Origin of the sequence: Azospirillum sp. B510, from assembly GCF_000010725.1 — a bacterium.
GTDB classification, from domain to species: domain Bacteria; phylum Pseudomonadota; class Alphaproteobacteria; order Azospirillales; family Azospirillaceae; genus Azospirillum; species Azospirillum lipoferum_B.
Genome location: NC_013855.1, coordinates 855,696 through 900,000, shown reverse-complemented (window position 1 = coordinate 900,000; position 44,305 = coordinate 855,696). Strand labels below are relative to the sequence as shown.

Genomic DNA, 44,305 nt, shown 5'->3' with positions numbered 1-44,305 from the left:
ACCTTTACTACAGCTTTGCAGTGGTGCTAGGGACTTCATGTGTAGGATAGGTGGGAGGCTTGGAAGCCTGGGCGCCAGCCCGGGTGGAGCCAACCTTGAAATACCACCCTTGAAGTCTCTGGCATCTAACCGTGGCCCGTGATCCGGGTCCGGGACCCTGCATGGCGGGTAGTTTGACTGGGGCGGTCGCCTCCCAAAGTGTAACGGAGGCGCGCGATGGTGGGCTCAGAGCGGTCGGAAATCGCTCGTCGAGTGCAATGGCATAAGCCCGCCTGACTGCAAGACTGACAAGTCGAGCAGAGACGAAAGTCGGCCATAGTGATCCGGTGGCTCCACGTGGACGGGCCATCGCTCAACGGATAAAAGGTACGCCGGGGATAACAGGCTGATGACTCCCAAGAGTCCATATCGACGGAGTCGTTTGGCACCTCGATGTCGGCTCATCACATCCTGGGGCTGGAGCAGGTCCCAAGGGTTCGGCTGTTCGCCGATTAAAGTGGTACGTGAGCTGGGTTTAGAACGTCGTGAGACAGTTCGGTCCCTATCTGCCGTGGGTGTCGGAGTTTTGCGAGGATCTGTCCCTAGTACGAGAGGACCGGGATGGACATACCTCTGGTGCACCGGTTGTCACGCCAGTGGCATGGCCGGGTAGCTAAGTATGGACGGGATAACCGCTGAAAGCATCTAAGCGGGAAACCCACCTCTAAACCAGAGCTCCCTTGAGAGCCGTGACAGACCATCACGTCGATAGGAGGCATGTGGAAGGGCGGTGACGCCTGAAGCTAAGCCTTACTAATCGCTCGATCGGCTTGATCTCACCGGGCGCCATGCACAGCGGCAAGCCGCTTCATGGACGATCTGAAGACGCGTCCCGTCACTTGAAACTCGATTTTGTCGCGATCAGCGAAAAGGCCGCCTCCCTTGTGGGAAGGCGGCCTTTTCGTTGTCGGGGCTCCGGTGCCCGTCTATTCACCCAATCCCTTGAAGCCCATGTCGCTGTCGGCGACGGTGACGAACCAGTTCTTCGGATCGCCCACCATGCCGGCAAGCTCCGGCTGGTCGAGCGCCGGCCGTGCCATCATGCGGGTCGGCGAGCGCAGGCCGTTCTTCAGGCAGAGGAAGCCCATCATCGACAGTGGCCGCGCCGCCAGGGCATTCAGCGTCCGGCACATCAGTGCCACCATGCCCTCCCGGCGCGCCAGTTCGGTCATCATGGAGAAGGTCGCCACCAGCCAGCCCGGCCGGGCCATATAATCACAGACCACCCCCACGGGTTCGCCCTTCCAATGGTCGACCCGCAGCACGACATAGGCCAGCACCGTTTCACCCCGCATGAGGTAGAAGCGGCGGAAGCGGTCGGCCTTCGGCGTGAGATCGAAGCGCCAGTTCACAAAGGCCCAGTCCCGTCGCGCGATGACCGGATGCTGTGCCGACGCCGCCTCCCAGAGATCGTCGACCCGGTAGTCGAAGTGGTCGATCGCGACCAGCCGGGCACCGAGCAGCCTGGCCGACAGTCCGTAGCCCATCGAGGCCGTGGAGAGCGCCGGCTTGCCGATCCGGGCGACCAGCTTGGCCAGACCGCCGCCATAAGGGCTGACGCGCAGGCAGCGCAGCGGATCGATCACCCGCAGGTAGGTCGGCACGGTGCCGAGATCGAGCCAGCCGCCGCGCTTGTAGGATTTGTAGGCGGCCTCCGTCATCGACAGCGAAACGGCGAGATCGCTGGCGCCGGAATGGGTTTCCGACAGGGCGGGGCCGACGCCGCGCAGGCGCCATTCCGGGGCGACCATCAGGTCGATCGCCCAGGATGCCCGGCGGTTGCGCTCACCAACCTTCAGGGCGAAGGGTATGCCGCCCTGCTGGCCGACCACGGCGCCGTTGCGCTTGCACAGCCAGAGCTGTGGGCCTTCATGATCCCGCTCCGGCGGCTCTTCGAACAGCCAATGGAAATGATGGGAGCAAAGTTGGAGAGCGTCGACGCCGAACTGCGTTCGCTGGAAAGCGTCGAGAGCGGCACGGTCATCCGGCTCGTACCGGGCGACGCCACGGTGTTTCCAGTCGATGACGCTCATGCCGCCTCCCCGACGCAGACCGGCCGCACCAGATGGGCATCGCGCAGGATGCGGGCGGAGGTGCGGCGCTTGGCGGTGATGTCCTTGTAGACGCGGCGGACCTGCTGGACGGTCAGGTCCAGCGCCGCCGCGGCCTCTTCCTCGCCGGCGCCGCGGCCATAGGCGCAGAGCGCCAGATCCAGCTTGTCGTAGGGCAGGGCGTAATAGAACTCCTCCTGCGACTGCGGCAGGGTATAGGTGTCGGTGCTCGGCGACTGCGCCTGGATTTCCGCCGGCAGGCCGAGATGGGCCGCCATCTGGTAGACCTGCGACTTGTAGAGATGGGCGATCGGCTTCAGGTCGGCCAGACCGTCGCCGCCGCGCACGAAGAATCCCAACTCATATTCCAGCCGGTTCGGCGTGCCGAGCACGGCGTAGTTCAGACGGTCGGCATGGGTGTATTCGACCGTCTTGCGCATGCGCTGCTTCAGGTTGGTGGCGGCGACGACGTCGAGATAGACGTCCACCGGCATGCGGCTGGTCTGGCGCTCGCCATCCGGCGATTCGACGGTCAAGGTGAAGTAATTGACGCGGTCGGCATCCAGCAGGTTGCCGGCCAGACCGATCTTCTGCTTCCAGCCCGGACCGAATTCCGGGAACAGCCGGCGGATGGCGGTGTCGCGCCGCTCGTAGCAGCCGAGCGCCTCCAGCGGGCCGGTGATGTTCTCCATCAACGGGGTGACGCCGAGATGCGCGCACAGCAGGGTGCCGAGGCGGGTGCTCTTCGGCGAGTTCTCCTTTTCCGGCATCAGGATGCACAGCACGCGCTCCGGCCCGAGGGCGCGGACGGCGAGCGTGGCGCAGACCGAGCTGTCGATGCCGCCGGACACGCCGAGCACGATGCCTTGGCGGCGCAGATCATGGGCGACGATGCGTTGGATGGCATCTTCGATCTCGCGCGCCGCGGCCGCGCAATCCAGATCGAGGACCTTGGAATCGAACTGAGCGAGGGGCGAGGACAGGGCGTTCAGCATGGTCACGGTTCCCGATGGGGGTTGATGCATCGTCGGTCAGAAAGGAAACGCGGCGGTCAGGCCGCGGTCGGCTGAGGCGTGGCGGTTCGGCTGCCGGCTGCCCGATCTTTCAATGCCTGATCCTCCAGCACATGGATTTCGGCACGGTCCAGGGCGGCCCGCTGGTCGCGGATCCGCTGGGGCAAGTCGTCCTGGATGTAATGGGCCAGCATTTGCAGCGTCAGAGCGCCGACCAGGGCCATCTCCTCCCGCTCGCCGGCCATGTGGCCGTTCCGGCGGTGGGCCTTGTCGGCAAGGGCCAGGACGGCGGTGGCGTCGGTCAGGCCGTAGCGGACGAGCGCGTCCGGCGACAGCAGGTCGCGGACATGGTCCGGGGCGGCGTCGCCGAACAGGGCGGAGGTCATCGGCGCGCGGTAGGGGCGCTTCGGTCGCTGGACGATCTCGGCCGGCAGATGGCGGGCGGCGAGCCGGCGCAGGGCGAGCTTGTCGCGCAAACCCAGCATCTTCACCCGGTCCGGCAGGGCGGCGCAGAGATCGTCCACCGCCGGATCGAGGAAGGGATAGCGGACCTCGATACCGTTGGCCATGGCGACGCGATCGCCCTGGGTCGACAGCAGGTAAGGGGTCATGAAGGAGGAAATCTCTGCCCATTGGCTGCGGGCGAGCGGCGACCAGCGCGACCAGCCGTCCGGCAGATGGGCGGCGACATGCGCCTCGAAGGCGGCATCGTCGGCGGTGGCCTGGACATCGGCGGACAGCAGGCGCTGCGCCCAGGCGGTGTTGCGCCAGCGGGTGCGGTGGGCATAGAAGGCCTCGTCCGTCTCCATCATCCCGCGTTTGAAGAAGGCCTGCCACAGTGGGCTGTCCTTCTGGCCGTTGACGGCGGCGAAGGGATGGACGCGGCCCAGCAGCTTCGGCCGGACCTTGCTGCCGGGTTGACGCGCCCAGAAGCGGCGGACCTTGTCCTCCTTGAAGAGGTCGTAGCCGGCCAGCCACTCGTCGGCGCCCTCGCCGGACAGCACCACGCGGATGCCGCTCTCGCGCACCAGACGCGACAGCAGGAACAGCGGCGCCGGGGCGGTGCGGACCAGCGGCGTCTCGCTGTGGCGGACGACGTCGGGCAGCGCGGCCTGGATGTCCCGCGGGCCGCAGAGGATGTCGTGATGCCCGGTGCCGACATGGCCGGCGACCAGCCGTTGCTGCGGCGTCTCGTCGAAGCCGGCATCGGTGAAGCGGACGCCGAAGCTGTGCATGCTGGTGGTGTCGAGCTTGCGGGCCAGCGCCGCGATCACCGAACTGTCGAGCCCGCCGCTGATATAGACGCCGACCGGCACGTCGGCGCGCAGCCGCAGGCGGATGGCGTCGAGCAATTTCTCCTCCAGCCGGTCGGCGGCCTCGTCCAGCGACAGCTTGGCCAAGGCCGGATCGGCGGTGAAATCCGGTTGCCAGTAGCGGTCGACATGCAGCGCCAGCGTGGAGTCGACGCGGATGGCGGTGGCCGCCGGCACGCTCTCCACGCGCTCGAACACGCTGCCGTGCGGCGCGGCACTCCAGTGGGTGAAGACCTGCGCGAGGCGGGCGTGATCGAAGGCTGGAGCTACCCGGCCGCCGCCGAACAGCGCCTTGGCTTCGGAGGCGAAAACCAGATGGTCGCCACGGCGGGCATAGAACAGCGGCAGGATGCCGAGCCGGTCACGGACCAGCCACAGCTCGCGCCTGGTGGCGTCCCACAGGCAGATGGCGAACTGGCCGTTCAGCCTGGCCCAGGTGGCCGGGCCATATTCCTCGAAGGCGTGGACGATCACCTCGGTGTCGGTCCGGGTGTAGAAGCGGTGACCGCGCGCCTCCAGATCCCGCCGCAGCTCGACATGGTTGAAGATTTCGCCGTTGAAGCTGATCCACAGGCTGCGGTCCTCGTTGTGGATCGGCTGGAAGCCGCCGGCCAGCCCGACGATGCTGAGCCGGGCATGGGCAAGCCCGATCCGGTCATCCCGATAGAAGCCGTAGCCGTCCGGGCCGCGATGGCTCAGCATGGCGATCATGCGTTTCAACTCGTCCAGACCGGCCGGTTCGGCGCGCGATCCTGCGAGAACTCCGGCGACACCACACATGGGCGTGCTCTCTGTTCTGGGGTGGATGGTGTCGGGGCGGTGTGCGGCGGCGGGAAAGCTTTGCCCCCTCCCTAACCCTCCCCCGCTGCGCGGGAGAGGGGACGGGTACCGCCGTCGGACGTCGTGGCTTCACTCATCAGCTCCGCCCGCCGGATCTTGCCGGAGTCGGTCTTGGGCAGGCTGTGGCGGAACTCGATGAATTTCGGTACCAGATGGCTTTCCAGCCGGCCACGGCAGTGCTGGCGGATCGCCGCCTCCGACAGGGCGGCGCCGTCGCGGGGGACGAGGAAGGCCTTGATCGCCAGGCCGTCGGCATCGTCGGGGACGCCGATCACGCAGGCCTCCAGCACGCCGTCCAACTCGTACAGCGCGTTCTCGACCTCCTTGGGACTGACCTTCTCGCCGCGGCACTTGAACATATCGTCCTTGCGGCTGACGAAATAGAGATGCCCCTCGGCGTCCTGGGTGAAGAGGTCGCCGGTGAAGAGAAGGGTTTCGCCCTGTGGACCGCGGCGCAGGCGCCTGGCCGTCTCGTCCGGCCGGTTCCAGTAGCCGCGCATCACGTTGGCGCCGCGCACCACCAGTTCGCCCACCTGGCCGGGGGGAAGGCGGTTGCCCTCCCCGTCGGCGACGAAGGCTTCGCAGTTGGGAATGGCGCGGCCGACGGAGGCTGGTTTCGCATCCAGGTCCGCGGGATCGAGCGTGCTGATGCGGGTGCAGCACTCGGTCATGCCGTACATGGAATGGAAGCGGGCTTGCGGAAATCTCCCACGCAACCGGCGGAGATGGGCAGCGGGCAGCGGAGCGGCGGCGTTGGTCAGGTAGCGCAGGCTGCCGAGATCGGCGGTCTTCGCCGCCTCCAGCCCGAGCAGGGTGGAGAACACCGTCGGCACGCCGGGCAGGCCGGTGACGCGATGCCGGACCATGCGTTTCAACGTTTCCAGCGGGAAGGTGAAGGAGCGTTCCAGAACCAGGGTGAAGCCGACGCGGACGGCGGTCATCACCTGCGACAGGCCATAGCCGAAGGTCAGCGGCAGGACGCACATCACCACGTCGTCGGGGGTGTTTTCCAGATAGGTGGCGATCGCCCAGCTGGTGTTGACATGGTTGGCGTGGGTCAGCATCACGCCTTTCGGCTGGCCGGTGGTACCGGAGGTATAGATGATCGCCGCCAGATCCTGGTCGATCAGGCCGGGATCGGCCGGCCGCCGGGGCGGTGCCGCCAACGCATCGGCATAAAGCCGACCGGATGCGCCGTCGGGCAGGCCGCAGCCGACCCAAAGAACGGCCGGTGACGCCTTCACCGCCTCCAGCGCCGGCAACACCTGCCGGGCCAGCGCGGCCGGAGCGATCAGCACCGAAACGCCGGCATCGGCAAGCAGATTGGTCAGTTTGTCGGATTTGGTGGAGGGATTGATCGGCACGAACACGCCGCCGGCCTTCAGCGTGCCGAACAGGCCGGCGACATATTCGATGGAGTTCTCCAGCATCACCGCGACACGGTCGCCGCGGACGATCCCCGCCGCCTGGAGCGCGCAGGCGATGGCGTCGCTCTCGCGGTCCAGTTCGGCGAAGCTGCGGCGGGCATCTCCGGCGATCAGCGCCGTGCGGGCGGGATCGCGCAAGGCCGTCTCGGTCAGGAGCTGGTGAACCAGATGGGCCATGGACTGTCCTTCTCACCTTATGCCCGCTATGTCCGCCTTGGCCTGTCCCGCGGGATCAGGCGGCGTCGCGGAGGTCCTGCTTGCGATCGACGAAGTTGGCGATGCGGTCCACCGATTCCAGATTGTCGGCGACCATGTCGTCGTCATCGACGGCGATGCCGAAGCGCTCCTCCAGGAAGGCGACGACATGCATGATGCCGGTGCTGTCGATGATCCCCGATTCCAGCAGGGATTCGCCGTTGTCAAAGCCGGAGTCCTTGCCGAGCAGGAAATTCTCCACGATGAAGGCGCGGATTTCCGGCAGGGCGGGAGAGGTCAGGGTCGTGTCGGTCAGGGTGGCGGTCCGCATGTCTCTGAAAACTCCTGCTGGGGTCGGTCGACTGGGGGTAACGGGATTTGCGGGAAGATGGCTTTGGTCGAAACGCGGTTCCGGTTGGTCCGCCTGTTTTCGCATCCGCGTGACATGGAATTTTATTGTGATCATTGCGCCGGTTTGCGAGGGCTCAAAGGATAGGAGTGGCTTGAGGTCTGTGGTTAGCCACTCTGTGGGGCCGTGATAGGGCCTGCCGCGATGGGCAATGCGTTCGGCTTGCCTCGGACGTTCAGGGTCATATGCCTGCCGACTTGGGCTTTACCATCGGGCCTGCCCATTCGGGCGTGGCCCCGCCGGTCGACACATCGGCGGCGGCGGTCCTGCGCTTGCGCAGCCAGGCCGGGATCCCGGTCAGCTGGACACTGAGCCAGTCGACCGTCACGTCATCGGACACCGGGAAGGCCTTCAGCCGCAGCGGGTCGGTGGCGGCGTCGTTCCAGCCGGGATCGATGCTGCGGGCGGTGCGGTAGCCGGCGCGCCGGATCTCCTCCACCTCGCGGTCGCTGAAATCGCCGTTGGGAAAGGCGAAATGACGGCAGGGCTGTCCGAGCCGGTCCTCCAGCTCCGTCCGGCACAGCGTGATCTCATCGGCGCAATCTCTGTCGTCGCATCGCAGCAGGATGGGATGGGTCCGGGTGTGGGCGCCGTAATCGGCGACATCGGTCATCCGCGCGATCTCGTCCCAGGTCATCGCCTGACGATCGGCGCCGTCGCGGTCGGGATCGTCGCCGGCCTCGGCCAGCAGGCGGCGGCGCTCGGGATCGGGAACCCGCTTCAACCGCTCGACCCCGATGCTGTCGGCGGCCGCGGTCTTCCACCAATAGGGGCGGGCGGTGCCGACGATACCGCTGCACAGATAGATGGTCGGGCGGAGGTCGAATTCGCGGAACAGCGCGGCCAGCGCCGTGTTGTTCCGATGCCCGTCGTCGAGGGTGATGACCAGCGGATAGGCCGGCAGCCTGTCCCAGCGGCCGGTCTCCATCGCGCCGGCGACGGCGTCCAGCGTGGTGAAGCTGTAGTGCTTCGCGTACCAGCGCAGATGCTCGCGCAGCACCTCCGGCGTCGGATCATGGTAGACCACGATGGTGACGGCGTGCCGTGCCTTGAGGAACCGTTGCAGCGCGCCGAATCCAGACCAGCGCACCAGAGTGGCGATGGTGTTTTTCATGGTGCCCTCTTCTTCCTGTCGATGTGTCCGGCTCCCGCCTGGGTGGCGCGAACCGGACACGCTCCGTCTTTCCGCGCCTCGGCCTCTTGGCACCTCAGCCGGTCGTGCTTTTCGAATGACCGGTCGGGCCGGAGGCCGGAACCGGACCGCTGGCGACCGTCGGCGTCGTGGTCAGGCGCCCGCGGGAATTGCGGCGGTAGATCTCCAGCAGCCGTTCGCGGAACACCGCGACATCGAACTGGCGCTCCCACCGGGCGCGGGCGCCGGCACCGAGGTTGCGGCGCAGGTTGCGGTCGTCGATCACCCGTGCCAAGGCGTCGGCCAGCGCCGCGACATCCCCCGGCGGCACCAGCAATCCGGTCTCGCCGTCGGCGATGGCGTCGGGAACGCTGCCGACCGGGGTGGCGACGATGGTCAAGCCCTCCGCCATCGCCTCCAGAACCGACATCGGCAGCCCTTCGAACATCGAAGGCTGGACTAGCACATGGGCGCCGGCCAGTTCGCGCCGGCAACCGGTCTGGTCGAGCCAGCCGGTGAAGCGCACGCGCTCGGCGATGCCGAGGTCGCCGGCAAGGGCGCGGTAGGTCTCCAGATCGCCGTCGCCGGCGATGGTCACCTGCCAGTTCCTGTCGCGGCAGGCGGGGGACGCCAGGGCGTTCAGCAGGACGTCGATGCCCTTCAGCTTGATCAGCCGGCCGAGGAACAGCAGGCGCACCGGACCGGCGAACCCCTCCTCCGCATCGTCGCGGACGGGGGGCTTCGCCGGTCCCGGCACGGCGTTGTGCAGCAGGGTGGTACGCTGGCGCGCCTCCGCCCCGAAGGCTTCGGCCACCCAGTCGCGCCAGAATTCGCCCAGCACGACGATCTCGCTGGTCATCGCCATCATGCGGCGGATCGCCCAGCGCATCAGCGGGCTGCTGTCCTTGAAATGCTTGGGGAAACGTCCGCCATGCAGATGCAGGACAACCGGCACGCCGAAGGTCCGGGCCATGGCGATCAGGATGCCCTTGCGCAGGACGCTGCCATATTCCGCCATGTGGATGTGGACGAGGTCGGCCTTGCCCGCCGCGAAGCAGCCGGCGAGACGGGCCACCGCCCGCGTGAAATAGAGGGGCATGAGATGGAATTTGCCGGGGCCATAGCTGTCGACGACCTCGAACCTGACATCCGGGCAGTTTTGCCGCAGATCGGTGGTGAAATTGTCGACCACACGGCCCATTCCGCCTTTTTCCTGGGTGCCGCCGGGGGAGACGATATAGATCATGTCCGCTCCTGATCCTTTCCCGGCCCGCCAATTCTGCGCTGCGTCCCGGCCTTTACCGTGAGACGCCCGTCTTTCGACGGCTGCGGCGGGCATGTTGTGTGTTCGGCTTCCGGTCTTGCCGGCCCTTATCCCAGGGCCTTGCGGTGAAATGCGTCGTGGTGCGGCCGGTCGGCTGCCGCCCCCCGGAACGCCGCGCAGCCGAAGGCTGGGTGACATTCGCGTGCAAGTTTACGCGATGCGGCATCCGCACGCTGTGGAGCGACCGAACGGGTTGGCCTGCCGGTATGGCTACCCAACCTGTGCATGCGCCTTTCCCCTTCGGTCATACCCGTACAGATTGTTTCCTGGCCCGATCATCGAGGCCCCCGCGGCCCGGATCACCGCCGTTTGGAACTGGCGGCGGCCGACCTGGCCAGCTTGCCCAACTCCGCGGGCAACTCGGCGGCGCTGCGGTCGAGCTCCTGGTAGATCGCCAGCAGGGATTTGGCATAGGCGTCGATGACGAACCGCTTCAGGAACAGGCGCCGGCCATTCTCCGCGAGACCGCGATACAGGTCCGGGTCGCGGCCGAGCTGGAGGACGGCATCGGCCAGGGCGCCGGCATCGTTCACCGGGATGATCCGGGCGGTCTCGCCGTCGGTCAGCACCTCCGGGATCGAGCCGACCGGCGTGGTGATGACCGGCAGTTGGGCCGACAGCGCCTCCAGGATCACCATCGGCAGCCCCTCATGGGTGGAGGGCAGCAGCAGAATGTCATGGGAGCGGATGTGGGCGTGCGCCTCGTCCCGGCCAACCCAGCCGAGGAAGTCGCACTCCTCCGCCACGCCCAGCCCGGCCGCCATGGCGCGATAACCCTCGACGTTGCCACCGCCGCCGATGGTGACCCGGAAGGGCTGTCCGCGCTCCTTCAACAGCGCGCAGGCGCGCAGCAACGTGCCGATGCCCTTGCGTTCCGACAGGTTGGCCAGCACCAGCAGGGACAGGACCGCCCCGGCCACCGGCGGTTCGGGTGGGCCGAGGTCGGCGCCGACATCGGGCACGGCATTGTAGAGCACCCGGATCTTGCGGGGGTCGGTGCGGACGGACTGCACCAGGAAGTCGCGCCAATTGTCGCCCAGGACCACCACCCGGCCGCAACGGTTGAACAGCCAGCGGCTGATGGCGCGGGCGAAGAGGCCGCCCTGGAAGAACTCGACGAAGGAGGCGCCGTGCAGATGGACGACGGTCGGGCAACCCAGCAGCCCGGCCACCGCCTGGACCGCCGCCTTGCGCAGGAAGCTCGCCCGTTCCGACACGTTGATGTGGACGACGGATGCCTGCCGCCGGGCCAGCAGCCAGGCCATCCGCGTCAGGGTGAGGCCGAGATACAGGGGGGACAGCAGGACGCTGCCGGTGCCGCGGGTATCGAGGATGATGGATCGGGTCGTGGCGGATTTGTCGAATTGGTCGACCACGTAACCGGTCATGCGGCCGATGCCGCCGCCGCCGTCGAGTGCGCCGGGTGTGGCGAACACGACCACGATCCGGTTGGACGCATCCGGTTGGACGACGGGGGGGCGGCTGTCGTTGGTGCAGTCCATAGGCGTCGGGGTCCTTTTTTCGTATTCAGGCGGCGTCGGACGCGGAGAACAGGGCCTGGCGCAGGCGGCGGCGCAGGCCGACCGGCATCAGCGAATGCATGGTGAAGGTGGCGAGCGCCATCGGCGTCGGCTGGCCGTCGCGCAAGGCGGAATTCAGGATCCGCCAGCGCGTGCCGGCGGTGCGGGCGGCATGCTCGCCGCCGGTCGCCTGCAACAGCAGGCTGGCATAGGCGCGCGGCGACAGGTGGTCGCGCATCGACTCCGCCCATTCCAGGGCCTGGTTGATGTTGTGGCAGGTCGACAGCGTGACGCGGTTGTTCTCCTCGGTGTAATGGATGGCCATCACATCGGGGATATGGATCAGCGCCGCGCCATCGATCCGGCCGCAGGTGATCAGCCATTCCCAGTCGTCGAAGCGGGATTTGGGGATGGGGTTGCGCAGCAGCAGGGCCTTCGGCGTCAGCAGCGTGGTGGTGGGGGCGAAGGTTTCGCCCTTGAACAGGCCTCGGCGGACGAACAGATAGTCGCCGATGGCATCGGCCGGCGTCGCCAGCCGGCGTGGCCAGGCGAAGCTGCCGCGCGCGGTCACCACCTGACAGCGGCAGCTGAGGATGGGAAAGCGGATGCCGGCGGGGCGGGCCGCCATCTGCAACTCCACCTTTTCCGGCATCCAGTGGTCGTCGTCGTCAAGAAAGGCGATCCAGTCGCCCGGCGCGGCGCGCACGCCGATGTTGCGGGCTTCCGCCGCGCCGTGATTGGTCTCCAACTCCATCACCGTCAGCCGCGGATCGGCGAGCGCCGCCAGATGGGAGGCCGTCGCCGGATCCGGTCCGTCGATCACCACGACGACGTCGAGGTCCCGGTAGGTCTGATCGAGGGCGCTGCGCACCGCCCGCATCACCATGTCCGGGCGGTTGCGGGTGGGGATCACGACGGTGACCTGTTCATTGGCCGTCCGCTGGCCGCCTGTCTGTTCTTGGGCCGTTTGCTTATCGGTCGCCGGTTGGTCGCGGCCTGCCGGCTCGTTCTTCGGGCTCATGGGTCTGCCTTCGGTCGAAGGAAAAAGGGGAAGGTGGAGGAGGGCGGGGCCGACAGTCCGAATGACGGGCTAAAGCCCCCGGACCTGGCCGGCATAGGCCGGCGATGCGGCGATCCCCGCCGGGGCATGCCGGTGCAGGCGCCGCCGTTCGGCCGCCCGGTCCTTCAGCAGGCGTTGCCAACGGCTCTGCTGGATCAGGCGGACGACGGCGATGCTGGCGATCACCCAATTCATGGAGTGACGCTCGGCGAACACGCTTTCCGATACCGACACCGCCAGCAGGGCGCAGCCGACGGCGAAGGCCCAGGCGGCCTCCGGCCGGCTGCTGCCGTAGCGGGCGGCGAAGAAGCCCTGGAACAGCATGCGGCCGAGCACCGCCACCACCAGCACCACCCCGACGAGGCCGAGGTCGAGCGTCAGTTCCAACCAGCCGCTGTGAGCCGAGGTGATGCCCCAGTCGCGGGTGAAGCTGGACCCCGGCCCGTTGAAGCCGTACCAGTAGGCGGCATAGCCGTAGCCGAGCAGCGGACGCTCGCTGACCGAATGGACGATGTGTTCCCACAGCACGGTGCGGCCGGTCAGGGTCGGATCGCGGCCCAGCGCATAGAGCACGTCGTACCAGAAGGTGGCGCCCGCCGTGATCATGATGACCAGCAGGGCGATCAGCAACGCCATGGTGGGGGCGAAATTGCGGATGCTGCCGCGCAGCATCGTGGTGGACAGCAGCGCCACCGACACCAGAACCGAGGTGACCAGACCGGTGCCGGAGCGGCTCATCACGATCAGCAGCATCGCCAGCAGGATCAGCGGCCGGGTGACCCAGCGGCTCTGCTCCTTCCGCCAGTCGAGCCAGACCAGGGCCAGCACCAGCCAGACCATCATGCGGCCGGTGACGTTCTTCTGGAAGAACACGCCTTTCCAGGCGCCGACGTGCTGGGCGCTGTCCAGACCGATCGCCGGCATCGTGAAGATCATGACGTAGGACACGACCATCAGGAACGACAGCCCGACCACCAGCAGCCGCATGATCTCGGGAAAGCGGAAGCGCAGGGCGAGCCAGATGCCGAACACCGTGGTGAACAGGAAGGCGATCGAGCGGCGCAGCGTCACGTCCGGGAACAGCGACCACAGCGCGGTCAGGAAGGCGAAGGCCATCATCATCGTCAGCGCCGGACTGGCGAAGGGGATCTGGAAGGCGATGGCCGGTCTCAGCGCGATGGCGGCGAGCAACAAAACATAGAGGCCGCCATAGAGGATGGTGACGCCGGCGGATTCCAGGTCGCCGGCCAGAGGGTCGCCACCGGTCAGCATCAAGGGAAGCACCGAACCGCCGAAGGCGACGATGCCGATGACGGCGATGCTCTTTTCCAGAAAATCCAGGAGTCTCATCGGCTTTCCTTCAGGCTGCCGCGGCATGTCCGGCTCTACAGCCCTGAAGATGCTGCCGCCTTCCGCCGTCTCGTAGCCGGGCGGTGGCGTTAGACCGAAGGAGGCCGGACCCGAAGGGGGTAGCCGCTTTCGCACCCCTTCCACCTTTCCCGCCGGAAAAAGGGAATGGAGGACCGGTATTCGAAGAATTCCGCATGCAAGGAAGCGGCCCCGCGCGCGGGTGCGCGGGGGGCCGGCGGGCATCCGGGGCCGGCGTCTGGAATTGTGGGATCGGCGGTTATGAACCGTCGCCCTTCAGCACCATCACCGCGGTCTTGCACAGGATGAAGAAGTCGAACAGCAGGCCGCAGTTGCGGACATAGAAGACATCCATCGACACCCGCTCCTGGAAGGTGGTGCGGTGACGTCCCGACACCTGCCAGTAGCCGGTCAGGCCGGGGCGGACGGTGCCGATCACGTCGGCGGACACACCGACCTCGGGCAGCTCCTTCGGCATGTAGGCGCGCGGGCCGATCAGGCTCATGTCGCCCATCAGGATGTTCCACAGCTGCGGCAGCTCGTCGAGCGAGGTCTTGCGCAGGAAGCGGCCGAGCGGGGTGATGCGCGGATCGACGGTCAGCTTGTGGTAGGTCATGTATTCTTCGCGGGCGACCGGGTCGTTCGCCAGCAGATGCTGCAACTGCTCCTCCGCATCGACATGCATGGAGCGGAATTTCAACAGGTCGAAGGTCTGCTTGCCGCCGGCCCAGCGCTTCTGGCGGAACATCACCGGGCCGGGGCTGTCCAGCTTGATGGCGATGGCGAGGCCGAGCATCAGCGGCGCCACCAGGACCAGCAGGATGGCGGACAGCACGACGTCCATGGCGCGGCGGATGCGCAGATAGCCGGTCGGCGGGCGGACGCTGACGCGCAGGGCCAGCGAACCGTGCAGATTGTGATAGCTCGCATCGACGGCGCTGACATTGCCCTCGCCGAGCACGCAATAGACCTGACGGAAGGGAAGGGTGCGCACCAGACCGGTCAGGTCGCCACCATGGCGCCCCATGTCGGCGACGATGGCGGCGCTGGCCTGGGACGCCACGGCGGGCGAGTTGGCCAGCAGTTCCACCGGTCCCATCACCGGCAGGCCGGCAACGCGGGTCTGCCACAGGCTGTCGTCGTCGTCGACGAAGCCGACCGGCCGCATGCCGAGCCAGGGCAGGCGTTGCAGCTTCTCGGCGATGGCGGCACCCTGCGGGCCGGCACCGACGATCATCACCGGCGTGCGCCAGTCGAGCGCGCTGGACAGCAGCCCCTGGATCAGCAACAGGTCGGCGACATAGGTGATGGCGAAGCCGAGAAGGGCGATCGACAACGCCTCGACGAAGAAGGAGCGGAAGCCTTCCATCACGATGAACGGCACGGCCAGCACGGCGCAGCACAGGAAGGCCGCCTGGAACGTCCGTCTCGTCCGTTCCATGTAATCGAAGCGTCCAAGCGTGTAGATGCCGAACACCGATTTGACCAGGGGCACCAGCATCAGGCCGGTCACCAGCGACCGTTGCCAGGCGGCGGCCTCCATCGGCTCGGCCAGCGCGTCGACGCCGAGGAAATGGTTGAGCGTCCACCCCACCAGGGCGAGGACCAGTCCGTCGGAGAGTGCAAGCAACAGCCCGGGGGCGATCGTCGGGATCGTCGCCTTTTTTGCCGAGGTCAGATCGATGACCACTTCTGGGTCCAGTTTGCTCATCGCAGGTCCCGTGGTTGAAGGGAATGCCAGCCACCGCACGGCCATTCGTGCGGATGGTCGCTCGTCATCAGCGTCTCTTGGAAGTCGGCCGGTCTTTACTTCGCTGCGCCGCGATATCTCCCATGGCGCATTTGTCTAAAGATCGCTCTTTCATGATTTTTGTGGACCGATCCGCAGTTCGTTGAGGACGAATTAGGATGAGGAAGCCCGGCCAGCAACAGGGCATACGGACGTTGATTTCGCGTCCGCGATACCACTGCTGTTTCGAAGGGTGCGGCCACCCGAATATTAATGGGGATACTTTCGGATGCGTCTCCCGGCGGGGATAGCGTTTCGGGGTAACGGCAAGGTGGTGTCGCACCTCGGGCAGCGGCATCGACCTCCGCAATTTTTGGCTAGAGGATGGACGATCACGTCCCGACCGGGCGGAATGGCGCGGCGCGAACGGGGGGGATCGCCGAACTTGCGGGGTGGGCGCGCCACCCGGATTTCCCGAAGGAAGGCGCCCGGCAATTCCGAGCGGGGGAGCGGCGCGAACGCTCCCTTGCCTGTTTCGGGACATAAGCGGCAGCGTGCAGCTCCGCCGGAAAGCCTATTCGGATTGTCCGGAGGCCCTGACCGACGCCGTGCCGGTCCACGAATGGGCGGCCCCGGAAATCCTGCTTAGCACCGAAGAGTGAGACAGTCGCTTCAAGGCCGAATTGACGCATTCCCGACCTCCGCCAAGATTTGGCGCGTTCCTTTTCCCTATCCACGCCGTCGCCGCCCGTCGGACGCAACGCTCCCCGGCGGGCGGGACCGGAAAAGGAAGCGGATTCAAAGGGGGGCGAAGGAAACCGGATGGCTCTCGAAGCTGGTACGATCATCAAGCATGGCTGGATGTTCATGGTGGCGAATGTGGTCAACCGCGCCGCGGGACTGCTTCTGCTGCCGCTCTATGCGAAGGTCCTGTCACCGGCGGAGTTCGGTGTCTATGCCCTGATCAGCGTCGTCGGCGACATCGTGGCGGTCATGCTGATGATCGGGATGATCAACGCCTTCACCGTCGTCTATTTCGAGCATGCCGACGACCGCGGCCGACGCCGCGTGGTCAGCACCACGATGATCGGTCTGTGGGTGGCCTCGCTGGCCCTGCTGGCGGTGGCGCTGCCGGCCGGTTGGGGCGCCAGCGAACTGCTGTTCGGCGGCACCGGCCAGGCGCCGATCATCGCCTTCGCCTTCGTCGGCATCGCCTTCAGCGCGGTGTTCGAACTGGCGCTGGCCTATTACCGGGTCCACAAGCGGTCGGGCACCTGTCTGCTGATCTCCGTCGGCAAGGCGGTGGGGCTGATCGGTCTCAACCTCAGCTTCCTGCTGGTGATGGATCTGGGGGTGACCGGCATCTTCCTGGCCAACGCCATCACCTTCGTCGGGCTCGGCATCGCGCTGACGGTGGCGATCCTCGGGGCGAACGGCGTCGGCTTCTCCTTCGGGCTGCTGAGGCGGGTGACGGTCCTCGGGCTGCCCTTCATGCCGCAGACCATGCTGGACATGGGCAACCAGTTCGCCATGCGCTATCTGGTCAACCTGCTGATGGGCGTGGCGGCGGTGGGCGTGCTGTCCTTCGGGCTTCGGCTCGCCACTCTGCTCTACATGTTCCTGACCGCCTCCTTCCTGCAAATCTGGTCGGTCAGCCGGATCGAGGCGCAGCATGATAGAGGGGGGGACGGCACCGCCGGGCGCGACCAGTCGGAATTCGTCTTTTACCTGTTCGTCGTCCTGCTGTCGGCGGCGGCCTTGGGCATGGCGCTGACCGCGCCGGAGGTGCTGTGGCTGATCGCGTCCAGCGACTATGACACGGTGCTGCCCTGCATGCCGCTGCTGGTACTGGCCTATGTGGTCCACGGCGTGCGCATGCATGCGGAGGTCGGGCTGGTCAAGACAAAGAAGGTCGGCGTGCTGCCGGCGATCTCGCTGGGCGGGTTGGCGATGGGCACGCTGATCATGGGGGTGACCCTCGGGCCGCTCGGCCTGATGGGCGGAGCCATCGGCGTGCTGGGGCGCGAGTTGGTGATGCTGCTTGCCACCGAAGCGCTGTGCCGCCGCCTGAGCCCGGCGGAGCCGCCGCTCAGCGCCCTGCGGGTGACCGGCGTCCTGGCGCCGGCCGCCATCGCCTATCTCGCCGGGCTCGCCCTGTTCGGCTTCGCGGTGGAGCCGAGCTTCACCGCGGCCAAGCTCGGCCTCACCATGCTGTTCGCCGTCGCCGCCCTGTTCGGGCCGAGTTTCGGCAAGGCCGACCGCGCCATGCTGTTCCGCATGCTCGTCCGATTTCTGCGCCGGCCGCAGGCGGCATGACATCATCCGATCCGGGAGGAAGACACCGCGATGCAGGACGCTCCGCGCTACACCTATCGCCAGACCGTCGCCGCCGACGCCATCCGCTATGGCGGTGGGGGCGGTTTGGCGGCGGTGCTGAAGCTGTTGGCCGGGAACCGCAATTTCCGGGTGACCTTCACCCTGCGCAGTTGCCAGGCGGCCGACCGGATGGCGGGGCCGCTGCGCCGGCCGCTGCTGGCCGCCTGCCGGCTCCTGCACCGCTGGACCCAGCATTCCGCCGCCATGGATCTCCCCTGGGAAACCCGGATCGGGCCGGGGCTGCGCATCCTGCACGGCTGGGGGCTGGTGGTGAACGCCAACGCCCGCATCGGCGCCAACGTCACCCTGTTCCATGGCGTCACCTTGGGCCAGAAGGACGACCTGCTGCCCACCGGCCGGGTGACCCATTATCCGGAGCTGGGCGACGGCGTCTGGGTCGGGCCGCATGCGGTGGTGATCGGTGTCGGCATCGGCGAAGACTCCATCGTCGCCGCATCCTCGGTCGTCACCAAGCCGATGCCCCGGCGCAGCGTGGTCGCCGGCAATCCGGGCAAGGCGGTGGCCGAGGTCGCCATTCCCGACATCCCGCATCCGGCGCCGGTCGGCGGCCAGCCGGCCGCGATGGCCGGCTCCGCCATCTCCCCCGTTCCGGGCTGAGCACGAAAAAGGGGCCGGCGGCATGGCCGCCGGCCCCGTCTCCGTCAGGCGTCCAACCGATCAGGCCGCGTGGGAGAGGCTGCTGTCGGTGCCGTGCAGGTCGTGATAGGCGGTGCCGGCCGTGGTATAGGACATGTCCGTCGCCGCGACGTCGTGGCTGGCGGTCGCCGCCGACAGGTCGGCGGTGCCGGCCGTGTCGTTGGCGGCCGTCATGGTGTGGGCCAGCAGGTCGGCCGAGCTGAGCGACGCGGCGGCCATCTTGGCGGCGGAGGCATCGACGATCGTGCCGGTGCCGGTGCCGTCGGCGATGGTCGCCGCGGTCGGGTTGGAGATCTTCAGACCGAAGGTCTCGGTGCCTTCCGACAGGTGGTCGCTCAGCACCTTGACCGTCACCGTCTTCGCGGTCTCGCCGGCGGCGAAGGTCAGCTTGCCGCTGGTGGCGGTGTAGTCGGACCCGGCCTTGGCCGTGCCGTCCACCGTGGCGTAATCCACCGTGACCGGAGTGCCGGAGGCCGACGACAGCTTGACCGTGAAGGTGGCGTTGGCGGTGTTCGGGGTGGTGGCGCCGTTGTCCGTGTCGAACACGGCGCCGCCCATGGCGGTCTTGACGATGGCGGCCTTGGTCGGGTTGATGGTCTTGTAGTCGTCCATCAGGATGCCGCCGACATCGCCCGATTCCGGGGTCCAGGCCCAGAAGGTCCAGCTCATCCCCTTGTCGCCGGCGGCGATGTCGCTCTTGCCGTCCAGGTTCCAGTCGCCGTTCAGATATTTGGCGAGGGTCTTGCCCCAGGTCTGCTCGGCCGCGCTGGTGAACTGGCCGCCCCATTCGCCCAGCATGATCGGCGCGGTGTCGCTCTTGTAGAGATAGCCCCACATCTTGTCATATTGGGCCGGCAGGTTGTTCGGGTAGTTCGGATCATTCAGCCAGCTGAACTGGCCGACGCTCTGGCCGTAGGCGTGCGGCGAGTAGACGAGCTTGTCGGGCGTGTCGAAATGGATCGGGCGGGATTGGGCGCCGGCCAGCGTGCTGCTCCATTCCGTGCCTTCGACGAACAGCAGCCAGTCCTTGTTGACGGTCTGGATGGCGTTGCCGATGCGCTCGGCGGCGGATGCCCAGTCGGTGGCGGCATTGCCGCCCCAGGTGGCGGAGACGCTCGGCTCATTGTGCAGGTCGGCGCCGATGACGGTCTCGTTGCCGGCATAATGCTGGGCAAGCATCTTCCAGTTCGCGATCATCGTCGATTCAGGATGCTTGTCGGTGTACCACAGCCCGCTTTCGTTGGTGCCGGCGCCGCCGTCGTTGCGGTGGTGGTCGAGGATCACCTTCATGCCGAGCTTGCCGGCATAGTCGATGACCTTGTCATAGACCTGGAGGCGGGTCAGGCCGGCCAGATCCGGGTTCTTGGAGAAGTCGATGCCGTTGGTCACGGCACTGCTGTCGAACATCTCGTCCGACAGGGTCAGGCGGATGGTGTTGAAGCCGACCGACTTCATGCTTTCCAGATGGTGCTGGTAGCTGTCGGCCCACAGGCCGGCGGGCACATAGTTGTAGCCCTCGCCGCCGAACCAGTTCACCCCGGTCAGGCGCACGGTGTTGCCGGCCTCGTCGACGATCTGGTTGCCCTGGGTGTGCAGGAAGCCCTGGATGCCGCCGGCGGCCTTGCTGCCGGTCGGCTCGGTCACCGTCACGTCACCGACCGACAGGGTCGGCTTGGTCGGGGGGGGCGATCCCGGATTGCCGGAGCCGGCGAACCAGGATTTGTCGGCCTTCACCTCCATGGTGCCGTTCCACCACATCTCCTTCTGGCCGGCGATCACGTCCTTGCCGTCCAGGGCGCCCTTGTCGATCGACACGATGCCGTCGGTCGGGGTCACGGCATGGCCGCCGATGGTGATCTTGTTGACGAACAGGTTGCGGTCGACGCCGTTGACCACGCTGTCGTTGTCGTACTGGATCTGGACCTTGTGGGCCATGTCGGCGCCGACATTGGCGTTGAAGGCGAAGTCCTTCGCGGCGGTGCCGGCGGTGCCTTCACCGATCATCTTGCCGTCGACCAGAACCTTGAAATGGGCATTCACCCCGCCGGCCGCCGTCCCATGGGCGTTGACGACGATCGGCGTGCCGCCGGTGGTCGGCGGCGGCGTGACCGGGGTCCCGCCGCCGCTGCCGGCGAACAGGTCCTTGGACATGTTGAAGTCCAGCGAGCCGCTCCAGGACAGCACCTCGCGGCCGGACAGCGTGCCCTGGCCGTCGGCGGCGTAGGAGACGGCCGAATTGGTCGACGCGATGGTCTTGCCGTTGACCTCGATCGACTTGACGATCAGGTCGCGGTACATGCCGCTGGTGTCGGTCGCCAACCAGTCGTTGTCGTACACGATCTGGACCTTGTGGGCGACGTCGGGGGCCAGCTTGGTGGTGAAGCTATAGCGGCCGGCGTTGGTGGAATTGACCGTCGCCTGGCCGACGGCGGCGCCATCGACGAGGAACTTGAAGTGCGGCCAGACTCCGCCGGCAGTCACACCCGAGGCATTGACGACGAAGGTCGTATCGACGGGGCTCGTTGCCATTGGAAGCATCCTCTTTTCCGTGTTTCGCTGGAGCCCAGACTGGCCGGAAAAGGTTAACGAGGTATTTCAAATTTTAGCGAAATGCGTCTCTAATGCCACTATCACTTGTGAAAAGAAAGAGACACGGACAAACCCCTTTGCCGATGCATTACGGCAACAAGAGGTTTCCCCGTGTCTTTAATATATTGATTTATATTTATATTTCCGAGGGCGAGCCGGCGTTACCGGGGCTTGTGGGCGACCACGAACACCTCCGGCCGGAACAGATAGAGCTGACCAACCCTTCCGAGCTTGCGATTAAGGGTTAACGGCAGCAGTCCCAAAAATGCCTCGACCGCCCGGACATAGCCGAGATAGGCGCGGCTGGCGAAATGCAGGTTCAGCCGGCGCCGCACCGCCATCGGCAGGATATAGACCGCCTCGACGGAGCCGAAGCCGGCCTCGCGCAGCATCGCCGCCGTCTCGCCCCAGCCATATTCGCGCAGATGCATGCAGACCGGCTCGTTCAGCCCGAAGACCTCCGACAGGTCGGCCGGTCCGGCATATTTGTGCGGCATGCTGAGGATGTATTTGCCGCCGGGCTTCAGGATGCTGTGGACATGCGTCATGTGGGTGACGACATCGTCCGGATGCATATGCTCCACCACATGGGTGGAGATGACGCTGTCATAACGGTCGGCCGGCTCGAACCGCGCCAGATGGATGCCGTCGCTGTTCCGCCAAGTGATGTTGGACTCCTGTTCGATCCAGTTGGCGCCCCGCTCGCGCGTCACCTCGGTCGCGACGCAGCGGTGGCCATGGCGCGCCAGATAGCGCAGCAGCCGGGCCTTGCCCGACCCCACCTCATAGACATCCTGCGGCCCGCCCAGCAGAGTCAGGAAGTGGCGGAAGTCGTGATCGTCGTTGCGGGTATGGGCATCGTCCTCCGCCTCGTTCAGCCACGGACAGCTGGTGTAGAGTGTCGTGTAGGCCTTTTCGAAGACGTCCCATCGCTCGTCCGGCTTGCTGTCCAGAAGATCGCGGGCGAGGCGCCGCTCCAGATCCCAGTGCCGATGCACCATCTCGACCGTCAGCGGATAGGACGGGGACAGGTGGAACTTCCGCCGATAGCGCTCGACGAGGGCGTCGTCGGACTTCAGATCGGCGGGCAGGCGATCAAGCGGCAATGTGTCGGCTGTGTTCTGCACGATCGACCTCTCCTTTGGGGGTGCCGGACGCATTCCGGCACTCTAACCGGGAGTGCCGGGGGATGCGCGCACGCGAAGGGGAGGGCAGGCGGAACGATTGGAGGGAGTAGGGAGCGGCCGGCGGGCTAACCCTTCAGCCCATTTCGGCCGATACCGGCGTCCCATGCGGGAACAGCAGTTCGGGGAAACGCAGAACGAGAAGATCGAGGAACTGGCGGGCGGCGACCGTCAGCGTGCGGTTGTTCGGGTAGATCGCATAGATGGTCACGGGCTGCGGATACCAGCCGTCGAGGACCCGGACCAGATCGCCCGACCGGAGGTCGTTCAGGCACAGGGCTTCGGGAAGGGAGGCGATGCCGAGCTGCCGGTGCACGGCCTGAAGCACGGCCGTCGGAAGCGTCGTGCTGAAGCGCGGTTCGAAACGGACCACTTCCGTCCGGTCGCCGCGCGTCAAGGTCCAGACCCAGTCCGACGACCGGCTGCCCAGCCCGAGGCAATTCATCGGCTTGAGATCGGCCGGATCGGCGGGATGTCCGTTCCGGGCGAGGAAATCGCGATGGGCGACCAGGATATAGGGCGAGGTCAGGATCTTCCGCGCGACCAGGGAGGCGTCGGGCAGGGGCGTGAAGGAGGGGAAGATCACCAGATCCGCCTGCACCCCGCGCGGATCGAAGATTCCGAAGGATTCCTCCAGATGCAGACGGACGCCGGGCGCGCTTGCCAGGAATTCGGCCGCCAGCGCTTCGACCAGGACGGCGCCGAGGACGGGCGGACAGACCACATGCAGGAAGCCGGACGGGCTGCGGCGTGCCCGTTCCGCCATGACGAGCAGCTTGTCCGCCTCCGACGCGATGGTCTTGCAATGTTCGAAGCATTCGATGCCGAAATTGGTGGGTGTGAACTGCCGCGCCCCGCGATGGAACAGCTTCAGGCCAAGCCTTTCCTCCAGCTCGCCGATGCGGCGGGCCAGCGTCGATTTCGGCATGCCCAGCCGCCGTCCCGCCGCGGAAAGCCCGCCGGCCTCGACCACGCATTTGAACAGATACATGTCGTCCAGACCGTGCATGACCGTTCCATTTTCGGGACGATGGTTCTCAAATAATACTTCAGGCGAACTGTAACCAAAACGATATACTTTTCAAACCATCCAAACATCGTCAGGTGAAGCGAGATGACCGCGATCGAGAACGTCGTGGTAACGACTCCTTTTGGCCAGTTGGCCGGCAAGCGGATCGACGGCGTTTCGTCGTTCAGGCGCGTGCCCTATGCGGCGGCGCCCACAGGGGCCCGCCGTTTCGCGTTGCCGGGTGAGCCGATCAGCTGGACGGGCGCCCGTCCGGCCACGGCACCCGGCACGATCCCGCCGCAGCTGCCCTCCCGTCTCGACGATGTCATGGGTGCCTACCCGGCGGCCCAGGACGAGGACTGCCTGCATCTCGACATCTGGACAACGCGGTCGCGCGACGACAAGGCGCCGGTCCTGGTCTTCATCCATGGTGGCGGCTTCATGACCGGCGGCGGATCGCTGCCCTGTTATGACGGCCATCTGATCGCCCAGCGCAGCGGTCTGGTCGTCGTCACCATCACCTACCGTCTCGGTGCGCTGGGTTTCCTGCCCATCGAGGGGCTGGCCGCGGCGAATCTCGGGCTGCATGACCAGATCGCCGCGCTGCGCTGGATCCGTCAGGCGATCGGCGCCTTCGGCGGCGACCCGGAGCGCATCACCGTCGCCGGCCAGTCGGCGGGTGCCTACAGCATCGCCAGCCTTCAGGCCATTCCTGTCGGACGCGAGCTGTTCAACCAGGCGATCCTGATGAGCGCGCCGACCGGTATCAAGCTGCGCACGCCGGAGCAATGCAAGCCGATCGTCGAGGGCTTGCTGGAACTGCTCGGGTTGGAGCCGGACCGGGCGGCCGCGCTGCGCGACGTGCCGGTCGACAGGCTGATCGAGGCCCAGGGCAAGCTGCTGCGCCGCCCGCCGGCCACGCCGGGCGACATAACGCCGCCCTTCATGCCCGCCTATGACGGTGTTCTGATTCCCCGCGACCCCCTGGCGTCGGCCCTGGACGGCGGTGCCGGATGGTGCAGCACCGTCGTCGGCGTGACCCGCGAGGAATATGCCGCCTTCCATGCCGGCAACCCGACGCTGGCCGGCATGACCGAGGAGCGGCTGCTGGCGGCCATCGCCGGCATGTATGGCGACCGGGCGGTCGCGGCGGTCGCGGCGGCACGGACCCGACGGGTGCCGACGACGCCGCAGGCGCTGCTCGGCGACCTGTTCAGCGACGAGACCTTCATCCAGCCGAACATGGATTTCGCCGAGGCCCAGTGTCGTCATGGCGCCGCGACGGGGGCCCGGACCTTCGTCTACCGCTTCGATTGGCAGTCACCCAATGCCGCGCTCGGCGCCTGCCATTGCCTGGACCTGCCCTTCCTGTTCGGCAATCTCGCCGTCTGGCAGGAGGCGGCGCCGATGCTGCACGGGGCGAACCGGGCGGAGCTGGAGGATCTTTGCCGGCTGTTCCAGGGCGCTCTTCTGCGCTTCGCGGCGCAGGGTGACCCCAACGGCCCGGACACGCCGTCCTGGCCATCACATGATCGGGACCTTGCGGTTCTGCATGTGGACCGGCGGATCTATGCCGCTGGCCTGATCGGATAGCGCATCACCGCGGGCGGCTCCATCCGCCCGCTCGGACGATCCATCGGACGATCCATCGGGCCTGACGGGAGGTTTGAGCGGCCTCCCCGCCCCATGAAAGGTAACGGCATACCAACGAAAACCAGCACCCAACAAAATCAAAAGGGCCTCGCGTGTCCTTGTCGGATCGACGGGGTTCCGAACAGAACAGGAGGCTTACGAGATGACTTCCAGCCAAGTTGCGGAAGGGGACGACGCGATCTCGTCCGGCCGGACGAGAAGCCTGTATGCCATTGTCATCACCTGTTTCCTGATCGCGATGTTCGATGGTTTGGACATCAACGCGATCACCTTCACCGCCCCCGTGCTGGCCCGTGCATGGGGCATCACACCGGCCCAGATGGCGCCGGTGTTCCTCGCCACCAGCGCCGGGGCGGTTGTCGGCTACATCGCCTGCGGCGCTTTGGTCGTCCGTTGGGGGCAACGGACGGTGGCGGTGGCGAGTGTTCTGCTGTTCTCGCTCGGCACGCTGGCGACCGTAACCGCCATCGACATCATCACGATGAGCCTGCTGCGTTTCGTCACCTCCGTCGGGTTGGGCGGGGCGCTGCCGGTGGCGGTGGCCATGGCGGCCGGCGTGATGCCGGCACGCCACCGCGGCACGGCGGCCATCCTGGTGGCGACCGGCCTGTCGGCCGGCGGTGTCGTCGGCGGCGTTCTCGGTGCTCCGCTGATGGCGCATTTCGGATGGACCGCGATCTTCATCGTCGGCGGCATCCTTCCCCTGCCGCTGCTACCGGCCATTCTACACCTTTTCGGGACTGCGCAGCCCGCCGACGCCGCCACCAAGGGGGAGGGGGGCAAGCTGGTCGGCGAGCTGTTCCGTCAGGGGCTGGCCGCGCGCACCACCCTGCTGTGGCTGTTTTCCTTCCTCGTCTTCATCGATGCCTACGCGCTGCTGTACTGGATCCCGTCGCTGCTGAGCGGCATGGGGATGCCCAGCGAACTGGCGCCCGCCAGCACCGCCGTCTTCTCGATGGGCGGGCTGGTCGGCAACATCGCGCTGACCCTGCTGATCTCCCGGCTTGGGGCGCCGCGCACATTGATGGTCGCGTCGGCTGTCGGTCTCGTCAGCATGGCGGTCTTCGGGCTGCTGCACGCGCCGCTCGACCTCATGATGCCGCTCGTCTTCGGCATCGGCGCCGGCTCGATCCCCTGCTGCGTCGGGCAAAGCGCCCTGGCGGTCGCCTTCTATCCCGACCGTCTGCGGGCGGCCGGAATCGGCTGGGCGGCGGCGGTCGGGCGGATCGGTTCGATCTTCGGCCCGGCGGCCGGCGGTGCGGCGCTGTCCCTTCAACTGGCTCCCCAGCAGATCATCCTGGCCGCCACGTTGCCGGTCTTCTGCGCTTTCCTGGTTCTGGTCGTTCTGGCGGGACGAAAGCACCAGGGGGCGTGAGCCCGCCCGTCGCCGCTGCCCCATCACAGGGGCGGCGGGCGGGACGCGAAGCCTTGAGTCCGGCATCGGCACCGACATGCCCGTGATCGACGCCTCGGCGCGAGCCGGTGAGGCGCATGGCCCCGCCTTGTCCTTTGTCCGGCGGGCAGGCCTGGGGGCCGCAAAAGAGCTCCCGGCCCCAGCGAATGAAAAATCATTCGCCAAAGAAAAACCCTTCATATCCTGAACAGGGAAACCAGAGACATGACCGGAAAGACCGAAACCCGTTCCAAGCTCTTCACTCTGCTTCTGTTGTCGTCCGCCGTCCTTCCCTGTTGCAAGGCGGCTTCCGCCGCGGACCCCGCCACTCCGGCGACCGGCCCGGCCCCGATCCAGTACATTCGTTATGAGGACGATCTGTCCTGGTACGCCGATCCGAAGAACCGTGAGCTGTTCATCGACAAGCTCAAATATATCCCGATTTCCGACGGTGGCTATATCAGCTTCGGTGGCGATCTCCGCACCTATTACGAGAACTACACACCGCCGAATTTCGGGATGCGCAATCTCGGCCGCAATGAATGGCTGGCGACCCGCGCCCTGTTCCACGCCGACATCAAGAGCGGCTTCGGTCCCAGGGCCTATATCGAACTTGGGCGCGAGGAGATCGCCGGCAAGAAGGGACCCTTCACCCCGAACGATGAAAGCCACATCGATCTCCAGCAGGGCTTCATCGATCTGCCGGTCGAGGTGGGCGGCGGAACGGTGACGGCCCGCGTCGGCCGGCAGGAGTTCTTCCTCGGCTCCGGCCTGTTCCAGAGCCTGGCGGAGGGGGCCAACATCCGCAACGCCTTCGACGCCGCCCATATCCTGTTCAATTTCGGCACCGTCGAGGGCCGGGTGTTCTACGGACATCCGCTCCGTCAATCGACCTACGCGTTCCAAGATGCGCCGAATCTCGATTTCGACCATTACGGCCTGTATGGAACGGTCAAGTCGGTGCTGCCCGGCCTGAATGTCGATGGCTATTTCTTCGGGTACGACCGCAAGGGCAACCGTTTCAACCAGGGAACCGCCGACGAGGAGCGGCGCACCGTGGGCACCCGGTTGTGGGGACGGTCCGGCGCCTGGGATTACAGCGGCGACTTCGCCTATCAGTTCGGTTCCTTCGGCAGCGGAGACATCAGCGCCTGGGGATCGATGCTGTCGGGGGGCTACAGCTTCCTCGGCGCTCCCCTGGCGCCACGGCTGTCGGTCACGGCGGTCGCGGCGTCGGGCGACAAGGATCCGAGGAAGCGCACGCTCAACACCTTCAACCCGATGTTCTCGTTGTCCCCGCTTCTTTCGGAATCGAACAGCTTCGTTCCGATGAACCTGATCAGCCTCTATCCGAAGGTCACGGTCAGGCCGCTGGACGGTCTATCGGTCTCCGCCGGGATCAACGCGATGTGGCGTCAGTCGAAGGGCGACGGCGTCTATACGGTGCCAACCATTCTCGTGGCCAGGAATTCCGCCTCCTCCAGCAGCTATGTCGGAACGACGGCGGAGTTCGCGGCGCTCTGGACCGTGAACCATTATGTCACCCTCAACGCCGCCTATACCCATTTCAAGGCGGGCGCCGCCCTGAAGGACGCGGGCGGAAAGAGTTTCGACTACACCCGCGCCGGCCTGCTGCTCCATTTCTAGTCCCGGACTCCTCCGGCGGGATGCGCATAGCGCTTGGGGCCGCATACCTTTTGGGTATGGAAACAGGACTCAATCGGTTTTGGACGCAGACCGTCGCGTGGAACGATAATCAGCATCAGAAACTCTGAAGCCGCACAAACGCACAGATCGGGGATGTTCGCGTGACGAAAATCGAGCGGGTCGAAACCTTCATTCTGGATCTGCCGACCATCCGCCAGCATGTCCTGGCGATGGCGACGATGAAGACGCAATCGGTCGTGATCGTCCGCGTCACCGCGTCCGACGGGGTCGTCGGCTGGGGCGAAGGGGCGACCATCGGCGGATTGAGCTATGGTGAGGAATCCGTCGAGGGCATGGCGCTCGCCATCGACACCTACATGACGCCGTTGCTGGTCGGGCAGGACGCCGACCGGGTCGCCGCGGCGATGACGCGGATCGACGCCTTCGTCCAGGGCAACAACACGGCCAAATGCGCGGTCGAGACCGCGCTACAGGACGGTGTGGCGCGGCGGCTGGGCGTGCCGCTGGCCCATTTGTTCGGCGGGCGGGTGCGTGACCGGCTGGCCTGCGCCTGGACGCTGGCGAGCGGACAGTCCGACCTCGACATCGCCGAGGCCGAACGGCTGCTCGACGCCCGCCGCCACAACATCTTCAAGCTGAAGATCGGCAAGCGCCCGCTGGCCGACGACATCGCCCACATCGCGGCGATCAAGCGGGCGCTGGGCGACCGGGCCAGCATCCGGGTTGATGTCAACCAGGCCTGGAGCATCACCGACGCCCGGCGCGGATTGGCGGCGCTGGCCGATGCCGGTGCCGATCTGGTGGAACAGCCGGTGCGCCGCCAGCATCTGCCGGCGCTGGCCCGGCTGACCCAGGATTTTCCCATCGCCGTGATGGCCGACGAGATCCTGCGCGGGGCCGACGACGCCTTCCGCGTCGCCGCGGCGGCCGGGGCCGACGTGTTTTCCGTCAAGCTGGCCCAGTCGGGCGGCGTCGGCCCGGCGGCCAAGGTCGCCGCCATCGCCGAGGCCGCCGGGATCGGTATCTATGGCGGCACGATGATCGAAACCGGAGTGGGCACGGCGGCGGCGGCCCAGCTGTTCGCCACGCTGCCCCGGCTGGAGTGGGGAACCGAGCTGTTCGGCCCCCTGCTGTTCACCGACGATTTCCTTGTCACGCCGCTGCGCTACGAGAATTTCGCCCTGGTGGTTCCGGACGGGCCCGGCATCGGCGTCGACATCGACCCCGACCGGCTGGACGCCCTGCGTCGCGACCGGCCGCGCAGCCACCATGCCGTGCGTGCCATAACCCAAGCCGGAGAGTAATTCCATGCTGTTCCATGTGACGATGACCGTGCGCCTTCCCGCCGACATGCCGGCGGATGCCGCCGCCGACCTGAAGGCGCGCGAAAAGGCCATCGCCGCCGATCTGCAACGCTCCGGCAAATGGCGCCATCTGTGGCGCGTCGTCGGGGCCTACGCCAATGTCAGCGTCTTCGACGTCGCCGACAATGCCGAGTTGCACGACATCCTGACCGGGCTGCCGCTGTTCCCCTACATGGAGATCGCGGTGACGCCGCTGTGCCGTCACCCGTCCTCGGTCCGCGACGGCGACGCCTGATCCCCGGTTCCCCACCCCCTTCCAAGCCCAAAACAACCAAACCCCAAGGGAGACCTCCAATGCAGGCCAAGGAAATCGACGCGCTGCTGGCGCGCTTTACCCAGACCACGCCCGGCAAGACGCCCAACCCGCGGGTCAAGGCGATCGTCGACCGCATCGTCCGCGATCTGTTCGTCACCATGAACGAGTTCGACGTCACCCCGGACGAGTTCTGGACCGCCTGCAACTATCTGACCGAACTGGGCAAGAGCAACGAGGCCGGGCTGCTGGCGCCGGGCCTGGGCTTCGAGCATTTCCTCGACCTGCTGGTCGAGGAGCGCGAGAGCGCCGCCGGCCTGAACGAGAACGGCACCCCGCGCACCATCGAGGGCCCGCTGCATGTGGTCGGCGCCCCGGTGCATCAGGGCAGTGCCCGCATTGATGACGGGCTGGACACCGCGTCCGAGCCGCTCTTCATGTCGGGCGTCGTGCGCGACGCCTCGGGCAAGCCGATCCCCCATGCGGTGGTCGAGGTCTGGCATGCCGATTCCAAGGGCAACTACTCGATCTTCGACAGCTCGCAGACGCCCTTCAACAACCGCGGCACCATCCACACCGGGGCCGACGGACGCTATTCCTTCCAGTCGATCATGCCGTCGGGCTACGCCTGCCCGCCGGGCAGCAGCACGCTGCAACTGCTGACCCTGCTGGGCCGCCATGGCGCCCGTCCGGCGCATATCCACTTCTTCGTCAGCGCGCCCGGCTACCGCAAGCTGACGACCCAGATCAACATCCAGGGCGATCCGCTGATCGACGACGATTTCGCCTTCGCCACCCGTGACGGTCTGGTGCCGGATGTCCGCCGCATCGACGATCCGGCGGCGATCGAAGCGCGCGGCGTCAACCGTCCCTTCGCCGAGATCACCTTCGATTTCCGTCTGGTCGAGGCCCGCGACGGGCTGCCGGCCGACGTGGTCGACCGCCCGCGCGTCTCCGCCTGACCGGCTTCGGCGCGTCGTCTCTTCGGCGCGTCCTGCGGATGGACGACCCCCGCCAATCCTGGCGGGGGCGTTCCCGTTTCAGCCGCCGGCATGCGGTATGGGTTTTGCTTGGACTTCATATCGTCGCGAGGATTGTCCACAGCCAGGAGGAAGCGTCGCCATGGACATGACTGCCGGTGCCCTGACGGCCGCCCCGCCGTCCTTCAACGCCTCGGCGCTTCGGATGTGTCGCATCTTCGAGACCTCGGATCTCGACGATGCCCGCGAGCGCATTTCCAAGGTGATGCAGCCGCACAGCCTGATGGCCCGCGGGCGCCCCAACGGTCAGCCCTCGCACATGGATTTCATGGCGATGAAGGGAATGGGCATCGGGACGATAAAGTTCGGCCAGGCGTCCATCGCCGTTCCGCCGCTGGACGATTATTATCTCGTCATGCTCTGTGTCAGCGGTGGCGCCGAAATCCGCATCGAGCGCGACAGCTTCACCGTGGACCGTTTCAACGGCGTTCTCTGTTCACCGGGAAGCCCAATCGTTGGGCAGTTTTCGCCCGATTGCGAGCAGCTGGTGCTCAAGATCGCGCGCAGCCGGCTGGCGGCCTTCAACGGGCCGCGTCCGGTGCGGCTGGCGTCACGGCTGGATCTGCGCAGCCCCCGGCTGACGCCGCTGCTGGTGACGCTGCGCGGCGTGGTCGGCGACCCGGCCACCGTGCGGCTGATCCGCGACGATCCGCTGGTCGCCGCCGAATATGAACAGTTGTTCCTGAGGCTGCTGCTGGCCGGTCAGGAACGCGTCGAGACGGACGACCGGCCGCAGGGGCCGCGGCCGGTGTCCGTTCGTCGGGCCATCGCCTATCTGCGGGAGAATTCCGCCGCCGCCATCACGCTGGCCGACATCGCCGAGGCGGCCGGCGTGCCGGAACGCACGTTGCACGACGCCTTCAAACGGTTCGAAGGCGTCAGCCCGCTGCGCTATCTGCGCAACCTGCGCCTGGACGATGTCCATGCGCGCCTGCGCGGCGGCGGAGGCGGGGATGGCAGCGTGACGGCCATCGCGCTGAATGCCGGCTTCACCCATCTCAGCCGTTTCGCCCAGGATTACGCCGAGCGCTTCGGCGAGCGGCCGTCCGACACCCTGCGGCGCGGAGGCGCTTGACCGCCTCCGCGCCTCCGTCCCTCCGACGCCTCAGATATGCAGGTAGGTGTTCTGGACGTCGGCCGCCCGGCCCAGCTCCGCGCTGCTGCCGCTCCACACCGTGCGGCCCTTCTCGATCACCGCGCAGGCGTCGGCGAGGCGCAGCACCGCCGACAGGTTCTTGTCGACCAGCAGGATGGACTGGCCCTCGCGCTTCAGCGTCTCCAGCACCGCCCAGATCTCGGCGCGGATCACCGGGGCCAGCCCCTCGGTCGCCTCGTCGAGGATCAGCAGGCGCGGGTTGGTCATCAGCGCCCGGCCGATCGCCAGCATCTGCTGTTCGCCGCCCGACAGGCGGTTGCCCAGGTTGCGGCGGCGTTCGCGCAGGCGGGGGAACAGCTCCCACACCGCCTCCAGCGTCCAGCGCGCCGGCTCCCCGCCACGGGCGGCGGCGGTGGCGACGAGGTTTTCCTCCACCGTCAGGGTCGGGAAGATCTGGCGGCCCTCCGGCACCAGCCCGACACCCAGCCGGGCCACCCGGTGCGGCGGCATGCGGTCGATGCCCTGGCCGCCGAAGCTGATTCCGCCGCCCCAGCGCGGGATCAGCCCCATGATTGCGGCGATGGTGGTTGTCTTGCCCATGCCGTTGCGGCCCATCAGGGCCAGCACCTGCCCGGCCTCGATGGAGAGCGACACGTCGAACAGCACCTGGCTCTGGCCGTAGCCCGCCGTGAGATTGTCGATCTTCAGCATCACGCCAGCGCGTCCTCTCCAAGATAGGCGGTGCGGACTTCGGGATGGCCGCGGATCTCGTCCACCGTGCCGGTGACGATGATCCGGCCATAGACCAGGACCGAGATGCGGTCGGCCAGGGCGAACACCGCCTGCATGTCATGCTCGACCAGCAGGATGCCGTAGCGGCTGCGCAGGTCGCGCAGGATGCCGATCAGCCGTTCGGTCTCCTCCGGCCCGGCCCCGGCCAGCGGTTCGTCGAGCAGCAGCAGGCGGGGGTTCATCGCGATGGCGATGGCGAGTTCGAGCTGGCGCTTCTCGCCATGCGACAGGGCGGCGGCGCCACGCTCGGCCACCCGGCCCAGCCCGACGATGTCGAGCGCCGCGCGGGCTTCCTCGTTCAGCGCCGCCTCGCCCGCCACCGGGCGCAGGAAGCGGAAGGAGGAGCCGCTGCGCGCCTGCACCGCCAGCGCCACATTCTCCAGCGCGGTGAAGCCCGGCACGATGCTGGTGATCTGGAAGCTGCGGGCCAGCCCCAGCCGGGCGCGCCGTTCGAAGGGCAGGGCGGTCACGTCGCGGCCGGCGAAATGGATGGTCCCGCGGCTCGGGCGCAAGGTGCCGCTGATCTGGTGGATCAGCGTGGTCTTGCCCGCCCCGTTCGGGCCGATGATCGCATGGATCTCGCCCGGCAGGACGGTCAGCGACACGTCGGAGGTCACGGCCAGCGCGCCGAAGCTCTTGCACAGGCCGCGCAGTTCCAGCAACGGATCAGGCATCGGCGTTCCTCCGTTTGGGCGAGGCGAGGCGGAAGGCGGCGCGCAGGCGCAGCGGCGCGCCGACCAGCCCGTCCGGCAGGAACAGCACCGCCAGCACCAGCAGCGGCCCGAACACCAGCCGCCAATAGACCAGCAGGTGCGACAGTGTTTCCTCCAGCAGCACCATGGCCAGCGCCCCCAGGATCGCGCCGCCGAGCTGGCCGACGCCGCCGAGGATGACCATGAACAGCAGCTCGCCCGAGCGGGTCCAGGACAGCAGGGCGGGCGACACGAACTCCGTCGCGTTGGCCAGCAGGGCGCCGGCCAGACCGCCGACCGCCCCCGCCATCCCATAGGCGGTCAGGCGGTAGGGATAGGGCTGGAAGCCGACAGCCAGGGCCCGCTGGGGATTCTCCCGCGCCGCCCGCAGCACCCGGCCGAACCGGCTGCCCAGCAGCAGGGTGCCGCCGATCCACACCAGGGCCAGCAGGCCCAGGCACAGGAAATGGAAGGCCAGGCGGTTGTCCAGGATCCGCATCCCCAGCCATTCGGTGCGGGCATAGAGCGTGTAGCCGTCGTCGCCGCCCAGGCTGGAGAAGGAGGAGGTGGTGAAGAAGGCCATCTGGCCGAAGGCCAGCGTGATCATGATGAAATGCACGCCGCTGGTGCGCAGCGACACCGCTCCGGTGACCAGCGCGTAGGCCGCCGCCGCGGCGATGGCGGCGGGGAAGACGATCAGCCCCTCGCTGATGCCGGCGGCGTCGAAGGCGACCACGGCGTAGGCGCCGATCCCCATCGTCGCGGCGTGGCCCAGGCTGACCAGCCCGGCGCCGCCGACCAGCAGCGAAAGGCTGACCGCCGCCATGCCGAGGATCATCGCGCGGGCCAGCAGGCCGAGCGCGAAGCCGTCGCCGAAGCCGAGGAAGGGAGCCGCCGCCAGGGCCAACAGGGTGGCCAGCGCCAGCGCGTGTTTGCGAAGGAGCGCCGTCATGCCGAACGTCCTCCCGGAAAAAGCCCGGCCGGGCGGAAGAACAGGATGCCGGCCATGACGATGTAGACCAGCATCGAGGCCAGCGCCGCCCCGGTCTGCCGGGCCGACGACGGGTCGAGCAGCAGCCGCAGCAGGTCGGGCAGCATCGCCCGTCCGATGCTGTCGAGCAGCCCGACCAGCAAGGCGGCGATGAAGGCGCCGCGGATGGAGCCGACGCCGCCGATGACGATCACGACGAAGCACAGGATCAGCACGCTGTCGCCCATGCCCGGCGCCACCGGGAAGATCGGGCTGGCCAGCGCCCCGGCGAAGCCCGCCAGCATGGCGCCGAAGGCGAAGACGACGGTGAACAGGCGGCGGATGTCCACCCCCAGCGCCGACACCATGGCGGGATGGGTCGCCCCCGCCCGCACCAGCATGCCGGCCCGCGTCCGCTCCACCAGGAACCACAGCAGCAGCGGCACCAGGATGCCGATGCCGATGATGACCAGCCGGTAGGTCGGGTAGATCAGCCCGGCGACGATCTCCACCCCGCCCATCGGGCCGCCGGACAGCCAGGCCGGTTCCAGCACGGTTTGCGGGGCGCTGCCCCACAGCGCCCGCGTCGCCTCGTCCACCGTGAGGATCACCCCGAAGGTGGCGAGCACCTGGCTCAGATGGTCGCGGCGGTAGAGATGGCGGAACACCAGCCATTCCAAGGCCAGCCCGACCAGCAGCGCCACCGGCAGAGCCAGCAGCGCCCCCAGCCAGAAGCTGCCGGTCCACACGCCCAGCGTGGCGGCGACATAGGCCCCCAGCATGTACTGGACGCCATGGGCCAGATTGATCAGATCCATGACGCCGAAGACCAGGCTGAGCCCGGCCGCCACCAGGAACAACAGCACCCCGAATTGCAGGCCGTTCAGGGCCTGTACCAGAAGCATGGACATCGCGAAAGCTCCCCGTCGGCCCGTTCCGTCCATCACCCCATCTTGCAGGAGGCGGCGTAGCTGTCGGCGTCGGCGCTCAGCACCTTGCGGACGGTTTCCGTCTGGTATTTCCCATCCGCGCGCTTGGCGACCTTGCACAGCCAGAAATCCTGGATCGGGAAATGGTTGGGACCCAGCCGCAGCGCCCCCCGCACCGACGGGAAGTCGCCGGCCTCCAGCGCGGCGCGCAGCGCCGCCTTGTTGGTGACATCGCCGTTGGTCCGGCGGATCGCCGTGTCCAGCATATGGGCGGCGTCATAGGCGTGGGCGGCGTAGTTCGACGGGATATAGCCATAGGCCGCCTCGAACTCCTGCACGAAGCGGCGGCTTTGCGGGGTGTCGAAGTTCGGCGCCCAGGTGGCGGCGGTGTAGAAGTCGAGCGCCGCCTCGCCCTGGGCCGGCAGGGTCGATTCATCGACGGTGAAGGTGGAGAGGAAGGGGATGTTGGCGAGCCCGGCCTGCCGGTATTGCCGCACCAGATTGACGCCCAGCGCGCCGGGCATGAAGGTGAAGACGGCGTCCGGCTTGGCGGCGGCGATCTTGGTGACCTCGGTCGAGAAGTCGAGCTGGCTCAGCGGCACATAGATCTCGTCCACCACCTCGCCCTTGTAGCGGCTGCGGAAGCCGGCCACCGCATCCTTGCCGGCCTGATAGTTCGGCACCAGGATGAACACCCGCTTGTAACCCAGATCCTGCGTCGCCTGTCCCATCGCCGCGTGCGGCTGGTCGTTCTGATAGGCGCTGCTGAATAGGAAGGGGCTGCATCCCTTGCCGGCCAGGGTGGAGGGGCCGGCGTTGGCGGTGATCAGGAAGGTGTTGCTCTCCGTCACCGGGCGGACGATGGCCTGCAACATGTTGCTGAACACGACGCCGACCACGAAATCGACCTTGTCGCGCTCCAGCGCGGCGCGGACCTTCGACACCGCCACGTCCGGCTTCAGCTCGTCGTCGATCACCAGCGTCTCGACCGCCCGGCCGCCGAGCTGGTTGTTCAGGCGCGTCACCCCGGCCAGCCAGCCGTCGCGCAGATGGGTGCCCAGCGTCGCCCCCGGACCGGACAGCGTGCCGACGAAGGCCACCTTCACCGCCTGGTTCTGCGCCCGCGCGATGGACGGCGCGAACGCCAATTCCCCGGTGGCGGCGAGGGTTGCGGTGGCCGCGGTCGTGGTGAGAAAGCTGCGACGGTTCATTGTGAATTTCCCTGTTCTTGAAGTGTTGGGAGCATACGCCCGCAATCCGGCTTTTGGCATCCGTGTCTCTGCGGTGCACCGGTTGTCCGTGGCGGGCGTCGCGCTGTCCAGACCCGAAATCCGGTTCTATGGAACCGGTGCCGGATATCTGGGGCGTGAGGTCATCGCATTATGATGTTCGGGCGGCTCGGCAGCCGCTGGACCGGCGTCGCCGTGTCGGCCCAGGCGTCCGGCAGCGGGGCGCGGCCATCCTCAAGCAGCTTGCGCAGGACGCGCAGGTCACGGGCGGCGTTGACCGCCACCGCGCCGGTGACGATTCCGGATTCGTCCAGCATCAACCAGCAGCCGCTGCCGGCCTCCGGTGTGCCACGGGCGACCGCGCGGGTGCCCATGCCGGGCAACCCCAGCATCTGCACGTTCACGCCATACTGATCGGACCAGAACCAGGGGATGTCGGCATAGACACCGGCCCCGCCCAACGCCGCCCTGGCGGCGACGATGGCCTGATTCTGGGCGTTGGCCCAGGATTCCAGCCGCAGCGAGGTTCCGGCGAAGGCGTTCGGGTGGCGGGCGACGTCGCCGGCGGCGAAGACGCGCGGGTCGGAGGTCCGCCCCTGGGCATCGACGACGATGCCGTCGTCGAGCGCCAGCCCCATCGCCGCCGCCAGCCCGACCTCCGGCTCGATGCCGATGCCGAGCAGGAGATGATCGGCCTCCAGCCTTTCGCCATCGGCCAGGGTGACGGCGACGCCATCGGACATGGCGGCGACACCGGAAACGCCGACACCGGACACCACGCGCACGCCATGGCTTTCATGCAGGGCATGCAGCCAGTCGGAGACCACCGGCGGCATGGTCCGGGCGCACAGCCGGGGCGCCACCTCCACCACCGTGGCCCCGACCCCCAGCGCGCGGGCCGTTGCCGCCACCTCCAGCCCGATCCAGCCGCCGCCCAGCACCAGCAGGCGTTTCGCCCCGGCGAGCGCGCCGCGCAGCCGTTCGGACTCCGCCAACGTGCGCAGGGTGTGGACCCGGTCGGCCGGCAGCGAGTCCTGGCCTGGCAACCGCCGTGCCCGCCCGCCGGTCGCCAGGAACAGCGTGTCGTAGGAGACCGTCCGGCCGTCGGCGGTGGTGACGATCCGCGCCTCCCGATCCACCGACACCACGCGCTGGCCGAGCCAGCATTCGATGCGGGCCTCCTCGGCCAATGCCGGGGTCAGCAGCGTGATCGCCTCGACGCTGCCGGTCCCCTGAAGGAAATCCTTCGACAGGGCCGGCCGTTCATAGGGCCAGTGCCGCTCCTCGCCGATCAGCACCAGCCGGCCGGCGAATCCCTCGGCCCGCAGGGTGCGGGCGATCCAGGCGGCGGCCTGACCGCCGCCGACCACAACATAGGTCGTTTCGCGTTCCGGCATCGCGGTCATGGGCTTTTCCCTTTCAGCGCTTCAGCTTTCAACGGTCAAGCGAGATCTCGACCCGGTCGCCGACCACCCGCACGGGATAGCTGCGCACCGGCTCGGTGATCGGGGCGGAGCAGGGGGCGCCGCTGCGGATGTCGATCAGGCCCTGATGCAGCGGGCATTCGACGCAGCCATTCTCGACGAAGCCGTCGGACAGCCGGGCCGCCCCGTGGGAACAGAGGTCGTGCAGGGCGAAGAAGCCGCCCTCCTGCCGGAACAGGGCGACCGGCACGCCGGCGATGTTGAGCGCCATCACCTCGTCGTCGTCCAGGGCGTCGGTCGCGGCGGCGTCATGCCATTCGGTCATGGGCCATTCGGTCATGGTGGAGCTTTCCTCCATGGTCAGATCGGGTAGGCCAGCAGGGTCTGCACCCGACTGGTGTCGTAGATGCAGCGCTTGGACTTGAAGCGCAGCCCGTCCGCCGTCCGCACCACATGGTCGAGGTAGCGCCCGGCCTGGAAGACCGTCGATTCCCCGGCGGCCGAGGTGTTGATCACCACATAGCTGGTCTGGCAGAGATAGCCGTCGGCGCCGTCGCCCTTCCATTCCAGGCCGGACAGGCAATGGCGGTAGATCGGCTGTTCGAAGATGTTGGCGTTGCGCATCGCCACCACGCGGTCACGCAGCATGCGGGCGTTGTCGCAATGGATGATCGGCGCCGGCAGCCCCAGATCCTCGTTCTCCTTCGAGATGATCTGGTACAGGCAATCCTCGGTGAACAGCGTCGGCCATTCCTCCATCCGGTCATTGTCGATGATGGAGACGTAGTGGTCCTGGAGCGCGCTCAGCTCCAGGCGGATCATCAGGTCGTTCATGCCGGTCACTCCGCCGCGACGGTGGGCGTCTCGAAGCCCATCAGTTTCTGATAGCCGACCCAGAAGCGGCGGATCAGGCTCTCGGTGATCAGGGTGTTCTGCTCGTCGGGGGCGCCGCGCGCCATTTCGATGACCGATGTCTTGTGGCCGTCGCGCACCGTGCCGCGCTGCACCAGTTCGGTCGCCTCGGTGTCCTCCATCGAGATGTAGCCGGCCGGGCCGACCAGATTGGCCTGCTTGATGCGCAGCGCCCGCAGCTCCGGCGTGTCGTCCTCGTAGCCGAAGAAGTGGAAGACCAGCTCGAAATGGTCCGGCCCCTTGGGCAGCAGCTGGCGGGCGACCAGGGTGTTGTGGATCTGCTGGATCACCAGCTGCGGAAAGATCGGCTGGATGTGGTTGGTGGTGATCTCCTCGAATTCCGGTTCCAGCGCCAGCAGCGAGTCATCCTCCAGATGGAAGCCCTCGTCGTAGGAGCGGATCTTCTGGGCCTTGTAGTCGGCCGAATTCACGTCCTCCTCGCTCTTCGACACATAGATGATGCTGTGCAGCCCGTGCGTGGCGTCGGGAACGCAGCGCGCCTTCATGCCGACGCGGAAGATGTTGAAGGTGGTGTGGAACAGGTGCAGGAGGCTGGCGTGGTAGGGGTCCTTGACATTCTCCAGATACAGCTTCCAGTTGCTGTCCGAATATTGCCGGGTGCAGCCGAGATAGACCACCGGCTTGGCGAAGATGCGGTCGACGAAGGGGCGCATCTCCGGGCCGATGTAATCGGCCAGCGGGCCGACCGTGTCGCTGAAGGTGGCGAAGACCAGGCCGCGATAGCTCTCGACCCGCAGTTGATGCAGGTTGTGCTTGGACGGATCGAAATCCTTCGGCATCCCGGTGGCACCCTTCTGGCCGCGCCGGAAGGGAACGCCCTGGAGATTGCCGGCGGCGCCGAAGCTCCACTGGTGATAGACGCAGCTGTGCGACAGCGCGTTGCCGCGGGCCTTGCGGCAGACCATGGCGCCACGGTGGGAGCAGCGGTTGACCCAGGCGGCCAGCGTGCCGTCCTCGGTGCGCGTCATCACCACCGGCGTGTCGCCGACGAAGCTGCTCTTGTAATCGCCGGGCTTGGGGATCTCCGCTTCGAGGCCAAGGAAGTTCCAGGTCGGCCCGCGATAGATGCGCTCCTGTTCCCGCGCATAGATCTCTTCGGAACTGAACACCGTGTAGGGAACACGGGATCCGTCGGGATTGGGGAATAGGGCAAGCCGGTTTTCGGCGCTTGGTTCAGTCATCGAGCTTTTCCTTATGACCATGGATGGCGCTCCGCCGCTGACCTTGGATGGCCATGGGGTCGACCAACCCTCCACACCGGAAAAGCTTGGCAGATGATCGGCACTCGGCACTATCCGCTGGGCGCATGCCCAGGCCGCCGCTATCCAAAAAACGCAACAATCAGAAGATAAAAAACCACATTCTTTTTAGAACTATTGATGGTGCCAGAATAAAGCGCACTGGATGCTCTGAATTTGATCAAGTCGCCGCGCTGTTGGGCTGTTGCAGTGCGGAAGAAGCGCTTTGTTTCATTCCGTCACCATGGCGAGAAGGGCGGCGGTTGCCTCATTGTCGTCTCCGGCCCGTGTGCTGACGATCATCGGCGAGGTGATCCGCGCCTCCGCGATCGGACGGTAGGTCAGGTCCGCGCGCGACCCGGAGGCCGATTCCGGCACCAGGCACAGCCCGACACCGCAGGCCACCAGCCCCAGCGCGGTCTGCAATTCCCCCGCCTCCACCACCGCGTTGGGCAGCAGGCCGCGGTCACGGAACAGCGCCAGCACCTGATCGGCGTAGCTCGGCCGGGGTTTGCGGGGATAGACCAGCAGGGTCTCCCGGACCAGGGCGGCCAGCGGGACCGGGCCGGTCCCGGCGGCCAGCGGGGAATCGCTGGACATCGCGACCACCAGCGGCTCGTCATGCAGAACCCGCTGGACGATGCCGGGTTCCTGGAAGGACAATCGGCCGAAACCGATGGCGATGCGATGGTCGCGCAGCGCCGGCAGCTGTTCCAGCGTCGTCATTTCGACCAGCCGGACGTCGAGGTCGGGGCGTGACGCCCGGAAGCGGCGCAGCACGCGGGGCAGCGCGCCATAGAGGATCGAGCCGACCAGCCCGACGGGATAGACGGTGCGGCGCGACCCGCCGAGCGCCCGCAGGCTCCAATGGATGTCGTCGACCCGGTCCAGCACCTGGATGGCATGTTCGTAGAGCAGGCGCCCGGCCTCGGTCAGCTCCAGCGGGCGGGATCCGCGCACCAGCAGCTCGGTTCCCAGCTCCTCCTCGAGCTGGCGGATCTGGCGGCTGAGCGGCGGCTGGGCGATGTGCAGCCGCTCCGCCGCGCGGGTGAAGCTGCGCTCCGCCGCGACCATCTGGAAATAGCGCAGGTGCCGCAGTTCCATGTCACCGAATCCCCATCACCGGTCAGGCCGGAGCCGTCACACCGCTCTTGATGCCCGACGGTGGTGGGGTTGGCAACAGACCCGCTCACCCCGACCGCGCCTTGCCGGTGCGGGCCTTTTCCCTCAGCGTTTCGACGATCGCGCTGTAGAGCGGCAGCGGGCGGGAGTTCTCGTCATAGGGGGAGGGGTGGGGGCGCAGATCCGAATGCTCGCGCGCGATGAAATTCAGGTCGGAGCGCAGATGCCACCAGCACAGCTCCGCCACCCGCGCATTGTCCAGCATGTCGGCCAGATATTGCCGGGCGAGCTGGGCCATCGCCCGGTCCTTCTCCGCCCGCGACCAGGAGCGGGGCAGGCGGGTCTCGTCGACATCCATCTCCGTCAGATGGACCGACAGGCCCAGCCTGTCGACCGCGCGCAGGAACTTGCGCATGCCGGCGCCATCATAGGGCTTGCCGCCGATCAGGTGGCTTTGCAGCCCGATGCCGTGGATCGGCACGCCGCGCTTCACCGCCCCGGTCAGCCAGTCGAGCAGATAGGCGCGCTTGCGTTGCTGCCAGCCCTCGTCGATCTCGATGCCGAACTCGTTCAGCACCAGCTTGGCCTTGGGAAATTCCTTGTGGACATGGTGGAAGAAGGGGTCGAGCCATTCCGGCCCCTTCTCCGCTCCGCCGGCCGCCACCCACCACATGCCGCGCCGGAAGCCGTGGCGGTCCTGTTCCTGCGGGTGACTCTCCACCGTTTCCCAGAAGAAGACCTCGTTGGCGACGTCGATGCGGTAAAAGATGTCGCCATAGCGCCGGCGCACCGCCTCGACCACGCCGGTGAAGCGCGGCCAGACGGTCTCGGCGCTCAATGTGCCCTCGGGCGAGAAATAGGCGCTTTCCGAAATGCCCAGCGCCGCCTGCCGGTCCGCCGGAAGCTTCATGTAGGGCGGCATGCCCATATGCTGCCAGATGATCGTGTGCCAGTTCGGCATGGCGCCGATGTTGCGGGCCAGCTCGACCGCGGCATCGAAGCGGCGCCAGTCATAGGCCCCTTCGGTGGGCTGGAAGACCCCCCATTTGCCGCCATTCTCCGGGGTGACGACGTCGCATTCCCGCGCCATCAGCCGGTCGAGCATCGGGTCCTCCGGCTCGATGAAATGGTCGCGGGCGGCGCCATGGCGGATGCCCAGCGCGCGGCAGGCCTCGCGCAGCGTCACCGCGGGCTCGTCGGCCTGGGGCTGGGCCGCGGCGGCCTCCGCCGCCGCCGGGCCGCTGGCGTCCCGGCAGCTTGCCAGCACAGCACCGGCCGCGGCGGTCCACAGCAACTCGCGCCGCGACGGGCGCCATCCTGGAAAAGCGGGTTTCGGACTGTCGGTCATGCCAAGGGGCTCTCTCTTCCGGTCGCGGGGGCGCCCATGGGGCCGCCTGCCGGGCGGGCCGCTCATGGAGAGACCCCTCCCTCCGGTTGCCGCAGCGTCCGGAGGGGAAGGGTCTCGGGGGGAGCGAAGGAGCTTCAGGTCAACCCGGCGTCCCGCTTTAAGGCGCGGTCCGCAGGCTGGTGTCGCCGTAATATTTCCGGGTCGCCACATAGCTGTTGTAGGGGCCCTGATAGCCGCGCGAGGCCGCCTTCTTCAGGTTCACGTCGGTCATCACCGCCACGAACTTCGAATGGTCGATCGGGCCGAGGTCGGCGACCGCCTGGAGGTCGCTGGCGGTGGTGTGGCCCCAGCGGCTGACGAACAGCACCTTGGAGGCGGCGCCGCAGACGATGCGGGCGTCCGAGACGGCCAGCGCCGGAGCGGTGTCGAACACCACCAGATCGAAGTGCGGCGACAGGCCGGCCATCAGGTGGATCAGCCCGTCGACGTTGAAGCGGTCCAGCGTCTCCGGCATCAGGCGCCCGGCCGGGATCATCGCATAGGGGGCGTCGTCGCTGCCGTGCACGATCTCGTCCAGGGTGGCGGTGCCGGAAATCCAGTCCGACAGGCCCTTCTTGGCCGACAGGTTGAACAGCCCGTCGATGCGCGAGCGGCGGAAGTCGGTGTCGACCACCACCACCCGGCGGCCGGCTTGCGCCGCGACCTGGGCGACGGCGAGGCTCATCGAGGTCTTGCCGTCCTGCGGGCGGGCCGAGGTGACGGCGATGGAGCCGACCGGCCCCAGGTCCGACAGATAGTTGCGGAACAGGGCGCGCATCGATTCCGCGAACAGCGAGAAGGGGTGATTCTGGAAGATCTGGTCCAGACGGCCGCGGCTGCCACGGGTCGAATGGTGCGGGACGATGTGGACCGTGCCGACGCCCAGGATGCGGCGGACGGCGTCCGGGGTGCGGATGCGGCGCTGGAACAGCTCGATGCCGAAGACGATGAAGACGGCGACGGCGAGCGAGGCGACGAAGCCGGCCACCAGCAGCAGCAGGCGGAGCGGACCCGACGGCTCATGCGGGACCTGCGGGGCGGAGACCAGCTTGACGGCGGTCGGGAAGGCGCGGTTGTCCTGCTGGGCCTGCACCTCCTCCAGACGGCCGAGCAGGCTGTCGAGGAGTTGGCGCTTGGCCTGGGCCTCCGCCTCCAGCGTGCGCAGCGGCACCGCCTCCTCTGTCATGGTCTGATAGCCGGATTCCAGCTTGGCGATCATCGCCTTCAGGGCGTTCTCCTGCTCGACGGCGACGTTGGCCGCCTCGCGGACGCCGCCGATCTCGTGGCGGACCTCCTGCTGGAGCGAGGAGTTGGCCTCGTTCAGGCGGGCCTGGAGTTCCTGGATGCGCGGGTGCTTCGGGCCATACTGCCGCGACAGCTGGGCCAACTCGGTGGAGATCGAGGCGACGGTCGCGCGCAGCTGGGCCACGACCGGCGAGGCGAGGCTGCCGCCATTGCCGGCGCTGCGCTCCAGCGTCTGGGCCTGGGCGACGGCGCGGGCGCGGTTGGCCGAGGCCTCGGCAAGGCGCAGGCGGGCTTGTTCCAGCTCGGTGGTGGCCATCAGGCCGTTGGTGCCGTTCTTGACCAGACCGGCCTTGAAGCGGACGGCGTCGACCTTGGTGTCGGCGTCCGCCACCTCCTTGCGCAGGGTGGCGATGCGGTCCTCCAGCCAGGCGACGGCGCTGGTGGACAGGTCGCGGTCCATCTGCTGGCGGGTTTCCATGTAGCGGCGCACGACGGTGTCCACCACCTTCTGGGCGATCTCCGGGTCGCCGGCGGTGTAGCGGACCTGGATCACGCGCGACCGGCCGACGACGCCGACCTCAAGGTTGCGGCGGACGCGGTCGAGCACGCCGTCGATGCTGTCGGCGGCGCGGGTCTCGCGCA

The 44,305-nt window shown here is 67.3% G+C and carries 35 protein-coding genes and 1 rRNA gene (2 of these 36 only partly in view); 10 read left to right on the top strand and 26 right to left on the bottom strand.

Annotated features, from left to right (window positions below):
* Positions 1-817 (top strand): 23S ribosomal RNA (locus AZL_RS19075) (it extends 1,927 nt beyond the left edge of the window).
* Between the two features lie 148 nt (positions 818-965).
* Here the strand turns inward: AZL_RS19075 and AZL_RS19070 are convergent.
* The 11 genes from AZL_RS19070 to AZL_RS19020 form a co-directional block, all read right to left on the bottom strand.
* Positions 966-2,072 carry a GNAT family N-acetyltransferase gene (locus tag AZL_RS19070; protein WP_012976123.1) on the bottom strand — a complete coding sequence of 369 codons (1,107 nt, stop codon included), beginning with the start codon at positions 2,070-2,072 and terminating at the stop codon, positions 966-968.
* Positions 2,069-3,085: an NAD(+) synthase gene (gene nadE, locus AZL_RS19065; protein WP_042444258.1), complete on the bottom strand. Its 1,017-nt coding sequence runs from the start codon at positions 3,083-3,085 to the stop codon at positions 2,069-2,071. The genes AZL_RS19070 and nadE overlap by 4 nt, the downstream gene beginning before the upstream one ends.
* Positions 3,086-3,141: 56 nt before the next feature.
* Positions 3,142-5,196 (bottom strand): asparagine synthase (glutamine-hydrolyzing), encoded by a 2,055-nt coding sequence (gene asnB / locus AZL_RS19060; RefSeq protein ID WP_012976121.1) that lies wholly within the window; start codon positions 5,194-5,196, stop codon positions 3,142-3,144.
* A gap of 71 nt (positions 5,197-5,267) precedes the next feature.
* Positions 5,268-6,860: a class I adenylate-forming enzyme family protein gene (locus tag AZL_RS19055; protein ID WP_012976120.1), complete on the bottom strand. Its 1,593-nt coding sequence runs from the start codon at positions 6,858-6,860 to the stop codon at positions 5,268-5,270.
* A gap of 55 nt (positions 6,861-6,915) precedes the next feature.
* A complete protein-coding gene (locus tag AZL_RS19050) occupies positions 6,916-7,209 on the bottom strand; it encodes a phosphopantetheine-binding protein (RefSeq protein WP_042444257.1) in 294 nt (97 codons plus the stop codon).
* Positions 7,210-7,468: 259 nt separating this feature from the next.
* Positions 7,469-8,401 (bottom strand): polysaccharide deacetylase family protein, encoded by a 933-nt coding sequence (locus AZL_RS19045; RefSeq protein WP_042444256.1) that lies wholly within the window; start codon positions 8,399-8,401, stop codon positions 7,469-7,471.
* 94 nt (positions 8,402-8,495) lie between these two features.
* The gene (locus AZL_RS19040; protein WP_211114171.1) at positions 8,496-9,665 is read right to left on the bottom strand and encodes a glycosyltransferase family 4 protein; all 1,170 of its coding nucleotides are present in this window, start codon (positions 9,663-9,665) and stop codon (positions 8,496-8,498) included.
* Positions 9,666-10,042: 377 nt separating this feature from the next.
* A complete protein-coding gene (locus tag AZL_RS19035) occupies positions 10,043-11,245 on the bottom strand; it encodes a glycosyltransferase family 4 protein (protein WP_012976116.1) in 1,203 nt (400 codons plus the stop codon).
* Positions 11,246-11,270: 25 nt separating this feature from the next.
* On the bottom strand, positions 11,271-12,284 hold the full coding sequence (locus AZL_RS19030; protein WP_012976115.1) for a glycosyltransferase family 2 protein: 1,014 nt from the start codon (positions 12,282-12,284) through the stop codon (positions 11,271-11,273).
* Between the two features lie 69 nt (positions 12,285-12,353).
* A complete protein-coding gene (locus AZL_RS19025) occupies positions 12,354-13,673 on the bottom strand; it encodes an O-antigen ligase family protein (protein ID WP_042444255.1) in 1,320 nt (439 codons plus the stop codon).
* A gap of 277 nt (positions 13,674-13,950) precedes the next feature.
* Positions 13,951-15,402, bottom strand: a complete 1,452-nt coding sequence (locus tag AZL_RS19020) for an exopolysaccharide biosynthesis polyprenyl glycosylphosphotransferase (RefSeq protein ID WP_042444252.1) — start codon at positions 15,400-15,402, stop codon at positions 13,951-13,953.
* 840 nt (positions 15,403-16,242) lie between these two features.
* On the opposite strand from AZL_RS19020, the gene AZL_RS19015 reads away from it, so the two are divergent.
* Together AZL_RS19015 and AZL_RS19010 are read left to right on the top strand one after the other, a co-directional pair.
* A complete protein-coding gene (locus tag AZL_RS19015) occupies positions 16,243-17,736 on the top strand; it encodes a lipopolysaccharide biosynthesis protein (RefSeq protein WP_012976112.1) in 1,494 nt (497 codons plus the stop codon).
* Positions 17,737-17,766: 30 nt separating this feature from the next.
* Positions 17,767-18,414, top strand: a complete 648-nt coding sequence (locus tag AZL_RS19010) for a serine acetyltransferase (RefSeq protein ID WP_012976111.1) — start codon at positions 17,767-17,769, stop codon at positions 18,412-18,414.
* 60 nt (positions 18,415-18,474) lie between these two features.
* Here the strand turns inward: AZL_RS19010 and AZL_RS19005 are convergent, their stop codons facing one another.
* The 3 genes from AZL_RS19005 to AZL_RS18995 all read right to left on the bottom strand — a co-directional run bounded on the left by AZL_RS19005 (position 18,475) and on the right by AZL_RS18995 (position 23,235).
* Positions 18,475-20,982 (bottom strand): cellulase family glycosylhydrolase, encoded by a 2,508-nt coding sequence (locus AZL_RS19005; RefSeq protein WP_052293709.1) that lies wholly within the window; start codon positions 20,980-20,982, stop codon positions 18,475-18,477.
* A gap of 221 nt (positions 20,983-21,203) precedes the next feature.
* A complete protein-coding gene (locus tag AZL_RS19000) occupies positions 21,204-22,169 on the bottom strand; it encodes a class I SAM-dependent methyltransferase (protein WP_148219493.1) in 966 nt (321 codons plus the stop codon).
* A 133-nt stretch (positions 22,170-22,302) separates the two neighbouring features.
* Positions 22,303-23,235: a LysR substrate-binding domain-containing protein gene (locus tag AZL_RS18995; RefSeq protein WP_012976108.1), complete on the bottom strand. Its 933-nt coding sequence runs from the start codon at positions 23,233-23,235 to the stop codon at positions 22,303-22,305.
* Between the two features lie 105 nt (positions 23,236-23,340).
* Here AZL_RS18995 and AZL_RS18990 point away from each other — a divergent pair, with 105 nt between their 5' ends.
* The 7 genes from AZL_RS18990 to AZL_RS18960 all read left to right on the top strand — a co-directional run bounded on the left by AZL_RS18990 (position 23,341) and on the right by AZL_RS18960 (position 31,681).
* Entirely contained in the window at positions 23,341-24,828 is a 1,488-nt protein-coding gene (locus tag AZL_RS18990; protein ID WP_012976107.1) for a carboxylesterase/lipase family protein, read from the top strand.
* A 202-nt stretch (positions 24,829-25,030) separates the two neighbouring features.
* A complete protein-coding gene (locus AZL_RS18985) occupies positions 25,031-26,263 on the top strand; it encodes an MFS transporter (RefSeq protein WP_012976106.1) in 1,233 nt (410 codons plus the stop codon).
* Between the two features lie 243 nt (positions 26,264-26,506).
* Positions 26,507-27,928: an alginate export family protein gene (locus tag AZL_RS18980; RefSeq protein WP_012976105.1), complete on the top strand. Its 1,422-nt coding sequence runs from the start codon at positions 26,507-26,509 to the stop codon at positions 27,926-27,928.
* Between the two features lie 161 nt (positions 27,929-28,089).
* The gene (locus AZL_RS18975) at positions 28,090-29,253 is read left to right on the top strand and encodes a muconate/chloromuconate family cycloisomerase (protein ID WP_012976104.1); all 1,164 of its coding nucleotides are present in this window, start codon (positions 28,090-28,092) and stop codon (positions 29,251-29,253) included.
* Between the two features lie 4 nt (positions 29,254-29,257).
* Complete coding sequence (gene catC, locus AZL_RS18970) at positions 29,258-29,548, top strand: muconolactone Delta-isomerase (RefSeq protein ID WP_012976103.1); 291 nt, start codon at positions 29,258-29,260, stop codon at positions 29,546-29,548.
* 59 nt (positions 29,549-29,607) lie between these two features.
* Positions 29,608-30,528 carry a catechol 1,2-dioxygenase gene (catA, locus tag AZL_RS18965; protein WP_012976102.1) on the top strand — a complete coding sequence of 307 codons (921 nt, stop codon included), beginning with the start codon at positions 29,608-29,610 and terminating at the stop codon, positions 30,526-30,528.
* 160 nt (positions 30,529-30,688) lie between these two features.
* Positions 30,689-31,681, top strand: coding sequence for an AraC family transcriptional regulator (locus AZL_RS18960; RefSeq protein WP_012976101.1), 993 nt, complete (start codon positions 30,689-30,691; stop codon positions 31,679-31,681).
* A gap of 30 nt (positions 31,682-31,711) precedes the next feature.
* Here the strand turns inward: AZL_RS18960 and AZL_RS18955 are convergent, their stop codons facing one another.
* The 12 genes from AZL_RS18955 to AZL_RS18900 form a co-directional block, all read right to left on the bottom strand.
* A complete protein-coding gene (locus AZL_RS18955) occupies positions 31,712-32,413 on the bottom strand; it encodes an ABC transporter ATP-binding protein (protein ID WP_042444249.1) in 702 nt (233 codons plus the stop codon).
* Positions 32,413-33,168, bottom strand: coding sequence for an ABC transporter ATP-binding protein (locus tag AZL_RS18950; protein ID WP_012976099.1), 756 nt, complete (start codon positions 33,166-33,168; stop codon positions 32,413-32,415). Before AZL_RS18950 ends, AZL_RS18955 begins: the two co-directional genes overlap by 1 nt.
* A complete protein-coding gene (locus AZL_RS18945; protein WP_012976098.1) occupies positions 33,161-34,138 on the bottom strand; it encodes a branched-chain amino acid ABC transporter permease in 978 nt (325 codons plus the stop codon). Before AZL_RS18945 ends, AZL_RS18950 begins: the two co-directional genes overlap by 8 nt.
* Positions 34,135-35,067: a branched-chain amino acid ABC transporter permease gene (locus AZL_RS18940; protein ID WP_012976097.1), complete on the bottom strand. Its 933-nt coding sequence runs from the start codon at positions 35,065-35,067 to the stop codon at positions 34,135-34,137. The genes AZL_RS18945 and AZL_RS18940 overlap by 4 nt, the downstream gene beginning before the upstream one ends.
* A 32-nt stretch (positions 35,068-35,099) precedes the next feature.
* The gene (locus AZL_RS18935) at positions 35,100-36,296 is read right to left on the bottom strand and encodes an ABC transporter substrate-binding protein (RefSeq protein ID WP_012976096.1); all 1,197 of its coding nucleotides are present in this window, start codon (positions 36,294-36,296) and stop codon (positions 35,100-35,102) included.
* A gap of 161 nt (positions 36,297-36,457) precedes the next feature.
* The gene (locus AZL_RS18930) at positions 36,458-37,720 is read right to left on the bottom strand and encodes an NAD(P)/FAD-dependent oxidoreductase (RefSeq protein ID WP_012976095.1); all 1,263 of its coding nucleotides are present in this window, start codon (positions 37,718-37,720) and stop codon (positions 36,458-36,460) included.
* A gap of 28 nt (positions 37,721-37,748) precedes the next feature.
* Complete coding sequence (gene andAb, locus AZL_RS18925) at positions 37,749-38,078, bottom strand: anthranilate 1,2-dioxygenase ferredoxin subunit AndAb (protein WP_012976094.1); 330 nt, start codon at positions 38,076-38,078, stop codon at positions 37,749-37,751.
* 20 nt (positions 38,079-38,098) lie between these two features.
* Positions 38,099-38,572, bottom strand: coding sequence for an anthranilate 1,2-dioxygenase small subunit AndAd (andAd, locus tag AZL_RS18920; RefSeq protein ID WP_086935424.1), 474 nt, complete (start codon positions 38,570-38,572; stop codon positions 38,099-38,101).
* 5 nt (positions 38,573-38,577) lie between these two features.
* Positions 38,578-39,852, bottom strand: coding sequence for an anthranilate 1,2-dioxygenase large subunit AndAc (gene andAc / locus AZL_RS18915; RefSeq protein WP_371304235.1), 1,275 nt, complete (start codon positions 39,850-39,852; stop codon positions 38,578-38,580).
* Between the two features lie 288 nt (positions 39,853-40,140).
* Complete coding sequence (locus tag AZL_RS18910) at positions 40,141-41,013, bottom strand: LysR family transcriptional regulator (protein WP_012976091.1); 873 nt, start codon at positions 41,011-41,013, stop codon at positions 40,141-40,143.
* A gap of 85 nt (positions 41,014-41,098) precedes the next feature.
* Positions 41,099-42,379, bottom strand: coding sequence for an endo-1,4-beta-xylanase (locus AZL_RS18905; protein ID WP_042444245.1), 1,281 nt, complete (start codon positions 42,377-42,379; stop codon positions 41,099-41,101).
* A gap of 157 nt (positions 42,380-42,536) precedes the next feature.
* Positions 42,537-44,305 carry the 3' portion of a GumC family protein gene (locus AZL_RS18900; RefSeq protein WP_247894354.1) on the bottom strand. The gene runs 532 nt beyond the window's last position, so only the last 1,769 of its 2,301 coding nucleotides appear in the window; its start codon lies beyond the right edge, outside the window; the stop codon is at positions 42,537-42,539.

Excerpts from the sequence above, each read along its gene's own strand:
- AZL_RS18980 (WP_012976105.1), top strand. The coding sequence starts at position 26,507 with ATGACCGGAAAGACCGAAACCCGTTCCAAGCTCTTCACTCTGCTTCTG.
- AZL_RS18950 (WP_012976099.1), bottom strand. The coding sequence starts at position 33,168 with ATGCCTGATCCGTTGCTGGAACTGCGCGGCCTGTGCAAGAGCTTCGGC.
- AZL_RS19030 (WP_012976115.1), bottom strand. The coding sequence starts at position 12,284 with ATGAGCCCGAAGAACGAGCCGGCAGGCCGCGACCAACCGGCGACCGAT.
- AZL_RS18960 (WP_012976101.1), top strand. The coding sequence starts at position 30,689 with ATGGACATGACTGCCGGTGCCCTGACGGCCGCCCCGCCGTCCTTCAAC.
- AZL_RS19035 (WP_012976116.1), bottom strand. The coding sequence starts at position 11,245 with ATGGACTGCACCAACGACAGCCGCCCCCCCGTCGTCCAACCGGATGCG.
- AZL_RS18995 (WP_012976108.1), bottom strand. The coding sequence starts at position 23,235 with ATGCACGGTCTGGACGACATGTATCTGTTCAAATGCGTGGTCGAGGCC.
- AZL_RS19070 (WP_012976123.1), bottom strand. The coding sequence starts at position 2,072 with ATGAGCGTCATCGACTGGAAACACCGTGGCGTCGCCCGGTACGAGCCG.
- AZL_RS19040 (WP_211114171.1), bottom strand. The coding sequence starts at position 9,665 with ATGATCTATATCGTCTCCCCCGGCGGCACCCAGGAAAAAGGCGGAATG.
- AZL_RS18905 (WP_042444245.1), bottom strand. The coding sequence starts at position 42,379 with ATGACCGACAGTCCGAAACCCGCTTTTCCAGGATGGCGCCCGTCGCGG.
- AZL_RS18945 (WP_012976098.1), bottom strand. The coding sequence starts at position 34,138 with ATGACGGCGCTCCTTCGCAAACACGCGCTGGCGCTGGCCACCCTGTTG.
- AZL_RS19055 (WP_012976120.1), bottom strand. The coding sequence starts at position 6,860 with ATGGCCCATCTGGTTCACCAGCTCCTGACCGAGACGGCCTTGCGCGAT.
- AZL_RS18930 (WP_012976095.1), bottom strand. The coding sequence starts at position 37,720 with ATGACCGCGATGCCGGAACGCGAAACGACCTATGTTGTGGTCGGCGGC.
- andAd (WP_086935424.1), bottom strand. The coding sequence starts at position 38,572 with ATGAACGACCTGATGATCCGCCTGGAGCTGAGCGCGCTCCAGGACCAC.
- AZL_RS19045 (WP_042444256.1), bottom strand. The coding sequence starts at position 8,401 with ATGAAAAACACCATCGCCACTCTGGTGCGCTGGTCTGGATTCGGCGCG.
- AZL_RS19020 (WP_042444252.1), bottom strand. The coding sequence starts at position 15,402 with ATGAGCAAACTGGACCCAGAAGTGGTCATCGATCTGACCTCGGCAAAA.
- andAb (WP_012976094.1), bottom strand. The coding sequence starts at position 38,078 with ATGACCGAATGGCCCATGACCGAATGGCATGACGCCGCCGCGACCGAC.
- AZL_RS18935 (WP_012976096.1), bottom strand. The coding sequence starts at position 36,296 with ATGAACCGTCGCAGCTTTCTCACCACGACCGCGGCCACCGCAACCCTC.
- asnB (WP_012976121.1), bottom strand. The coding sequence starts at position 5,196 with ATGTGTGGTGTCGCCGGAGTTCTCGCAGGATCGCGCGCCGAACCGGCC.
- AZL_RS19015 (WP_012976112.1), top strand. The coding sequence starts at position 16,243 with ATGGCTCTCGAAGCTGGTACGATCATCAAGCATGGCTGGATGTTCATG.
- nadE (WP_042444258.1), bottom strand. The coding sequence starts at position 3,085 with ATGCTGAACGCCCTGTCCTCGCCCCTCGCTCAGTTCGATTCCAAGGTC.
- AZL_RS18910 (WP_012976091.1), bottom strand. The coding sequence starts at position 41,013 with ATGGAACTGCGGCACCTGCGCTATTTCCAGATGGTCGCGGCGGAGCGC.
- AZL_RS18985 (WP_012976106.1), top strand. The coding sequence starts at position 25,031 with ATGACTTCCAGCCAAGTTGCGGAAGGGGACGACGCGATCTCGTCCGGC.
- AZL_RS19010 (WP_012976111.1), top strand. The coding sequence starts at position 17,767 with ATGCAGGACGCTCCGCGCTACACCTATCGCCAGACCGTCGCCGCCGAC.
- catC (WP_012976103.1), top strand. The coding sequence starts at position 29,258 with ATGCTGTTCCATGTGACGATGACCGTGCGCCTTCCCGCCGACATGCCG.
- andAc (WP_371304235.1), bottom strand. The coding sequence starts at position 39,852 with ATGACTGAACCAAGCGCCGAAAACCGGCTTGCCCTATTCCCCAATCCC.
- AZL_RS19025 (WP_042444255.1), bottom strand. The coding sequence starts at position 13,673 with ATGAGACTCCTGGATTTTCTGGAAAAGAGCATCGCCGTCATCGGCATC.
- AZL_RS19005 (WP_052293709.1), bottom strand. The coding sequence starts at position 20,982 with ATGGCAACGAGCCCCGTCGATACGACCTTCGTCGTCAATGCCTCGGGT.
- AZL_RS18990 (WP_012976107.1), top strand. The coding sequence starts at position 23,341 with ATGACCGCGATCGAGAACGTCGTGGTAACGACTCCTTTTGGCCAGTTG.
- catA (WP_012976102.1), top strand. The coding sequence starts at position 29,608 with ATGCAGGCCAAGGAAATCGACGCGCTGCTGGCGCGCTTTACCCAGACC.
- AZL_RS18955 (WP_042444249.1), bottom strand. The coding sequence starts at position 32,413 with ATGCTGAAGATCGACAATCTCACGGCGGGCTACGGCCAGAGCCAGGTG.
- AZL_RS18940 (WP_012976097.1), bottom strand. The coding sequence starts at position 35,067 with ATGTCCATGCTTCTGGTACAGGCCCTGAACGGCCTGCAATTCGGGGTG.
- AZL_RS19050 (WP_042444257.1), bottom strand. The coding sequence starts at position 7,209 with ATGCGGACCGCCACCCTGACCGACACGACCCTGACCTCTCCCGCCCTG.